The following is a 57671-nucleotide window of genomic DNA, read 5'->3' as shown; positions in this document are numbered from 1 at the left end:
GCAGACCAGCCTTTGCCAGGCGGGTTGAGGGTATGCTGTCGCGCTACCCCAGAGTGTCGAAAGCAACCAGTCAGCACAAGTTTTCGCTGTCCGTCAGCAATACGACCCCGCTGCGAGGCTTCTCCCGCGATTTGATCCGAATCATTGCTCCGTTAGCTGCCCGCCGATGAAACCGGCGTCCACCGCTGCGATCGAACAACGAGGGATGGACCAGCCGGGTGGCAAATTCCGGGGGAACCTGCACGAGTGCCGGCGAGGTGCTGCGGGTCGAAGGCTTAACCGTCCAGTACGGCGCACTGGTTGCGCTGCGCGACGTGAGCTGGTCGGTTCATGCCAACGAGATCCTCATCATGGCCCGAACGGCGCTGCAAGAGCACCTGCTTTGCAGCCGTTGCTAACGCGGTGACTAGAAAACACTCGCAATGCAGGAAGATCCGGCGAAGCCGCGGATGAACGCAGCCATCGTGCTGCCGGATAATGCGTTTTCAGGCGAGCGAGCGCCGGCCTCGTCAGCCCGGGCGCGTCGAACACTCACCGCCCCGCGCCTGAAGGCCCGCAGCCGGCCACCCGCGAAAAAGAGCTCCGCGACCGCATGGGGTCACGGAGCTCGAGTCCAGGGAGGACGCCTTGAGGGCGACGGCGACCTCATCGACCTCCGCTATTCTATAGAAGACCGATCGCGGCTCTGGAGATGGAAACGGCACATTCAAGCCGCTCTATTCGCACGATGAGCTGCGCACGCCGTCAGCGGCTCCGCACCTCACATCTTAAGGGCGAACGGATCCCGCTCCTCGTTGGAAAAATCGATCATCACGTTCTTGGTCTGCAGGAACTCGTCCAGCGCCGCGACGCCGCGCTCCTTCCCGAAGCCGGACTCCTTGAAGCCGCCGAACGGCGCCATTGCGCTGGAGGCGCGATAAGTGTTCACCCAGACCGTTCCGGCGTGGACAGCCCTCGACACGCGCAAGGCGCGCGACAGGTTTGTCGTCCAGATTCCGGACGCTAGGCCATATTTGCTGTCGTTGGCAATACCGATCGCCTCGTCCTCCGTGTCGAAGGGAATGATCGAGAGCACGGGTCCGAACACCTCTTCCTGAGCGATTGCCATCTTGTTCTCGACTCCGGTGAAGATGGTCGGCTCGATGAACAGACCGTTGCCAAGACCATCGCCCGTCGCCGGTTTGCCGCCACACGCGAGAACTGCCCCTTCGTTTTGGGCATCGCCGATGCATTTGAGGATGCGTGCGAATTGCGGCTCGTTCGCCACCGTCCCCATATCCGTCGCCTTGTCCAAGGGGTTACCCAGTCTGATCTGGTGCGCCCGAGCGACGAGACGTTTCACGATGTCATCGTGGACGGATCGCTGCACGACGAGCCGCGAGCCGGCGATGCAGGTCTGCCCGGTCGCGCCGAAAATGCCGGCGAGAGCCCCGACGGTCGCCTTGTCGAGATCGGCGTCCTCGAAGATGATATTGGGAGACTTGCCGCCCAGCTCCAGCGTGACCGGGACAAGGCACCGGCCTGTTTCCGCCGCGATCTGGCGGCCGACGTTCGGGCTCCCCGTAAAACTGACACGGTCAATTCGGCCGCTCGAGAGCAGCGCCTGACCCGTCCTGTAATTGCCGGTGACGACATTGACGACGCCGGCGGGGAAGCCCGCCTCGCGAATCAGCTCGGCGAACTCGAGCGTCGTTACCGACGCATGCTCGGACGGCTTGATGACGACGCAATTGCCCGCGGCCAGCGCTGGCGCGAGCTTGTTGGCAAGCAAGCCCATCGGCGAGTTCCAGGCGGTGATCAGCACCGCGACGCCGATCGGCTCGCGGCGCGTGAAATCGAACACGTCGCGCTGGTCGAGCGGGATGGTGTCGCCGAAGATCTTGTCGGCACAGCCTGCGAAAAACCGGTAGGCGCGCGCGGCAAAGTGCATCTGCCCGTGCGTCTCCCGGATGATCTTGCCGTTGTCGGTGCTCTCCATGATGGCGATCCGCTTGGCCTGCTCATCGAGCAGATCGGCGAGCTTGTTCAGCAAAGTCGCGCGAGCAAGACCCGTGGTCATGCTCCAGATGGAGTCATAGGCGCGTCGCGCTGCGGCAATGGCATCGGCGACCTGCGCGGGGGTCGCCTGCGCGACCTGCGCCCATTCCTCGCGGGTATAAGGGTTTATGGCGGCGAACCATTCCTGGTTCGGAGCACTGACCGTCTCGTTGGCAATGGCAATTCCGTATTTCTTTGGCATGCTCGATTGTCTCCGCAACTGGCGAATTGCCTGTTTCATCCCGGACGGGAGGTCTGGCTTTGGTTGATGGCTAGGCTGGGCCCCCGAGGGGATCGGCGTCCAATCGCGAGATCCCGTTGATCCCTTCGCGGGCAGGAGGAAACAGCGAGAGCACCTGCCGGTCGTGACCGGGAATAATGTGCAACGGGCCATCGGCCAACTTCTCGATCACCGCAAAGCCGTTCAGCATCTGGTTGGTGTCGAACAACACGGGGAACGGCCGGCGCTGCAGGAGGTTGGCGTAATAGTGCGAGGCATCCGAGGCCAGCACCACATAGCCGCGGCGCGTCCTCACCCTCACGACCTGAAGCCCCGCGGTATGGCCGCCGAGCCAGTGCAGGGTTATTCCGTCGTCGAAATGAGAATTGGCATCGTGAAGAGTCACGCGCCCTTCAAAATTCCGCCGGACGATATGGCTGACGTCCTCGGCGTTGTAGGCCTTCTTCTGCTCGGCATCGCACATGCAGCGGCCGGTGCAGAAATGCATCTCGCGCTCCTGAACGTGATAACGCGCCCGCGGAAACAAATCGTGATTGCCGGCATGATCCCAATGCATGTGGGTGAGGATGACGTCCTTGACGCTATCGGAAGTGATGCCGATCTGCTTGAGGCCTTCGGCGACTGGGCGCGTGACTGCATAGTTGCGTGTCTTGCCTGCCCTCTCGTCGAAGCCGGTATCGACGACCACGGTGCGGTCCCGGCCAACCAGCGCCCAGACGAAAAAATCCAGCGGCATCGGAACGTCAGGCACATCGCTGCTGTCGATGAAGTTCTCGGATGCGCGGCGCTCTTCCTTCGCCGCGTATCGGATCGCGTAGATTTCATACTCGGACATGTCCATCTTTCACTGGCGCTCGATGCCAGCTTCCTTCGTTGTCGTGGCCCACAATTCGATGTCGTCCTTGAGATGCCTGGCGAAATCGGACGGGGCCATCCACTGAACCTCGAAGCCGATGTCAGCAAGACGGCTCCGGATCTCGGGCTCCGCCAACACCTCGCGTACACCTTCGGAGAGCTTCGCGACAATCTCGGGCGGCGTGTCCTTGGGAGCAAACAGGCCGGACCATGCGGATATGTTGATGAACGCGACACCGCCCTCCTTCATGGTCGGGATTTGCGGGAACAGCGAGGCGCGGTCCGGATTTGTGGTGGCAAGCGCACGAGCCGAGCCAGCCTCGACCTGGGAGACCGCGGGCGCCATGTCCATGAAGGTCATGGAGACGCGCTGGGCGATAATATCGGTGACGACCTGAGGGCTGTTCCGGTAAGGCACAGCGGCAATGTCGATCCCCGCCCGCCGCTTGAACGCCTCCCCGGACAGTTGACCAAGCGCATTGGCATATCCGAACGTCAACGTGCCGGGCTTGCTTTTCGCGAGCGCAACGAGATCTGCCACGTTTTTGACGGGCAGTGAAGGATCGACAATCAGAAAGTAAGGAAACACGCCGAACTGCGAAATCGGAGCAAAGTCTGCGATGGGATCGTACTGGATCGATTTCAGCAGGCTTGGATTCGCGGCGTGCGTAGACGTTCCGCCAACCAGCAATGTGTAGCCGTCGGGCGCTGATCGCGCGGCAGCCGTCGCTCCCAGCGCACCGTTTGCGCCAACGCGGTTGTCGATAATGATCGTCGTCTTCAGCAGCTCCGACAGCCGCTGAAACACAATGCGCGCCACCCCATCGGTCCCGCTGCCCGGGGCAAACGGCGCGATGACCGTGATCCGTTGAGAGGGATAGGCTTCAGCAGCTACGGCTAAATTCACATGTGACAGCGCGAACGCGATCGACAACAACAACACCCGCACGGAACCCTCCCATCGCTTTTTTTGCTTTTTCGTTTTCACGCGCCGACTACGACTTCTTCGAGCCACGTTCGATGACCTTCACGATGACCGGCCAGTAATTCGCGCCAAACCCGGCCTTGGACGCTTCCGTCAGAAGAGCCGCGCCCAGCGCCGCTTCCCTTGCCTCGATGCCTGCGTCCCTCGCCATGTCGAGCGCGTAGGACACGTCCTTGTGCATGTAGTCGGTCGAGAAGACCCGCTCGGGAAACTCTTGTGTCGCGACGGCCTTGTAGCCGTGGTTGCGCAGCGCAAAGCTGTCGGCAGAGCCTTTGGAGAGGGCATCAAACAAGGTCTGAGTCGACATGCCAGCGGCGTTCGCGATCGCGGACGCCTCGCAAAGGGCCGTCACCGTCCCCACCACGACCATGTTGTTCAGAATTTTGACGATCTGGCCGGTTCCGACGTCGCCGCAATGAGTCACGTCAGAAGCGAAGCAGCGCAGCAGCGGCTCGATCCGCGTAAACACATCCGGCGTAGCGCCGACGGAGATCGCCAGTGTCCCCGCCTCGGCAGCCGCGCGCGTCCGGGCGACCGGTGCATCGGCATAATCGGGTCCCTTCGCGGCAAAGACTCCGGCCAGTTCGCGCGTCAGTTTCAGCGGGCTCGTGGACAGGTCGACGATGGTCTGACCGGCGCGTGCAAATTCAAGCAGCCCGCCCGGCATTTCGCAAATCTTCTTCAAATGCTCGCCGCTCGGCATCGAAATGAAGACGATGTCGGCCTTGGCCACCGCAGCAACCGAGCCGGCATCGACCGCCCCGGCCTGAACCAGTCGCGCCACGGGTTCCGCGTTGAGGTCGTGGATCAGCACCTTTTGCTTTGTCTTCTGCACGAGATGCCGGCACATGGGTTCACCCATGACGCCCAAACCGATGAAGCCGAAGGTCGAAGATCCAGTCATGTCAAAGCTCCGGAATTTCCCGACAGAAAAAACATTCAGATACCGAGATAGGCCCGCCGCACATAGTCGCTGGCCAGCAGTTCCTGGCCCTTCCCGCTCAGCGCGACCGCGCCGGTTTCCAGCACAAAAGCCTCGTGACAGAGGTTGAGGGCAAGCTTTGCATTCTGCTCCACCAGGATGATCGACGTCCCGATATCGCGGTTGATCTCGCCGATGATGCGCGCGATCTCGTCGACGATGATCGGAGCAAGCCCGAGCGATGGTTCGTCGAGGAGCAAAAGTCGTGGCCTCGCCATCAGAGCGCGACCGATGGCAACCATCTGTTGCTCTCCGCCCGACAGCGAACCCGCCATCTGGGTCCGCCGCTCCACCAGGCGGGGGAAGTATCCGTAGATCTGGTCCAGCGTTTTCTTCTGCTGCGCTTTGTCGCGCTGCGAGTAGCCACCCACGAGCAGATTGTCGAGTACACTCATCTGCGGGAAGACGCGCCGTCCTTCGGGCGACAGCGAGATCCCGCGCCCGACACGCCGCGAGGCAGAGACGCCATCGATGCGCTCCCCGTCGAAATAGATCTCACCGCCGCTCAGTGGCCTGAGGCCGATAATGGCCTTCATCGTGGTGGTCTTGCCCGCGCCGTTCGAACCGATGAGCGAGACGATCGCCCCCTCGGCAACGGACAGGCTCAGATTGCGGACCGCCGTGAGGGGACCGTAGGAGACGCTGATCCCGCGCACATCAAGCATGGACCGCCTCCTTGCCGAGATACGCCTCGATCACGACTGGGTTTGATACGACTTCCGCAGGTGTTCCTTGCGCAATCATCGTACCGTGGTCCAGCACCACGACGCGATTGCACAGGCCCATGACCGTGCGCATGTGGTGCTCGACCATCACCATCGTGAGGCCGCGCTCCGCCTTCACCCGGCGCAGAACCGAAGCGAGCTCGGCCGCTTCCTCCGGATTGAGCCCGGCGACGGGTTCGTCCAGCATCAACAGCCGCGGTTCGCTGGCAAGCGCGACCGCGACGCCGAGACGTCGCTGCTCACCATAGGACAGCTCACGGGCCTTCAGGCCCACGCGGCGCGTCAGCCCGAGCAGCTCGAGCACATGGAGCGCTTTATCTTCGGCCTCCGCTCGCCACTTGCCGGAGAAAAACCCTCCCCACAGGCCGGTCGAGTTCGAGCCCAGCGTCCCGCGCGCTGCGTTTTCGATGACCGTCGCTTCGGAATAGATGGTTGCCGCCTGGAAGGTCCGCGAAAGCCCCTGACGAACCGTTTGATTGGCCGGCTGCCCCGAGATGTCGCGGTCCAGAAACCGGACCGTGCCCGCCGAGGGCCTCAACACGCCGGAGATCACGTTGAACAACGTGGTCTTGCCGGCGCCATTCGGGCCGATGAGACCGAGAAAGTCCCCCTCATTGACATCGAAGGAGACGTTTCGGACGGCAACGAGGCCGCCGAAGGACCGCTTCAGACTATCGACTTGTAGCATGCTCATGGCGCTTCCTCCACGAGCGTTGCGTTGGCTGGTGCGACGCGTTGGCGCAAACGCCCGATGTGGACGAGGCTCGCCAGGCCGTTCGGCACGAACATCAGGCAAAGAACCAGTATCGTCCCGTAGATGATGTGCTGCAATCCTTCGGTGGATCGCAGCAACTCCGGCAACGGCGTGAGGACAAGCACGCCGACCACAGGACCCAGCACGCCCTCGCGCCCGCCAACCACCAGCATGGTCAAGTAAGACACCGACTCCCAGAACGTGTACGAATCCGGGGAGATGAAACGGAGATAGTGCGTCGACAACGCGCCAGCGAATCCGGCGATGCCCGATCCGATCGTAAACGCAATCACCTGGACCCGATGGGTATCGATGCCGCTGGACTCGGTGAGGCGCTGGTTCTCGGCGGTGGCCGCCATCATCGTCCCCAGAGGCGACCGATACAGCAGCCAGGTCAGCAGCAGCGTCGCCAGCGCGCAGCCGAGCGCGAAGGGATAGAATTGCGGCTTGGCGCGAAGCACATATCCGAAGATTGAGATTGGAGGGACGCCCACCAGCCCGTTGGCGCCGCCCGTGATCGAGCTCATGTCCAACGCGAGCAACACCGCGATCTGGCTGAAGGCAAAGGCCACCAGCACGAAATAGACGCCGCGCAGACGCAGGATGATCCAGCCAAGAGCGGCAGCGATGACGGCCGCAACCAGAGCCGCGATGAACAGGGTCAGCAGAGGCGGCCACCCTTTCATCGACAACAGCGCCGAGACATAGCCGCCGACCAGTGCAAAGCCGCCATGGCCCATCGACAGCTGCCCGGCCCGGGCAATGATGGCGAGGCCAAGCACCAGCATCAAGTTGATGCAGCCGACTGTCGCCAGGTGAACATAGAACTGGTTCGGCGCGAACCAGGGCAGCAGCACGGCAAGGATGACTGCCACGCCGACGCCGACAAAGTGCACAGGCTTGGTGGTTGGACGATTCACGCCTCACGCTCCTTTCGGCCGAGCAGGCCTTGCGGGCGCAGCAGCACGACGGCGATCACGACTAAGAATTGTAGAATCTCGGCCAACGAGGCGCTGACGAAGGTGCCGGCAAAACTCTCGATCAGGCCGATGAGCAGTCCGCCGACAACCGCGCCTGGGACGCTGCCCAGTCCCCCGATGACGACGATGACGAATGCTTTCAAGGTCGGCGCCAGGCCGATGAAGGGCGACACCGACAGCACCGGCGCCATCAGGACGCCGGCGAATGCCGCCAGGCTGACGCCCAGCACGAACGCGGCGGGAAAGATGACATCGACGCGAATGCCCTGCACCTGGGCAATTTCCGCGTCCTGGGCCACGGCCCGCATGGCGCGGCCGATCCTTGTATGGCCGATCAACAGATTGAGCGACACCACGGCAAGGATCGCACCGATGATGACGACCAGCCGCGACCACGGAAATACGATCCCGTCGATGGACAGAACGCCGGAGACGACGGGCGGCACGGTGCGTGCCGACGATCCCCACATCAGCAGCGCGCTGTTCTGGATGATAAGCGCGACGCCGACCGAGGCGATCATGCCGTTGATGTCGTTGCCGCGAAACCGGCGAAACACGACCCGCTCCATCACCAGCCCGAGCAGGGCCGTTGCGCCCACGGCAAGGAGGACGCTAACGACGAACGGCATGTTGTTGCTGCCATAGAGGATGGCGAACAGGAAGGCGCCGACCATGTAGAACTCGCCATGCGCAAAATTGACGATGCGCATAATACCGAACACCATAGTGAAGCCGATGGCCATCAGCACATAGATCATGCCTACCATGAGGCCGTTGACGACGGTCTGGGCCAGAATGATGTCCATGCTCACGGGACGAGGACTCCAATCGCAGCGGCGAGGCAGATCATGCCTCGCCAGTTTTCAGCGGTCACTTATTTGCACGCATTGACGTCGCAGGTCGCAACCTTCGTGACGACGCCGTCCTTGATCTGCCCGACGTAGAAGGGAAGATCGATCTGGCGCTTGCTTCCGTACTTCTGCTCGCCGGTCCAACCGGCCTTGCCCATCGTGGTCAGGACATCCGACAATCCATCGAGCGTCGTCGCGATCTTGGTCGTATCGTCCACGGTCCCGGCCTTCTTCATGGCCGTGAACAGCATCTGCAGGCCGGCATAGAAGAACGGGCTGAAGCCGTTCATGTTCTGCCCATACTTGGCCTTGAAGCGGGCAACGTAGGCCGCCGTGTCAGGCAGGCCCGTGTCGATGGGCAAGTGAACGTAGGTCCCTTCGGCTGCATCCTTGCCCGCGACCTTCAGCATCTCGGCCGAAACATCGCCGCCCGTGACGAAAACCGGACCACGATAGCCGAGCTCGCGCGCCTGCTTCAGAATGAGGCCGGCGGTGGTCGGAGAATTGCCGCCGAGCTCGAGCCCATCGGCCTTCATCAGGATACGCGTGAGAACGGGCACGAAGTCGACGCGCTCGCGCTCGAAATACTCGACCTGCAGCTTCGTGCCGGCCTTGGCGTACGAGTTGAAGTTCGCAACGCCGATCTGCTGCCCGGTCTCATCGTTGGGAAGCAGCGACACGACCTGCTTGGCCGACGTGCTCTTCATCAGCCACGCCACCTGCGGGTCGGAGAATTCGCCAGTCGTAATCACCGGGCGATAGGAGAACGGCGCATCGGCCCCGAGGGCCCGCGGCGTGAAAGCGAGCGTCATGGTGATGACTTTGCCGGACGTGGTCTGATCCTTGGTCGCCACCGCCGCGGCCGAGCCCATCGGGCCGACCACGAAATGGATTCCGTCCTGGATCATGAGGCGATCCATCGCCGTGACCGCGTCTGCGGCGCGGTAGCGGTCGTCATATTGCTTGATCAGGATCTTGTAGCGCTTGCCGGCGACTTCGAGACCGCCATCCTTGTTGACGTCTTCCGCGGCAAAATCGGTGGCGGCGAGCATGCCTTCCGCGAACGCGGCGCCTGCGCCGGAAAAGCTGGCGTGCACGCCGATCGTGACACTGTCTTCGGCCCAGGCGGCGCCGGAACAGGTGACCATTGCAGCCAGGACGGCAATCAACTCAAAACGCTTCATTCCAATCTCTCCCCAGATGTTGCTCTTGTCTGCCTTGCTCGTTTCTTTCAAGCGCGGCTTTTGTCAGGTGATGCTCGTCATCTACGATGGCGGCCTAACGTCATCGCCCTCGTTCGCGGGACTTAAGGAACCCAGTTGGTCTCCTCCGGCTCATGCATTCCGCGTGGCGCGAAGATGACCTTCTTTGGTGCTGCTCGCGTGCCGCGTCCCTGCAATAGGCGCGAAACCGTCGCGAGGTCCTTCACCTTCTCGATCGTCTCGAGCCGCTCGAAGAGCGGAGCGATATCATCGCGCGGCAGGACGGCGCCGGCGTGCTGATCGAACTGATCCCAGAGATCGGCGGCCGGCGGCGAATGGACCGCAAGGAGATCGAGAGCTTGCGCTCCCGACGGACCGTCGCCTGCGGCGCGCTGATCGCCTTCGGTCATCTGATGGCAAGACGCCTCGTCCATCGCTTCGGCCAGCAACGCGGCAAGCAAAGCATGTCTCAGGCTTTCACCGACCATGAGCGCTTCAGCTCCGCCCTGCCCGGTTGCGGGATTGCCCGCCATGAGCAGCGCGGCCGCAATCTTCGGCCGACTCAGTCCGAGCAATCGGGCCGCGGCCGCGACGCTGCCCAGCACGGCAGCTCCGAGCTGGCCAGCCGGCGGCAGTGAGTGCGAAATCTCGGCGCCTGCCATCAGCGCGACAATGAACTCCTGGCCGGTTTTTCCACGCTCCTCGCACAGGGCGAACAGCGCGACGACAAAGGCTGCATTCGCGGCATTGGGCGCCGCCCTGGATCCAGCGACGGCCGCCGTAGCGTTAATCAACGCGGCATCGACCGCGCTGGTGCGCCGTTCAGTGCCGAACACAACCGACGCGCCGCCGCTCGCCGCGATACCCGATGTCGCAAGCAACGCCTGGGTGATGGCGGCCGGCGCGCCGGACAGCGTCTGTCCGAACGCCGTGATGATGGCGGCCTTGGCTCGTCCAACAGCCTTTGCATCGCGCTGCTCCAGATCGTAGCTATTGATCCGCTCCGCCAGGCTCGACATCTTGGCGCTGACGCTCATTGCGCCGCCACCGCTTTGGCCGCCGCCACGCTCTGCTGGCCAGCTGCGTTTCGGCCTGCGATCCTGCCGAAGGTCGCGCCCGAGACGAGACCGGTGCCTGCGGGATAGTTGTCATAGAAGAGGCCGCCGACCAGTTCACCGCAGCAGTACAGACCCTTGATCGGGCGCCAGTCGGTGCCGATCACCTCGGCGTTCTCGTTGATCTTAAGGCCGCCAAACGTGAAGGTGATGCCGCCCGTCGCGCTGTAGGCATAGTAGGGCGGCTTGTCGAGCCGTAGCGCCCAATTGGTCTTCTCGATATCGAGGCCCTTGGTCGACAGGCCGTCCTTCTTGGTGGGATCGAAGCCTTCGTCCTCCGAGCGGGCATGATCGTTGTAGTTCACGACCGTTTTGATCGCCTGCGCCTTGTCATCGATATCGAGCTGCGTGATCAGCTCCTCGAGTGAATTGGCCTTGATCGGATCGCTGGTCGAATAGCGCGGCTCGAGCAAATGGACCACCTTGCTGTCGAACAGCTGATAGGCCTTGGCGCCGGGCTCGGCCAGGATGGCGCGGCCGAATTTGGCGTAAGTGAAGAGCGCGCCGTCTTCGCCTTCGTCGACGAAGCGCTTGCCCTTGCGGTTGATCATCACGGAATAGACGTAGGACAGGCGATTGCTGCGGTCGGTCATCTCGCGCGGCGCGAAGTCACCCCAGTCGGCGCTGATCGGCGTTGCATGGCAGCCGCTCCACTGCCCCCACGGCATGGCGCCGATGGCGAGTGCCATGCGCAAGCCGTCGCCCTGATTGTGGGGCGTGCCGCGAACCTTCGCGGCGCCGACGAGCGGGCCGATATGCTGCGTGCGCATCTGGACGTTTGCTTCAAAGCCGCCACAGCCGAGCACGATCGCCTTCGCACCGAGCGACTTGACACCTTCGTCATCCTTGGACTTGACACCGACGACGCGACCATTGTCATCGACGAGCAGCTCCGAGACGGCGTTGCCGTAGCGCACCTCGATGCCCATGCGCTCGCAGGTCGAAAACCAGCTGCGGGAAAGACCAACGCCTTCGTGCGCCGCGCGTACAACGAGACCGCGCGCCCAGACCATGACGTTGTCTTTCTTGACGGCGGAAAGGCTGATTGCCGGCTCCATCTTGATGGCGCCGGTATCCTTCATCCAGCGAACGGTCGCTTGCGAGTTCGACACGAGAAGACGAGACAGGATCGGATCCGTGCGCCCGTTCGTGACACGCATGAGATCGCCGTGAAAGTCTTCCTGCGTGTAAGGTGAAATGCCGTCGTAGAAGTTTTCGAATTCGTCTTCGACGCCAGGCAGCAGAGCTCCGATCTCGCGCGGCTCGTCATAGGCGAAACGCAGAACGCCGCCGCTCCAGTGCGTGTTTCCGCCTCGCATGTCACGGGGAGCTTTCTCGAGAACGACGACACGATCCGCGCCGTTTTCTTTCGCCGAGACTGCCGCAGCCAAAGCAGCGTTTCCCGCGCCAACGACGATCACATCGAACTCTTCGTGCATTTCCATTCCTTCCCGCCGAGCCTTGCTCTTCTATCTTCTGTATTCTGACGGATACCAGTGTATACATTGGAATGCAAGACGGGTCGACGAGATTCCGATTCCTACGGAAATTTTAGTGAAAACAGTATCTTATGGCAGGTTCTGTGGGTTGACCGAGGATCGAAGACAGCTGCGCAAACGGCGACGCCGGCGCAGCCCGCCCGTTGATTCAGCTACCGTCCCGTTCGCGACGGTCCTCGAGATCACGCTCTTTTGCCAGGATGGCCCGACGGGTCTCGAGCGCGCTCAGGACATGCGCCCGCGCAAGCCGATCGGCCTTTTCCCCTTCTCTTTGCGAAATAGCCTGCACAATTGCAGCGTGCTCGGCCTGAGCGACGGCGAAGCGGCCCTTCTCGGCCAATGTCGTTGGCCCCAGAAGAGCGATGGCATCTTGCAGAGCCGACAAGCTCTTTTCTAAGTAGCGGTTGTGCGAAGCTACTTGAATGGCGTCGTGCAGCTCCCTGTTGTGCCGATAGAGCTTGAACGGCTCGCGGTCGAGCTTTTCACCTTCGGCGACAAGTCGCGCCAGTGCAGCAAGATCTTTTGGACTTGCATGCTTTGAGGCCATCGCAGCTGCGGTGCCTTCGAGAGCCGCGCGCATCTCGTAGAGTTCTTCGACCGCATCCATGTCGAGAACGGACACGACAAGCCCGGTTCTCGGCCGGAGATCGAGCAGGCCGTCGAGCTCGAGCCGCGTCAGCGCCTGACGGGTCGGAGTTCGGCTGATGCCCAGGTGTTCCGCCAGTTCGATCTCGCGCATGCGCCGACCTGGGGCGAAGCGCCCCTCGATGATCTCACGCCGCAGTGCCGCGTAAGCGTAGTCAGCAGCAGACGCGAACTTCGCGCGGTCCGGCAACACCATCTGGTCGTTCATAAAGTCATCCCGATCTCATTCAGCAGGCGTTGCTCGTACCAGCGTGACGCGCCAAACCGTCCATCAATGATCTGCGTCCGATCCTTCCGCCCGTACAAGGCACGCGAAGGATGCAAGATAATCGGCGTCCGACCACCTGTTTGGAAAGAGGCCAACTGCGCCCATTGATCAGAATTAAGGGTAGCAGCTCGCCTCTGAAATGTATACACTGGTATCCAACGTATACAATGGTATGCAGGGGAGCGATACTGGTGCCGCAGAACAAGCTCAGAGCCACTTTCATGCGCGGCGGCACGTCGAAAGCCGTCGTATTCAACAGACAGGATCTGCCGGCAGATCCTGGCCAATGGGATCCGATCTTCCTGTCCGTCATGGGCTCGCCCGATCCCAACGGCCGCCAACTGGACGGGATGGGCGGCGGGCTGTCGTCTCTGTCGAAGGTTTGCGTCGTCGGCGCGCCGACGCGGCCGGATGCCGACATCGACTATACGTTCGCGCAGATCTCTGTGAAAAGTGCCGCCGTCGACTACAGCGCAAATTGCGGCAACATGTCTTCGGCGATGGGCCCGTTCGCTGTCAGCGAAGGCCTGGTGGTGGCGCCCGCGAACGGCGAAGCCGTCGTGCGCATTCACAACACCAACACCGGCAAGATCATCGTTGCACGTTTCGCCATGGCTGACGGGGACGTCGAGACCGACGGCGACATGACGATCGACGGTGTCGGCGGACAGGGCGCGCCCGTCCGGTGTGAATTCGTCGATCCAGGCGGCACCAGGACCGGACGGCTGCTCCCGACCGGACGCGCATCCGATCATTTCGATATCCTCGGCCTCGGCGCAATCGAGGCGTCGCTCGTCGACGCCGCCAATCCTTGCGTCTTCGTCGACGCCAGTTCGCTTGGCAAGGACGGCAGCGAGATGCCTGAAGCCCTCGAGGCCGATCCGGTCTTTCTCGAACGGATGGAGGCGATCCGCTGCGCGGCCTCCGTGGCGATGGGTCTTGCACCCGACGCCGCGGCAGCTGCCAATATCCCGAGCGTGCCCAAAGTCGCGATGATTGTGTCGCCGCGGCAGATGACGACGCTGTCGGGGCGGAAGCTTGAGCCTTCGGACATGTCGCTGGGCATCCGGATGATCTCCATCGGTCAGCCGCACCGCGCGGTCCCGATCACCGGCGCCGCTTGCTTGGCAATCGCGGTGCGCATCAAGGGCACGCTTGCGAACCGGATGGTCCGTGCCGGCGATGGCCCAATCACCATCGCCCATCCCTCCGGCACGACCGTTGTCGACGCGGCCGTAGAACATGCCGATGATCCCGCGAAGGCCCGCGCCATTCATGGCGCAGTGTATCGCACCGCCAGACGGCTGTTCGACGGCAGCGTGTTCTATCGACCGGCCAAAGCGGCTGCGCAAGCGCGGCGCAGCGCGTAAACGATCCCGGAGTTCCAGACGATGACTTATCTCGTTGCCGCCGATCTTCCCCGAGAATCGGCCGGACGTCGCTTTCGCGACCTATTGAAGCGTCCCGGCATCCTGCCACTACCCGGCGCTCACAACGGCATGGCGGCATTGCAGGCCAAGGCGGCCGGCTTCGACGCGCTTTATCTCTCAGGCGCAGCCATGACGGCGTCGATGGGCCTGCCCGATCTCGGCGTCATCACCGTGGATGAGGTCGCCTTCTTCGTCCGCCAGATCGTCCGCGCGGCTGGGCTGCCCCTCCTCGTCGACGCCGACACCGGCTATGGCGAGGCGCTGAACGTGATGCACGCGACCCGAATCTTCGAGGACTCCGGCGCGGGCGCCCTTCACCTCGAAGATCAGATCCTGCCCAAGAAGTGCGGCCATCTCAACGATAAGAAGATCGCTGATGCGCACGATATGGCGGCCAAGGTTGCGGCCGCAGCGAAAGCGCGGCGCGATCTCGTGATCATCGCCAGGACCGACGCCGCCGCAAGCGAAGGCCTCGACGGCGCGGTCGCCCGCGCTAAGCTCTATATCGAGGCGGGTGCGGATGCGATCTTTCCGGAAGCACTCAACACGGCCGAGATGTTCCGCGCCTTCGCCGAGCGCATGCCTGATGTCCCCCTGCTCGCCAACATGACGGAGTTCGGAAAGACGCCGTTCTTCACGGCCGCTGAATTCGAGGCCATGGGCTACGCGATGGTGATCTGGCCGGTCTCTTCACTCCGCATGGCGAACAAGGCCCAGGCAGAGCTTTATGCGGCGATTTCTCGCGACGGCGGCACACACAAGGTCGTTGAGCGGATGCAGACGCGGGCGGAGCTCTACGCAACGATCGGTCTACACGACTACGAAGCTCTCGACTCGTCGATCGTGCAAACCATCGTTCCGGCCGGGATGCCGCAACGCAACTAAGATTGCGAGTTGGACTTCGCTGAGTCGACGTATGCGGGCATTGATCGTCGATGCCAGCAGCGCTGCGCGCCTCGGTGACTGCTGCTCGCCCTGAAAGGTCAGTGGGGTAGCAGGCCCGCGAGCTCGCCGCGCAAATCGACCGGCCACGCTCCTCATCTAGTCATGCATCGGCGCGTTCTCAGCCCTTCGGCTTGATCTCAACGCCGGAGACTGACGAAATGAAGGCCGTGCTGAGCGACTGAAGAACTCCGTTCACCATACCGCCTACGATCGCACCCCGAATGTTGCCCATTCCACCGATGATCGCAGCCGCAAACCCATTGAGCGTCATGGCAAGGCCGACACCTGCGCGACGCCGAAGAGGTGATTGAGCGCGTCAAGCGCCGGCGCGGGACGATTTATCGCGCGCTGGTGCCGAATGCGCGGGGCGCCGAGCGGGCCGCGAAGGCCAAAGTCGACGAGATGCTTGGACTGATCACGATCAGCCCGACCTATACCCGCAAGAACCAGAATATGTCGATTGACGAGGCGATCGCGCAGAACCTGGACTCCTTTCGGATCGCGGAGACGAACGGGATCGCCTTTGTAATGGCGCTCGGGATGTCGTTCTGGTGCGCCTATGAAGGGCTGATTCCCGAAGACAACGTCATCGCTGTGGTGCGCCGACTCCATGACGGCGGCATCCGCCGCTTCTACCTCGCGGGCTCGCTTGGAATGGAAGACCCTGCTCACGTCAACCGCCTGTTCAGACGGCTAGGTGAGCTGTTTCCGCAAGCGGCCCTTTGGATTCCATGTCCACAATCTCTCGGGTATGGCGACGGCCAACATCCTGGCTGCGCTCGATGCCGGCGTGACGTGGCTGGAAGGCGCGATCTGCGGCATCGGCGGCGGCATCGCTATGCCGACAACGCTCGGATCTGTCGGCAACTTTCCGACCGAGGATCTCGTCAGCATGCTGGCCGAGATGGGTATCAAGACCGGTCTCGACCCGGAATGTACGATCATGCTGTCGCAGGAGATCGCAGCGCTGCTTAACATTGCCCCGCAAAGCCACCGCGGTAGCGGCGCCACCCGCAGGATGATGGCCGTACTCGCCGCCAACAATCCAAATGTGAGATATTCATGACACCTCGTCCGACCTATCGGTCGCTCGCGATGCGATTCATCGCTACTTCGGCCCGAGTCTACGTCACCTTTGAGCACGCCGTCGATGCACGACTGACTACGGAACGCGCCGTGGGTTTCGAACGCCGCCCACATCACATAGGTCATCGATGCGGTCCGCTAACATTTCAGAGCCTCCCTGGCATCGGGCGCTAATCCGCGGTCCATCCACCGTCGACGATGAGTGATGAGCCCGTCATTAGGGCAGACGCATCGGAGGCGAGAAACACGATTGCCCCCATCAAATCCTCGACCGTGCCCACGCGCCCCAGCTTAATCCTGGAAAGGACGTCGGCCTTGAAGTCGGGGTCTGCGAAAAAGGGCCTCGTCATCGGGGTCTCTATGAATGTCGGACAAAGCGTGTTGACACGAACGCCATGGGGGGCGAACTCAACCGCGGCCGACCGCGAGAACCCCTCTATAGCCCATTTGCTTGCGCAGTAGATCGAGCGACGCGCACCTCCGACGTGCCCCATCTGCGAAGACATGTTGATGATCGAGCCGGAGCGGTTTGCCTCCATGAGTCTTTTGGCGACCGTCTGTACGACAAAGAATGCCGCCCGCACGTTGAGACCGATGACGGCGTCAAAATCATCGATCGTCACCGCTACCATGGGCATCGGACGGTTGGTGCCGGCATTGTTGAGTAGAATGTCAAAGGGCTCGCTGGATCTGATCCTCATTGACGCCTGCTCCACGTCCAGGACATCCAGAACCATGGTATCGGCAGACAGGCCTTGCGCGCGCAAGCTTTCACAGAGAAGGTCAAGCTCGGCAGCGGTGCGGGCCGCAAGCGTGACGTGCGCTCCCGCAGTCGCCAAGGCGACGGCGGCCGCCTGGCCGATGCCCCGGCCAGCGCCGGTGACCAGGGCGCGCCTGCCATCGAGCCGGAATGAAGGTGTCTGTGGGAGAGGTTTCATGAGCTTGGTCCTTTCACACTCGCAGGTGAAACCGGAGCGCGCTCGGATGATGTCGAACTGAGTGCTCGTAGCTCCCACTCGAGATCCTCAACCGTGCGCCCCTTTGTTTCCATTCCGAAAACCGCGAATGCCAAGCCCGCCAGCGCGTACCAGCAGGCAAAGTAGATGAACGCCGTGGAAAAAGAGATGCCGGAAGAAGCGGGAACGACATCCGACGACGCGCCGACGATGAACGCTAAGCCCATCGGGCCGATCACCTTCCCCAAGCCACCGAAACCGTACCCCGCACCCATCCCGGTCGCTCTGAGCGCCGTAGGCCAGACTTCGGCCGAATACGGACCAACGACGGCAAAACCCCCTTCCCCGAACAGGAAGGAGAGCGCCAGCATTCCGACGAAAGCGACCAAGACGGAAGCGAGCGCATCGCCGAATAGGGCCGCGGCCAGCAACATCGCCGCGGCGCCGAAGCTGGAGATCAGTCCCGCAGGCCGTCTTCCGGTTTTTTCCGATAGAACCGAGAAGCCGATTCGCCCGAGCAAGGCGGCGCTGGTCACGAAGATCATGTAGAACGCGGCGGAGGTAGGCGGCACGTGCAGGACGTGCACGAGCAGTGTTGGAGCCCACAATGTGAGGCCGTAGTAGCCGGTTTGCATCCCAAGGTTTGACAGGAAGGACAGCGCGACGCTGCGCGGATATCTGAGCAGTTCGCCGAATCCAGGTTTATCCTGGGGCACGCTGTCAATAGCCAAAGGCAACTCGGACGGATCGACCTCGATCGCCCACGCAATCGAGTCCCGGGCTTCTGAAGTTCGACCGTTGCGCAGTAGCCATCGCGGGGACTCTGGTATCCAGACGCGCAACAGAAGCGCCGCCGCACCGAGGCCGACGCAGATGCCCATAAGGCCACGCCAGCCGACCGTAGGAGCAACGAAAGCGACCATCGCGGAGCCAAGCAAGAAGCCGAGCGGAACGGCCGCCGTCACGAGGCCACTCACCTCTCCCCTTCGGGATGCCGGAACGAACTCCTGAATCAAAGGCAGATCGACGCAGTAGAGGCCGCCCGCACCGAATCCGATCACGAAGCGGAAGAGAGTGAGATAGATCCAACCGTATTCGGCGCTATCGGGCGTGAACACCAAAGCGCCGGTACCCAGCGAAAACAGGGCGAGCGTGCTCAGGAAGACGCGTCGGCGGCCGATCCGGTCGGCGAGCCATCCGAAGAACGCAGCTCCCGCAATGGCACCTAGTCCGGACGACAGCAGAATTATGGAGGATGTTCCGAACGTGAGCTTCCATGGCTTAGAAACGAAAGTGAGGACGAAGCCGATTAGGAAATAGTCCAGAAACTCGAGGACCAGTCCGAATGCGCCAGCAAATATCAGCTTCTTCTGATTGAACGTTAGGTCCGAGCGTTCATCAAGAGCAGACAACATAATGCATCCCATCCCGCCCCTCGGGCGAACAAGTCATTCCGCGATTGATTTGAAAGGCTCTTGCCTGACGGCTACTCGGCAGCCTCGCCGTAGGGGACGTTCCGGCCTCCGTAGCGGCGAACACGCACGTTTGCCTGCTCGGCATGCCCAACAAAGCCTTCGAGCATGCACAAGCGCGAGCAATATCCGCCGATCATGGCGGAGGCCGCGTCGGTCGTGACCCGCTGGAACGTCACCGTCTTCATGAACTTGCCGACCCAGAGGCCGCCGGTATAGCGGGCGGCCTTGAGTGTCGGGAGAGTATGATTTGTGCCGATCACCTTGTCCCCGTATGCCACGTTGGTGCGCGGTCCGAGAAAAAGGGCGCCATAGTTGGTCATGCGGTTTAGGAAATAGTCGGGATCTCTCGTCATGACCTGGACGTGCTCCGAGGCGATCCGATCGGCTTCGGCGACCATCTCCTGGTCGCTCTCACACACGATGACTTCGCCGTATTCCTCCCAGGCCTTGGATGCAACATCGGCGGTCGGCAGGATCCGGAGCAACCTGCCTATCTCGCTCATGGTATCCTGCGCGAGCTTATGGGATGTGGTGAGCAGGATGGCTGGAGAATTCGGCCCGTGCTCCGCCTGGCCGAGGAGGTCGGTCGCGCACAACTCACCATCAACAGTGTCGTCCGCAATGACCAAGGTCTCGGTCGGGCCCGCGAAGAGATCGATACCGACCCGGCCGAAGAGTTGCCGCTTCGCTTCGGCGACAAAAGCGTTGCCTGGGCCAACGAGCATATCGACGGGGGCTATGGACGCCGTGCCGATCGCCATCGCACCGACGGCCTGGATGCCGCCGAGACAGTAGATCTCGTCGGCACCGGCAAGGTGCTGAGCCGCTACGATCGCGGGCGCGGGCCCCCCCTTATACGGTGGCGCGCACGTCACGATCCGGCTCACGCCGGCGACCTTGGCGGTGATGACTGACATATGGGCCGAGGCCAATAGAGGATATTTGCCGCCGGGCACGTAGCAGCCGGCCGAGTTGACTGGGAGGTTCTTGTGTCCGAGAACCACGCCGGGAAGAGTTTCGACCTCGACGTCGTGCATCGACTCCCTCTGGTGCCCCGCGAAGTTGTGCACCTGTTCCTGTGCGAACTTGATATCGTCGATGTCGCGCTTGGAAAGCTGACCGAGGCACGACCTGATCTCTTCCTCCGTAAGGCGATAGTCGCCCCGATCCCACCCGTCGAATTTCGTGGAGAGCTCCCTGACTGCAGCGTCGCCGCGTTTCTCGATGTCGGCAAGAATTTCCTCCACCGTCGCGCGGACCCTGGCCGCATCCTCCGCCCGGAGTGCCGCGTCGCGGCCACGCTTAAGATATTCAGCCATGTCGATCTCCCTCGTTACTTGATGGCCTGAGGATTGGTAGGAGAGCCCGCCCCACCAGGGAGGTGCAGCGGCGGCGCGCAAAAGAAGAATTCGTAGACCTTATCCTGCGCGCAATCCTCTGCCAGGTCCTTCACATAGAAGATCTCCCCCATCGAGAGTCCCATCGAGGGAATCACGACCCAGTGCCACGGCTGATTGGCTTCCTTGGTTTCGTTGGGGCGCACCTCGCAGCCCCAAGTGTCCGAGCAGATCGCGGCCACATCCTTCTCACGGAGCCAGAAACAGGTCTCGAATCCGAATCCCGGCGCGTTCCCTCCGGCGTAGCCAGACCAATCCTTCTTGGCGAGGCAGCGCTCCTGGTGGCCGGTGCGGACGATCACGAAGTCACCCTTCTTGACCACCACTTTCTGTGCTTCAGCGCAGCATGTCAGGTCTTCGGACGTGATCGCGTAGCCATCATCCAAATGATCGACGCTCTTGAAACGGGCGACATCCAGAAGAATGCCGCGGCCGACCATCTTGTCGCGGACATGCTCGATGCCGAGCTTTTTCGCCCCTCGCACGTCTACGAGCGAAGCGTCGTACCCGTTATACATTTTATCGTCGAGGAAGACGTGGCAAAGCGCATCCCACTGCGTTGACGCCTGACAAGGCATGTTGATCGCGTCGTCCGCATACCGCAGGTAGGGAAACGGCTCATCCTGATTTCCGAGCTTCGCATCAGTGCCGGTCGCGAGCATCGTGTGGATCGGATTCCATCGGCCCCCGAAGAGACCCGACTGAATTGGTTCCTTCAACGAGAGCCCGAGGGAGAACACCTTGCCCTTACGGATCAGTTGCCCAGCGCCGACAATGTCGGTCGGTGTGACGTTGTTGAGAGTGCCTATCTGGTCGTCCGCTCCCCACCTACCCCAATTTGAAATCTTCTCCGCGGCCTTCAGAATGCCCGCCCTGTCCAGCTTCACGATATCGCTCCCTCAGGCTTCGTTATCGTTTGATAACTCGGCAGCGCTGGCGCACTTTTGCAAGGGCGTTTTCCACCACAAAGCCAAATGCTCCATGTTATCGGTTGATTACTTACCGATAACAGGGTCCGGCGGATTTATTGCGCTGAAGTAACCGCATGGGTATAAAGCAATTCGAAGTTCCGCGCTCCGAACTGGGGCGAAGCTGCAGGCAAGACCATGAAGAAGAGCGACAAGCAGAAGCCGCTTGCCCGAAGTCCAAAAGGAAAAAAGGCGGCGGCGAAGCGGATGCGCTCGACATCCCGCTCGTCGCAAACTACTCGCCTTCCCTTCGAAGAACGCCGTCGATTGATCGTACAGAAGGCGGCCGAGTTCTTCGCCGAGTCAGGCTTCAGCGCCACGACGCGGGAGCTGGCGGAACACTTGGGGACCACGCAGCCTCTCATGTACAAGTACTTTAAGGGAAAGGAGGAATTAATTGACGAAGTCTACCGCAGCGTGTTTCTGGACGTGTGGAGCGACCACTGGGACGAGCTTTTGGTCGACAGGACGCAATCCATCGAAGATCGATTGATTGAGTTCTATATTAGCTACACAGACGTCATCATGAACCGCGGTTGGATGCGGATGTACCTGTTCGCGGGACTTAAGAACGTGGGGATCACGAGTTCGTACATAAAGCTCGTCGAAGAACGTGTCATACGCCGCATCGCAATCGAGGTCTGTTTCGCTCGCGAGGTGGTCTTCGATTCGAGCAGTGAAGCTCGCTATCTGGAGATAGCGTGGGCTCTCCAAGGAAGCATTTTCTATTACGGGGTCAGAAAGCACGCATATGGGCTTGATCCTCACGTCGACAAGAACAGCCTGATCCGCGATACGGTCCACATCTTCCTTGGATCATGGCCATGCGATCGGAAAATGTCATCATCTGCTCTGAAGGGCGTCTCTTAGGTCTGGGAGAGCTATGTCGAAGCCCTCCTTGCACCATCAGCGTCGGCCGGCAAGTACCGCTTGAGAAGGCCCAGTTGGACCTGTCATGCTCGCTGGCCAAATTGCACTCATTCGAGAAGGAGCTTCGTGCGACTTCGTGAGCCGGCGCGCGCGGAAGGCTAAGACGAGGAACTGCCCGTCTTCCATGACCACATTGCAGTTCACGACTTTGACCTGCGCGGGACAGAAATTTAGCGCCTCTTCTTTGCAGGTTGGGCGACAGGTCCGGGGTCTGGCGCTTCGCGAACAGCATGTTCGTCGCAACCACCAGGTTCCGACTGCGGTCTCATAGCTCAGCTCTCGCCGATAGCGGGCCACTGGATCCCGCCCAAATCGAAGACCGGGTAGGTACGCTACCAAGCTGCGAGCAACTTTGCGTCTCATGCAGCGCTTAAGCCCCAGTGAGCTGATCGAAACCGGCCATCAGACTCATTGGGCTTTGTGATTGACCACCGAATTTGGCTGGTCGAAACGGGGCGCCGGTCGGCACGATTAATACATAGATCGCCTGGATCGGTCATCCAGGAAATTCTACCAATATCCGGACGTTCAGCGTACGTGGATATCGAGTCCGGTGCCACCATCCTTCGCGCGGAAACGCCGCGATTGCGACAGCTTGAGATCGGCAATCGCAATACCAACCCGATCGGCTATTGTCACCATCGACTCAGGATCCCAATCGTCCATGGTCAATCCACTACTTAGGGCACCCCAGGTAATTCTGACGAGTGTAGAATGTCAATAGCCAAGCGACAGCGTCGTACACCGGAAGCAGCAAAATTTGCCATTCTCGATGCAGCAGAGCGGCGATTACACGACGACGGTCCTGATGGCGTGCGCATCCAACGCATTGCCGCTGATCTGAACATCACGGACGCGGCCGTCCACTATCATTTCGGCACTCGCGAAGCGTTGATGGACGCCCTCCTGCGGCGCATCGGGCGGCGGCTGGTGGATGACATTGAATCTACCATTCAAAAATGGGCGCCTGACCAGATTGACGTCGCCGCCCTCGGTAGGCTTTTTCAGCGCACCTATGCTGACGAGCGAGCCGCGAAGCTCGCCCTCTGGCTTAGCGTCGCTGGCCACCGGCCAAAAGGATCGGGCATGCTCAAGCCGCTGGTCGAACGAGTTCATAGAGCGCGGCTAGAATCGGCCCGGAAGGCCAAGCGAACTGCGCCGCGGATCTCTAGCACCCAGTTCTCCATAGCACTCTTGAGCGCTGCCCACATGCTTGCGGCGATGTCCGGCGAAGCGTTGATGGCAAGCGTTGCCGAAGATCCGGCTGGCCTCCACCAGCGCGACTTTCTCGACTTTGCAGTCAAGTTGATCGCTCGCCATCTTGCGGAGGGGTGACCAACCGCCAACTTCGAAGAAATTCGGATCCTGGCGCCGGGAATGCCAAAGCCGTACTCTTCTTCCGCCGCGCTTTTCACAGCACCTTGCCGACATTCCTATCAAACCGCCAAAATTGCTGCGATCTCGCAACACGATGCGGCGGCCGGAATCCGCTGAGCCGGGCTGCGCCTGCAGAAGGCTCCGCGAGCGATCCCCCACGCTGTGCACTTTCAACGTTGTAGACGTTCGTGACAGTTCGTGGAGCGTTCACAGCGAAGTGCGTGGACGCGAGCTTCGTGAACCTAGACTGATACAAGCCTGATCAAGGTTCTATCGTCGGGCGCTTCCGGTGACCCGAGGCTGCATGGACCTCGCGCCAGCTTGGCGGCGCCACGCCGTTTGAGAGCGGTGTTGCTTCATAGATGCCCCTCGCGATGGCACGCGCGAGGCACTCGGCGGCCATCATTCCGATTTCGGTGAGGTCAGTGAGGTCGGCCGTACGCGCGGCCCGACCTGTCGTCGCCGCGAATACGATGTCCCCGTCCATCGGCGCGTGAGCCGGCCGCAGCGAAAGCGCAAACCCATCCTGGGCCATGATTGCGACGCGCTTCATCTGCGCCTTAGTCAGGGCCGCGTCGGTCACGACCACGCCGATGGTCGAGTTGGCCGGTGCGTTTCCCTTAATTCTCATTTGCAGATCTTCGCGGGTGGGTTCGCCGCCCTGCCCGAGGCCACCGAACTCCGCCTCGTGCTCGTATGGCGCCGCCCAGAAGTGCGGCCCCTTGCCGCGTGTGGCACGTCCAACCGCGTTTACGCCGACCAGCGCGCCAACTCCGAAGCCGTTGGACGTGACCGCGCTGGCGGATCCAAGTCCACCTTTGAGGTCATAGGTGGTCAGGCCATAGCCGACGCCGGCCGTGCCGAGGGTGAACGTCGCACCCGCAGAGCTCGCCGCCTGGTAGCCGAGATCCCAATAGGGTGGCCGGTGTCCCCAATCCTTGTTCCCGCCATTCGCCAGATCGAACAGAATCGCGCCGGGGACGATCGGCACGCGCGCAGGGCCGACCGCTAACCCTCGCCCGAGTTCAAGCAGGTGTGCCTGGACGCCACCGGGGGCATCCAGACCGAACGCCGAGCCTCCGGACAACACAATCGCGTCGACTGATGAGACTGTCATCTCCGGTTCGAGGAGGGCGCCGTCGCGAAGACCCGGCGCGCCGCCGTGTATTGCAATCGACGCAACAGCCGGTTGCTCGAAGAGAACGACGCTCACTCCTGAAGCAACGCGCTGGTCCTCCGCGTTTCCGACCAGGACACCTTCTACGTCCGTAATTAGGTTCCTCATATCAGCTCCTGGCTTAGCCATCCTGTGCCGTGCAGTGTTCAACGTCTTCGAGCGTCATGCACGGCAGCCGTCCGCCCCAAAAATCCCTCATCGCATTGGCCAGCTCACGCGGATTGTCTTCCTGAACGTTGTGGCCCGCGCCGGGGATGTTGAGCCACCGCCCGTTGGGGAATCGGGCGGTGAAATTGTGTGCAGCGTCTTCAGTGACGATCAGGCTATCGCCGCCTCTGGTCAGCAGAAACGGCGCGGGCATCTCGTGGACCCGCGCCTCGAATCCCGCCAGATGGCGCAGGATCGCGGCAAAGTCCGTTGGACGACGGCGGTCGCTCTTCCAGATCAGGCGCCCGTCGCGGCCACGCTTTAGCAGGACTTGCATTCGATAATGCAGCCGCTGTGGATCACTCTTCGGACTGACGGCAAGCGCCATCTCGACGACTTCGTCAATCGTGGAGGCGCTACGAAAGTCGCTTATGAAGCCGCGCATCCGTGCCGTTGCGGCAAAGATCGGCCGCGAGACCACATCGACCATCGTGAGGCTCGCGGTGCGGTCCGGGTGGCGCAGCGCGAACTCGCAAGCCACGATACCGCCCAACGACATGCCGGCGACGTGCATGCGTTCGATCGCCAGTCCGTCGAGCACGGACGCTACGTCGGTCGCACAGCTTTCCATCGAATAGTCGTTCGCCCAATCGCTGGCGCCGTGGCCGCGCAGGTCGAGCGCCACGATTCGGAAATCGGCCCGAAGCCCAAGGGCGACATAATCCCAGGTGCGGGCCGTGAGGGCGCCGCCATGCAGCAGCACCGCAGACGGCCCCAGACCGCCCCAATCGAGGGCGTGGATGTCGGGTCCGCGTGGCGTGCGGAGGCGCCGCGATCGCGGCGGCGCGAGATCGGTAAAGGAAACGCCGAGCCGGGTGGCGATGGCCGCCAGCGCTTCGGGATACCAATCCTCCATGGACAAATTCCTTACTTCGGCTCTCCTAAGTAACCTCTGCCCAAAAGGGATGTCAATGGCCACGCGACCGCGTCGAACCCGGCAGGTCGCCAAGTTGCGATCCCAGATAGCGCCGAACGGCGACTGCACGACGAGGGCCACAACGCACTGAATTGCGTATCAAGGCTCCAAACCGTCGAAGTTGCGCGCTGACCAACTTCCACGTGATGACACCAATACGTCAGCCGGTCTCAGAGCGTGCTACGAGACTATTGATATAGAGCTCGAGCGTCGTCGTGCCTCGCAATGCCTCAGCAGGCATGTCGAATCCATTGTCGAGGCTCACTTCCGTCATCCGGGTGTAGGATAAAGCGGCCGCCTCTGAAAACCCGAGCCGCAGAAACGCATCATACCACTCCGCCCGCGGCGCCACCTCAACATCTATTGGCCGTCCGAGCGCTTTGGAAAAAGCCCTCGCGACTTCTGCGGATGAATAACGCTTTGGGCCTTCCACATAGCGGACACCCGCATCATCAGTGCCGGACAACAATCTATCCGCGGCAAATCGGCCGAGATCCCGCGGGGCAACCATTGGGACGGGGAGATCAGCGGGAAACATGCTCGGCAGCTTGCCTGTGCTGCGAACGGCGCCGAGCAAGCTGTCCCAGTTGCTCATATAATATGCCCCTCTATTTATCGCAGCTGGGATCGACTGCTGCCTCAGGCCCTCCTCGAGCTGCCACAGAGTGCTCAAATCGCCGATCCTGTCGCCGGATTGCGCGCCGCCAGTTGACACCGCGACGACTTTTTCCAGCCCCGATCCTGCCAGCGCTGCGAGAATGTTGCCTATGGTGGATTTCTCAACAGCGTCGGTGTCTGTACTCGGATCGGCAGGCGGGTTGAGAAGCAAGGCGCGGCGACCGCAGCCAAGTGCTGCATGGAGCGACGAAACGTCGTTGACGTCTGCCTCAACAATCTCGGCTCCCTTCGCACGCCAGCCGCTTGCGCGGCTGGAATATCGGGTGATAATTGTAACCGCCTTCCCCCGATTGAGCAGTATGTCCGCCGTTGCCGAGCCAACGTGTCCGGTGCCCCCCATGATAACATACATCTGCATTCCTCCGTTTCATCCGCTAGGGTAACTCTCACATGCTGGGGCAGTTTCTGGTGGATCCTCCGAGATAGCCCACTTGCGATTTTTGATTGGCAGCGTTCTTAATGGCCGGTACGGACGATGACGAAATCGCCCTTGCGGATGTCGATGCCCTGTTGTGCGGCCGATGGGCGCAGGAGCGATAAACAGCGACTGGAGTCGTCGCAATCAAGCGCTTGATTGGCTCGCGCGAAAGATGCGCATCGCAAACATTTCGATCTTTGTAAGGCTCGTAGACCAGCAAACGGCCGCTATCGTCCTGAGCCCGGTGAACATTGCAGGTGATCGCCCTGGTCAATAGCAAGTCATTTGGAGTAGGTTGCGTTGAACAAGCTCAACCTTCGCCATTGGGGACTGCCGGGCGCTCATCTCGGCGAGTAGCAAGTACATCGCGGCTTCTTCCCGCTCTCGCCAATTTGGCTGATTAATTGACGCCGCCCCGCAACGAAGTATTGTAAAAATGGGGCTTGGTACGTGCCAGCTTCAAATGCCGTACAGGCGACCCCAATTTGAGTTCAGCAAAGGAGTGAATAAAATGTGCCTGATCGTAGAAGCCATGCGAAAGCACTACGTCTAGAATGCGCGCAGACGGGTCCAGCAATAGCTCGCGCATAACATGTTGAACTCGACTTAATTTTCGAAACTCTACAGGTGTCTGGGCCGTCAGCGTTTTAAACCGACGCTCCAATTCTCGTCGCGCCACGCCGCATCGTGACGCAAGTTTATCTATCGAAGCTGCAGCATGATTTTGATAGATCGCCGAGATGGCATTCTCGACAACTTCGTCCGAGCGCCTGTGCTGAAGTTGCTCAAGTAGGAAGCGCTGAATTGATTGCAATGCCGCGTCTCTCGAATGAGCATTGGACACATCGAGCGAGAGCTGACGGCCCCCGCTCTTCCACAGCTCCGCCGCACACAGAGTTCCGTCGATCAGATCCTTGCCGGGCACGTCGAGAAATCTGTGCATTCGACCAGCTCGCAATCGCACGGCGATAAAGCCGACGTCGCTCTGAGGGCGCAAGTAAATAGGCCTTCGTCGCACGCAAATCAGGTGTGCATCGTCGAATGCATGATCCTCGCCATCTCGGCATTGAACAAATGGCGCGCGATAGTGAAAGAATATCTCCGCTCCGGTGCCGGGCAGCAAGGTAGGTAGCTCGACCACCTCTTCGCCGATACTTTCCCATACCCACAAACGTTCGATGTAGGGGCGCAACGGAGCGATCGGGACGATATTGAACTTGTGCATGGCCGTCTCGCTCCTTACCCTCTCAATTCTTCGTCGGCTCCGGATTACCGGCGATCGCCTCTCGACGTAGTCACAATCCAGTCCGTTTCGTGCGAGTTTTGCAGTATAGCGCTATGATCAACTGCAGCAATGTTGTTTGAAAATCGGTCAGGTGAGGTCGCAGATCGGTTGTCGGCATCTTGGCCTGCGACACACCACTCGATGAGATAGTCTTGGGCGAGGCAACTAGCTGAGGCCTCAAGGTCGCTTGTCGCAATTTTACAATACAGAATGGCATCATCCCTGCAAGCTGTGGCGCTAAGTACCGCCATGGTCAGAGGCGCTCAGCGATCTCATCATCAGAAGGCTACAATTCATGATCGCTGTTATTTTCGAGTCTTGGCCGGCTCCTGGAAAGAAGCAGAGCTATCTAGATATGGGTGCTGCCCTCTCCGCTCATTTGGACTCGCTGGATGGATTCATCTCGATCGAGAGGTTCCAGAGCGTCGTAGATCCGGGAAAGCTCCTGGCCCTATCGATCTGGCGGGACGAAGCAGCTGTCGACAATTGGCGGCGCACGCAAGTTCACCGCGCTGTGCAAGCGGGTAGCCGACGCGACGTTTTCAACGACTACCGGCTGCGCGTGGCCACGGTCATACGCGATTACGGAATGCATGATCGCAACCAAGCGCCTATGGACAGTCGTCATGTACACGACTGACACTTCTCACGGAGGAGTGCCTGCGCAGAGCATCAACACGCCAGTTGCCGTGCTCCGCTTTGCCTTTCTCTCCGACATACCGGGCCTCGAGAAACGATCCGGCGCTTAAATAGCTAGCGAATGCTTTTGGGGCCGCGAAAGTTGAGTTGTCATTCTGCGTTTCTAAAAGCTGGTCTTCAGCGAGCAGTCGCGACCGCAATCCTGAGACTAGACGGCTCAATGTCGATGTGAATTGACGGCAGTGCCAGCCGGCGAGCCGAACCCGAAAGCGCGGGCTGGACTATGGCACTTGACAAGAGCTGGAGTCGCGGATCGGGAGACTTGGGGCAAACTGGAGAAGCGAGATGGGTAAGCCGGAATTTGTCTACGTAACCTTCATCGAGACCACACCTGAGAGACTGTGGCAGGCCTTGACGTCGAGCGATCTCTCGAAGCTCTATTGGTTCGGCGCGGAACTACGAAGCGACTGGAGAACTGCTTCGCCCTGGGCTCTCGTCATGGACGGCATTACCACCGAGACTGGAGAGATTCTCGAGGTCGATCGGCCAAGGCGGCTATCCTACACATTCAAGCACGTCACCAATGAGGATTATCGGAACGAGAAGCCGTCCGCAGTGGCGTTCATACTCGAACAGCATGGCAGGCTGGTCAAGCTGACGCTGACCCATGAAGGGTTTGCCGATGGCAGCAAGCTGCTAGACGGCATCTCTAAAGGATGGCCTGCCATCATGTCGAGCCTCAAGACCCTGCTAGAAACTGGCACCGCGCTGGAGATTCCAGTCTCGGCGCTCGGTTGAAGCACCCCGTTGTCGCATGCATGAGACCTGCCAATCGCCCACTCGAACTTCAGCAGCTTGCGCAGCCGGACCCGCGCTTTCGCGCGTCAGGTTTTCGAAGTTGATGGGCCGCAGGCGCAAGCTAGCTCGGCATTCGTGATCTCGCTGGTTATGTTGAATGAACCGGTGCGGATCGATGCCTCACAAGGACGCGGCCGGGTCAAATAATGCCCAATTGTCGGCTACTCGGGTAACGCACACCGGCCGGCAGAGCTAATTCACCTTCAAAGCGGGCGCAAATGCGGTGCGGGTCGTTCTTCAAGCTTTTGTAGATCGTCTCATCGAGAGTCGAAATTCGGAGGACCTGAGAGACGGGATGGCCGACACTGCTGCGGCGCTCGATCTCTGCTGCTTCGCCTATCTTTCTGTTCGAGGCGCTCCGAGCGCCGATGCGATCCTGATTTCGAGCTATCCTTCGACGTGGACTTCACACTATTTGCAAAAGCAATATGAGACGATCGATCCAGTGATCGCTCAAGCGCTCCGTCAGCCAAGTCCATTCAGTTGGGGCTTAGGAGTAGGGCCTACCCCGAACTCAGATATGGAACGTGAGCTATTCGACGAAGCAGCTCGCTTCGGCATTCGTTGCGGATTCACCATTCCGATACACGACAGCAGCGGAGCAATCGCGGCTGTTACGTTTGCTGCCGATGAGCGACGGTCGACGTTCGAGCGCACAATACATAAGCATGCAGACGTTCTACAGCTCATGGCGATCTACTTCCACGCCCACGCGCGCCGTAAGATCGCATCTGCCTGTGCGATTGATGGAATTACCCTTTCGCCACGGGAAGCCCAATGCCTCCAATGGGCGAGTGAAGGGAAATCGGCTTGGGAAACCGGGAAAATTATGGGAATCTCCCATCATACGGTGGCGTTTCATCTCGAAAATGCAAGGGCGAAGCTCGGCGTCCGATCAACGATCCAGGCGGTCGCTCGTCTCACCTCAGCGAAGTCTGGCATTTGAATCACGTAACTGGAAGCTGTCACCCTCCTTAGTTGAGGAGGATGCGCGCTCGTGAGGGTTGTTCTTCAATAGACCATCGTCAGTCTTTGGAGGCACATCATGATGCAGACCATCACGCCCGCATTTTATGGAGTATTTGCCGAAGAACTAGCCGAGATGCATCGGCTTCGGTATCGAGTGTTCAAAGACCGTCTCCAGTGGGACGTCGAAATCAGCGGCGATATGGAGGTAGATGAATTTGATGCGCTGCATCCCATCTACTTGATCCAGCGAGCGCGTGACCACCGCATTCAGGGCTGCGTGCGAATGCTGCCGTCGACGGGACCAACCATGTTGCGCGAGGCTTTTCCAGCCTTGCTGGACGGAAATTCCTTCCAAGGAAGTCCTTCAATTTGGGAAAGCAGCCGTTTCGCGCTCGACGTTGATGATGCCGCGCGTACGACGCTGCATGGCTTGGCCAGCGCAACTTACGAGCTCTTCGCCGGCATGCTCGAGTTTGGTCTTTCGCGACATCTGACTGACATCGTTACCGTTACGGACACGCGCATCGAACGCATCTTGCGTCGTGCCGGATGGGTCCTACGCCGAACCGGCCAACCACGAAGATTCGGCAACACGGAGGCAGTTGCTGGTTACCTCGAGGTGTCGGTGGAATGCCTGAGGCGCGTGCGGCATGCGGGAAAGCTGCAATCGCCGGTGCTTTGGGAACCTGCGGTGAAGGCCGCCTAGGAGGGCAAATCTAAGGACTCAACGATCTAGTCTACAGGGGAGGTTTGAGCATGGCTCATGTTTCGCAATCGGCCCACATTGAGCTGCGTCAATTGCGCTATGCAATCACTGCCGCCGATTGTGGGAGCTTCCGGCAGGCATCAGAACTCCTGGCAGTCCGCCACTCTGTTTTGAGCCGGTCCATCAGCCAGCTTGAGCACCTAATAGGAGCGACATTGTTCGAGCGTTCAAGCGGAGGGGTCGCGCCTACCTTTGCGGGTCGGCGCGTCCTGCGCATATCGCGGATGGTTCTCGAGCAGGTCGGCGGCCTCGCGGCTATCGCGCGATCCAGCGGCCGCGGCGAGGCCGGACGTCTGTCGATAGGCTTTTGCACATCAATTGCCGCGGGTAATCTGAGAGCGACCATAGTCGAATTCAAAAGCAGCGCGCCCGATATCGAAATTGCGACTGTCGAGCGGTCACGCATCCTTCTCATGAACGCGCTGAGGAATGGTACGATCGATATTGCGATCGTTCCCCGACAAAAGCCATTGTCGGATGGCGTGATGCTTCCGGTCTGGAGTGAGCGCGTTCTCGTTCTGCTCCCTCAGGACCATCCTTTGGCCGCGCGTGAGATAATCTACTGGACAGATCTCCGCAACCAAACGGTGCTCCTAAGCGAGCATGATCCGGATGGCGAACTCGAGGATCTTTTGGTCTCCAAGCTCTTGACTGACGAACATCGCCCAAAAGTCGCAAGACACGATGTGAGCCGCGCAGTCATAAAGAGCCTAATCAGTATAGGACTCGGAGTTAGCCTTTCGATTGAGTCCGACGTCGACGCTAGCTTTGCCAGCTTGATCTATCGCGAGATACAGGACGGTGCCGGCTCAAGCCGTATAAGCTTTCATGCTCATTGGCGAGAGGGCAACGTGAATCCCGCGCTTCAGCAATTTCTAGAGCTTCTAAGTGGGCGCTATGCGTCAGCCCCCTTGGGTGAAGGTCGGCGCCCGCGCCTCACCTGAGAGAAGCCTCTGTCCGTGGCCATAAAGCGAGCCAACATCGGCCCAACTAGCTTGGCGGCATCGATCCGCTGCTCAGATTCAAGTGCCACTGCCTCGGCATAAGCAACGAGATCCCGATGCACAGCCGCTGGAAGCTCAACAGTGATTTTGACCGGTTTGTCGTCTGGAAGAGCGCCGATTTTGAGCTTGGGCAAATTGTTACCTTTCGTATGGCGTTAGAATGAGATCGCGATTGACTATGACGCGGACGGGAAAGCCTGGTCGGATCGTTAAGGTCGGTTGAATATTGAGGCTGCGCCGAACCACCTGCTGTCCAGTTTGGTTTAATGAGTCGGAGGCGCCATGCCGCAACGCCTGGATGATGGCGCTGTTGTTGCTATCGGTGTCGGACCCTGCACCTAGTTCTGTCCCGACAGCCAAGAACGTCGACAGCACTGCCGCCTTGAACAGCTCACCCCAATGATTGTCGACCTGGTCTTCGAGCCCTGCGTAGCCTGCGCTGTCAGCACCGGGCTGCCGCTCCAGAACGATCGAGCGGCCGTTCGGCATGATAAGCCGCGTCCAGACCAGCAGCACTCGAGACTGGCCGAACGAAACCTGGCTGTCATAGCTGCCGATCAGCTTCGCTCCCTGGGGCACGAGCAAAAACCGACCGGTCGGAGTGTCGTATAAGTTCTCTGTCACCTGCGCCGTGACTTGGCCGGGAAGGTCTGACCTGATCCCGGTGATCAGTGCTCCCGGAATCACCGTCCCAGCCTGCACGATATACGGTGAAGCAGGCCTAGTGACTCGGTCAGAGCTCACCGTGCGGCGATCCACAGGAGCGTTCACAAAGGCAAGCTTTCGGTCCTGCGCGTTCTGCGCAGATCCATAGTCGCTGGCGCTCATTGCGTTCGGCGGCATGACGCGCTCGCCTCCAGCTGCCGTAGCGGCAGGCGGACGCAATTCTCGGCCGTTGGTCGAAGCGAACAGATGGCTGATACGGGCCGCCTCGCTCTCTTGATCCCGGCGTTGCTGTTCCGGATCTCCGCCGGTCGTCGGCGAGTGGCCTTGAGCGGCCAGGATCGGTCGACCGAGGTCGCCTGGGAGCGGCGGACCAAGCTGCGGCACGGCTTGGCGTGAGACCCCACCGTAATCCTTCGGTAGCGCCTCGATGCTATCGGCGAGATTGTGATGACCGGTGCTATAGAGCTCGTCGGTCGTCTGGTTAGGCCCAGCGAGCGCCGCATACTGACATGCATCACCTCGGCCGATCCGATCCACAGCTTCTGCCGTGGCGCATCAGGGGGGCGAGCACGGAAAGCTGATCTCGACGGACCGGAGCAGGCATTGTGAGAAGCCCCGCCCGGCGGACCGGACGGGGCTTGACGGAGCATCTACTCGCCGCTCTTCCGCGGCCGCGACCAGAGGAGCGTGTAGCCCTCCCCGCCTTCGTCGTCGAACAGGTTGGCGTAGATCGGCGCGTTGAACGAGGGATCGTCGAGCTTGAGCGAGAGGTAATCGCGGCCCTCCTCGGAGCGCTTTGACCAGGCCGCCCCGATCTCCGCGCGGCCCACGTAGATTCGATGGCTGGGAGCGTTGTCGTTGGAGCGGTTGGTCTCGGCGACGATACGGACGCCCTTGGCTTGCAGGCTCAGGGTGACAATCTCGCCCTGGAAATCGTTGCCGACTTTCTTGAAAGAACCGATGTTAGCCATGTCACTTCTCCTGTTGTGTTTCGAGCTCGCGACCACCGCGGCCTCGATGGCGATCTAGAGGCCGAGGACGATTGGCGACGCACCCGCTTGCGGGCCGGAGCGCAGCGGAGGACGCCGTTGTTGCGACTTTCTTGCCTCGCGAGGAATGGGCGTAAGCCCAGGGGAAGAAAGTCGCATCAACGGCGTTGCGGCTCAGACGATCTGGCCTGCCGCGTTCTGCATCGCGTGGCTCTCGTCGAAGACGATCACTCCGTCGAATTCGGAGCCCAACCATTCGACGATCTGCCGAACGCGCGAAAGCTTGTCGCCCCGCTCGTCGGTTCGCAGCGTAGCGTAGGTGGTGAATAGGACGCCTTCCGAAAGCCTGATCGGCGTACCTTGGCGAAAACGTGAGAGCGGCGTGACGAGCAACCGCTCCAGGCCGAGCGCGGCCCAGTCGCGCTGCGCGTCCTCGATCAGCTTGTCGGATTTGCTGATCCAGACCGCGCGGCGGCGGCCCTTGAGCCAGTTGTCGAGCAGGATACCGGCGACTTGGCGTCCCTTGCCCGCGCCGGTGCCGTCACCCAAAAACCAGCCCCGGCGAAAGCGGACGGCATTTTCTGCATCGTCGCGCGCGGCCGCGACAACGTCAAAGGTCGCGTCGACCGTCCAGGAGCCCGCGAGAAATTCGGAATGCGCTTCGCCAGCGTAGATGACACTCTCAAGCTGGGCGTCCGACAAGGTGCCATCAGCCACGAGATTGCCCGGCACGTGTGGCCGATAGGAAGGCCTTGGCGGTGCGACGGATGCCATTGCAGCCGACTGCACGAGCTTTGTCGGATGCGCGTGCGCGCCGGCAATACGGATCGACTGCAAGCCATATTCCTCATAGAGCGCATCGGTGAGCCGGGCGCCCTCCGGCGGCGACCACTCGACCGTCTCGTATGAAAGTTCGACGCCTTCTGGCGCGGCGCCGCTCAAAGTAGAGGTCTGGCATGGTGCAGAGGCGCCACAGGATCGTGACATCGCAGGGCGCCTGGCGACGTCGATCATGACCGGAGCGGCAACAGGCAACCTCGGAGGCACGTGCTGGGTCACCCAGTCGAGCAAGGTAGCGACATCGCCCGCGATGCCGAGCGAGGCCGGCAAAACATTCGGGTCGGCCGCGGGCTGCTTGTCGATCACAATCAGCCTTGTGTCGATCTGAGTCCCGTGCTTCGCGTAGACGGCGCCGTCGATCGCGGCGGAAAACACAACACGCCCGCGCTCCTGAAGGCGAACGAAGGCGTCGGTGCACGCTGGATTGTCCGGCGCAAAACCCGCGCCGGTAATGGCGACCAGACGACCGCCGTCGCATAGACGCGCCAAGGCCGACGCAATGTGCCGAAGCGCCGCGTCCGCCATTCGTCGATCGACGTTCGCCAGCGCCGAGAACGGCGGGTTCATCAAGACGACACTAGGTGCGACACTTGCATCGAGGTGGTCGTTGATCTGCGCGGCGTCGAGCCGCGTGACCCCGGCGTTGACGAACAGTTGGTCGAGCACGGCTGCACGAGCCTCAGCCAACTCGTTCAATACCAGCGCGCCGCCGGCGAGCTCGGCGAAGATGGCGAGCAAGCCAGTCCCTGCGGAAGGCTCCAAAACGCGGTCGGCAGGTGTGATGGCCGCTGCGGTACATGCGGCCAGGCCCAGCGGGATCGGCGTCGAGAATTGTTGAAGCGCCTGGCTGTCCTCGGAACGCCGCGTATGGGTGGGCAGGAGGCTGGCGACTCTCGCGAGCATCGGTAGCATCGCGGCCGTTGAGCCAGCCTTGGTCCGGATGGCCGGACCGAACTTGCGAAGGAATAGAACGGTGGCCGCCTCGCAGGTGTCATAGGCGGTCTTCCAATTCCAGGCACCGGCCGCGTCCGAGGCGCCGAAAGCAGCCTCCATGGCGCCACGGAGGACTGCGGCATCGATGCGCTGGCCGCGTTCGAGATTGGTCAAGAGCTGTCGCGCAACCCTGACCGCAGCGGAGGTGATAGTGGCAGCGGCACGCATCGAGAGCGGCGCAGCGGCAGCGCCGCCGCCGAGAGATTCAGTCATGGGGATTTCTTTCGGAGAGCAGGAACGGGTCGAACCGCCCGGCGCTCTCACGACCACGGCGATTCAAACCCTTCCCGGCCGCACTCTCCCTCTCAACCGTCTCGCAATAAAAATGGGGACCGACGCTGTGCATCGGTCCCCGAGCAAGCGCAGGACAGCCGGAGACAGTCCTTCTGCTGTCACTCAGCCGCGTCGAGCTGTTCCGGATCCTCGTCGCTGCCGTTCTCCGGATCCTCCTCGCCGGCGAGGAATTCCGGCAGTGGGCCTGCGTCACCTCCCGGCTCCGCCGAACACGGGCTGGAATCGACGAGACGCAGCGGCTCCGGCAACCAGCCCAAGCCATCCAGGAGACGCTCGGCTTCCTTGGCCATGTCGGTCTTCTTCAGGTGGTCGATCAGTTGCGCCGACGACTCGCCCTTGGCTTCCCGCACCGCCTCCAGAATGCGAGGCTTAGTGACTCGCCCAAGATAGTTGTCGACGGTCGGTCTCCAGCCAGCCTGCACCATGTCGAGTCCGGCAGCGCGCGCCAGTACGTCGGCCTGGTCGAGTCGAGTTCGGACGCCGTGGGCTGAGACGCGACCCTGATTATAGCGGTTGGCCGGCTCGTAGAGAGCGTTGACGGCAAACGACGCACAATGAGCGAACAGGGACGCCTGCGCCGTGCCGTCGAGGGCTGTGAGCGCATCCCAGACGTCGTTCTCGCTCTGCGGCAACCGTGCCTTCCAGCCCTCATGCCGCGCCTCGACGGCTTTCGCCGAGACGCTTTCCCTTAAGCCAGGAGCCTGAGCGGGAAAGGTTGGCGTCCGCAACCCGATCTCAAGGCAGCTCCCGGACGAAGCAAACCGGTAAAAGGCCGTCAGCACGAAGTTGTGCAGCACCGCCTGGAACGCGATCGCAGGATTTTCGGCCAGCGCATCCCGCAAGGCCAGCGTACGGTACGCCGTCAGTTCGATGATGAGCCGATCCGGCAACGGCCTTGCCGGGTCTTCATCATCCTCCTCGGGTTCGGTCGATACGCCTGCGACCGAGATCGCTGTGCGCGTTGTGGAAGCTCCGGTATCCTGCCCTTCAGCCGACGGCGCATCGGTGCCCCGCTCGATATCGAAATCGGCCGCAGGCGCCTCATCCTCGGGCCGTACATAGCCGCGATCGACGGAAAGCCGTCCTTCGGAATCGATGCTGACAAAGACGCCGGCCCGGGCAATCTCGGCCGGATCGTAAGTCTCAGGCCGGTCTTCGAACGCCAGCAGCGCCGCTTCGATCGCGCCGAGACGCTGATCGATCTCTTCGGGCAGCTCGTCCGCATCCTGATATTCGGTTTCGAGCTTCGCCTGCTCGGCGTTGAGAGCGTCGATGGTGGCCTGTTCCTCGGAAGTGAGATCGACAGGTTGGCCTTCCAGCTCGCGCAGGCCTGTCGTGTGGCCGTAGGGGAAGTCAACGGCGACTGAGATCCATTTCCAACCCTCCGCACCAATTGCTTCCGCCTCGGCTTTGAGCTTCTCCGTGACAAGACGGTCGAGCAGAGCGACGTCTTGAAGCCAACCGCCATCATCGTGCTCGAACAGGTCGCGCAAAACGCTGCCACCTGCCTGCTGGTAAACATCGAGCCCAATGAACTGCACGCGGCGATCTGTGGCGCGCACGGTATTTTCGGTCAGCATCCGCCGGATCTGATAGGGCTCGTCGTAACCGGAGCGGCTGACATTCTCCCAGACCTGTTCCTGCCGCGTCTGATCCGCGGTGACCGAAAAGGCCATGAGCTGTTCGAGTGTCATGCCGTCTTCGGCATAGACTTCATGCAGCTTTGGCGATACGGACGCCAGCCGCAGCCGCTGCTTCACGACGGCCGGTGTCACGAAGTGCCGAGCCGCGATCTCCTCTTCGGACAAGCCGGAGCCACGCAAGGTCTGAAAGGCTCGGAACTGATCGAGCGGATGAAGCCCTACCCGCTCGTCATTCTCAGCAAGCGAGTCGTCTTCAGCGATGCCGCCCTCGCGCACGACGCAAGGAACGGCCTGAGTCTTGGCCATGCGCTTCTGCTTCACGAGAAGTTCCAGCGCACGATAGCGCCGGCCTCCGGCCGGCACCTCGAACATGCCGGTCTCATTGCCTTCCGCGTCCACGACCGCCCGCACGTTGAGACTTTGCAGGAGCGTCCGCTGCGCGATGCTTTCGGCGAGCTGCTCGATCGAAACGCCTGCCTTCACACGCCGGACGTTGGATTGGCTGAGCACCAGCTTGTTGAACGGAATGTCCCGCGAGGGCGACAGCGTGATCTTTTGGACAGCCTTCGTCATGTCTGATCTCCACGACGGGCGGCCGGGAGCCTCTCTCTCGGCCTCCAACCCGTCGCGAAAACCGCATCTCCCCTCTCACTCTCGTTTCCGAAGCGACTGGCGAGACCTTCACGCTGCCTCCTGCTCCGCTCTGTCGGTCGTCAACTCGACAAAGGGTTCGGGCAGAAAGCCAAGCAGATAATCCGCGACCTTGCTGGCTTGTGAGGCAGCTCGCACGATCGCGCGATTGTCCTCGCGCAGTACCTCGAGCCAGGAGCCGATATAGTCGGCGTGCCGCACCGTCGGTACGATACCGAGCGACGCGCAACTGAACGCAGCCGATATTTCCGCGATCAACTCTTCAAAAGCATACTTCTTGGTGCCGTAGCCGCCGGACAAGTCGCGGTTGAGACGTGACTGATGGCCGCTGGCATGCGCCAGCTCATGCAAGGCGGTTCGATGCCAATTGATTGGCTCAAAATAGGTTTGTGGCGGAGGCACCTGTACATAGTCTTCTGCCGGCGCATAAAATGCGCGGTTGCCGCCAATGCGAAAATCGATCCCACTCGCCTTGATGAGCTCTTCGACACGCGGCTCGATCAGGCCTGGCGGCGGAGGCGGCGCCGTCGTCGCGGTCTCCGAAGGCAGGTCGTCGCATTGATCCGTATTAAAGACCGTGAACCGCTTGAGAAACGGGATGGCTTGCGCTTCGTCGCCGGTTTCGCTCGCGCGCCGCTTTTCGTCGATCGGGACAAAGCGATCGGCATAGACCACGGTCGTCCCGCGCTCGCCCTTGCGGACGTGACCACCGAGCGACAGCGCCTGACGGAAGGTGAGCCAGCTCTGACATGTGAATGCGTGTTCGGTGGCGGCGGCCCAAAGTATCAGAATGTTGATGCCGCTATATTGGCGGCCGGTCGCCGCGCTCTTCGGCATGGCCAAAGACGCCTTCGCGGTGGTGCCCCAAGGCTGCACCCATGGCACTCGGCCCGCCTCAAGTTCGCCGATGATCTTGTTGGTGATTTCGTCATAAAGGTTTGCCCGATTCTCACCGGTGCGCGCCCTAGGATAATGTCTGGACATCGCGGGTCTCCGCGACGGGCGGGGCGAGCCTCTCTCGCAGCCTGTGACCCGTCACGGCAAAACCCATTCAGCTCTCGTACTCTCAGCCGCTTGCGCGGAAACGACGACGCATGACGCCCCGCCGCAATCTGCGGATCGACCACCTTGCGTCCCATTTTTTCATGGAATGTGGCCTTGACTGCTTAGGGCCGCAGGCCCTGATCAGGCGTGCGCCAATGGCGCATCGCCCCACTGAAATGGCACCCGGAGAGCGTGAGCATAGCGACCCGAAGGGGCACGCGGGTCCGAGTGCAGCGACGAGACCGGTTAAAAGCGGCACCCGGGAACGGGGCAGTGATAGCGATCGCCGAAGGCGAGCCCCTTTCCCGAGTGCCCCCGGCGAGGAGCTCCGCCGTCTCTGCGCGAGGGATCGAAGCCGGATGGCCGAGACGCAAAGCGGCTCGGTTCACGAGAGCCCGGTGCGGCGAAGCCGCACGCGCCCTAACGGCAGCCAGGAAAGCCACGACGATGGAATCTGCGACCTCCTCTCGTGCTCCGGTCTGCGCGTCAAAGGCTCGGACCTGAATCATAGGGAAGAGATTTGTAGCTCTTCGAATGCCGTGGCTCGGTCGCGCAGTGCACGCCAAACCTTGCCCTCTCGTCATTACGAATCCCAGCCCGTGCTGGCTAGGGAACGAATGACGCACATAGCGATTCGTCGTATCAGGAGCTATTTCAATGCTAATGACGCGTGAACGAAGGCCAGCGATACGGACGCTGCGCGGATGGGCAATCCACGTGCTTCAGGAAGCTGGCGCCATCCGCGAGTGCGAAGAACACGGTTGGATGCAAGATCGCGCCGATCCGCATGCACGGGAGCGGGCCTTTGATATCGCCCGAGGCGACCCGCCAGCAGGCGTCTCCCCCGATGCAGCGGCGGCCGAGGTTCGTGACGTGCTGAACTCGATTGGTGATACCTGCCCGGAATGCCTACCGGACTAGAAGGCCGTGCCGAGCCTCAAGCCAGCCCGGCCTTCCCACTTCAACGGCCCAGCTCCTCGTACTGCACTTCATAGTCCTGCCCGCCGGCCACCCGCGCACGGTCTTGTTTTCGGCCACGCGCCGTCTTCGTCTTCTTCGCTACCGCCATGGGTGCCTCCTGTTATGACATCCAAGCAACGCGAATGGGATTCTGAGGTTCCGGAACGATTCGAACTGTGCCAATTTGAATCGGCTGTAGCGTGGAGTTCTTCAGTGGCGTTTCAGCGTAAAAAGCCCGAGCCGATCGGCCTCAAGGCGCCCCTGCCCGGCTTCGTCGAGCCGGCCTTGGCATCCTCGATCGACAAGGTGCCGTCAGGGGCTCGCTGGATTCACGAAATCAAATTCGACGGCTACCGTGTTCAGGTCCACCTCGCCAACGAGGCGGCGACGATCTTTAGCCGGCGCGGCCACAATTGGACGCATCGCTTCAAGAAGATCGCCCATGACGCCTGGCGGATCAAGGCGAACTCGGCCGTGGTAGACGGCGAGATCGTGGTACCGGCCGCCGACGGCACGACCGACTTCTCGGCCCTGCAGAACGAGCTCAAGGGCAAGTCGACGAGCACCGTGCTGGTGGCGTTCAATCCGCTCTATCTAAACGGCCGCGATCTCTGGAAGCTACCGCTCCTTCAGCGCAAGGCCGAGCTCATGAAGATCCTGAACGGCACTGACATCCAGTTCAGCGAAAGCTTCGAGATAGAAGGCCGCGAGATGTTCGCGCACGCCTGCAAGCTCGGCCTCGAAGGCGTGGTCTCAAAGGTACGGGACAGTGCCTATCCGAAGGGCCGCACGAACGACTGGGTCAAGAAGACCTGCGTGCAGCGGGAGACGTTGACCATTGCCGGCTTCGCTCTCGATTGGCACGAAATGGGATGGCCTCGATGTCGGCCGTCGCAAGGGCGACGATCTCGTCTACGCCGGTAAAGTCGACCACGGCTTTGACAAGATCTCGGCCGCCGAACTGCAGAAGCGGCTTAAACCCCTTGTCCGAAGAACCCAGCCCTATTCCAAGCGCATCGGCCAAAAGGGCATCTGAGTTGAACCTAAGCTTCTGGCCGAGATCGAGTATCGCGCGAAGTCGGCCGAGGGAAAGGTCAGGCACCCGTTCTTCCGGGGTCTGCGTGAGGATTTGTGATGGATGCGTTCGATCGCTTCTGGCCATGGGCCACAAGCCGCCGGAAATTCGCTGACGTTTCCGGCCGAGCTACATCGGGCCGTTTTGGAACTCGCTCCAGAGAAACGACGAGACCGCCCCGCGGTGAACCAACCGCAGCACGTACTAGGCCGTGACCGTGGTCTATCAAGCGGATAGCTCGTCCTAACATCCGCTATCCCAACAGAAGACCAAATTCTCCTCGCAACAACCTGAACCTAAGGGGACCGTTAGTGGACGAAATCGTGCCATTTGTCGCTGTCAGCTAAATGATGCAAATCCGTAATTCCCAGATGGTTGGCTTTCTGAATCGCATCAGAGGCGCCGACTAGAGCGGTTCATCGATTGATTGAATCGGGAGGGATTCCGTCGGGCGGCGGTTTGTGATTCAAGATGCTGGCTGGATCGGAGGCCAGTATCGGATGGTCCGACCTCTTTCGAATGATCTTCGTGAACGAGCCGTGAGGCGGTGGAATCCGGGGAGAGTTGCCATGCTGTGGCGGCCCGGTTCGATGTTGCAGTGTCGTCCGTCGTGAAGTGGCGGCAGCGCTATCGCGCGACGGGTTCGGTTGCGCCGGGCAAGATGGGCGGTCACCGTAAGCCGGTTCTGGAGCCGCATCGTGCGTTCATCGTGGAGCGGATCAGGCAGACGCCACATCTAACGCTGCACGGGCTGAAGGACGAACTTGCCGCGCGAGGCTTGAAAGTCTCGCACCACGCGGTATGGACCTTCCTGCGACGCGAAGGTCTCCGCTTCAAAAAAAACACTGTTCGCCCTTGTGCAGGGCCGCGCCGACGTCGCGCGGCGGCGGCAGCGCTGGCGCAGCTTGCAGGATCGCCTCGATCCAAACCGCCTGGTGTTCATCGACGAGACCTGGATCAAGACCAACATGGCCCCGCTGCGCGGCTGGGGATCCAAGGGTGAGCGGTTGCGCGGCTTTGCGCCGCACGGTCACTGGCGAACCCTGACCTTCCTCGGTGCCCTACGCTCTGACCAGCTCACTGCGCCTTGTGTGTTCGATGGACCGATCAACGGCGAAAGCTTCCGCGCCTATGTCGAACAGCAACTCGTCAAAGTGCTCAAACCGGGCGACATCGTCGTCATGGATAATCTCGGTAGCCACAAGTCGCCGACCGTCCGGCAGATGATCCGGAAGGCCGGCGCAAGGCTGTGGTACCTTCCACCGTACTCACCCGACCTCAACCCGATCGAGCAAGTCTTCGCCAAGATCAAGCACTGGATGCGCATCGCACAGAAACGCACGATGGACGACGCCTGCGACCACATCGGCCACCTCGTCAGAAACGTTCTGCCCGGCGAATGCAGCAACTACTTCGCTAATGCAGGATACGCTTCCATCAAAAAATGAAACGCTCTAGCCGCTGGAAAACTGTATCCAACCAATTTGCTACCTAAATTCCGGCGGTTCGTACTGGCGTCGGTGTGAGAGGGGACACGCTTCCGGCCCATTTGTGCGGATGACAATTCGCGATCATTCTGCTACTTTAAGCTGCACTTCATTGCGATACCACATTGCATGGGCAAAAAAAATGACCGAAGCAGCAGCACCAGCGAAGGGCAGCGATGCGGCGAAAATTAACGCGGAAATTCCCGATAGCGCAGGCCACAAGGGCACTATCACCGTCAATGACAATGCCCCCATAGAAAGCATCATCCTCGCGTACAGGGCTGCGCGCAATCTTGCTCATCACATCGCCAAGCGCGTGGTGAGGATAAACGACATAGCGCCGAAAGAAGCGGTCCTGCTTCACAACGCTGCAGAATTCGCGTCTCTAGGCGAACTTCGCGACTTCCTCGCCATAAGGGACGACTTCAAGGCGTTATTCGACGCGCTCATCGAAGCGGCAAAGCTTCTGCCGCAGGAAGAGGCGCCGGATCAACGAAACCTAATCGAAACTCTCGTGCCGGCCTTCGCGGTCTTTAGCGGTCTGCTGAATACCGGACTGCAGTTATTTTCACTTTTTCGGACGGATCAGGATATCAAGAACTTCAAGATCGAAATTGAGGATCAGGTTTTTGCCGTCACGGTCGCGGGACAACTAAGGCTGCTATCCAAGAGACAATTTAAGGTCTTTCATTCGGCGACCGTACCCAGCTTGGCGAAACAGTCGCAAGTATTAGATAGTCTTCGAGGTCTGGACAAAACGCGAAGAGACGTGGCTGAGGCCCTCGGGAAGCTCAGCAGCAAGAATATTACATCGAAGCCGTCGACAGACCCGAATGACCTAAAAGCCCAACTCGAGACCGCGGCAAGCCTGGAAATTATACTTCGGGCGCAACAGCATTCTCAAAACGACAAGCCCCCTTCGGATGAAGCGGAGCAAGACGGCGCCACTGACGGCGGCAAAATTGATCCGGCCACTGCGCGCACTCAATTGATCGCTCGCATGACGAAGGCTCTGGAAGCATTCGACGCCTTCAAAGAAGGACTAACCAAGGTCGACGACAAGTCGGCAAGCAGCAGGCTATCGCGGATACTTTCCGCGGAGAACTTGAGGGCCTGGCTGGACAGAGGCGCCTACATCCTGTGGGTCAAGCCCGTTGCGGCTGGCGGCATGTCGCACTCCAAGGTCTCGACCGGCAGCAGTGAGCTCTCCTACGGGGGCGGTGTCGTCGTTAGCTACGAAATCTTCAACAGTGAAGGAGAGGTCGTCGAAGCCGATACCATTCCGCTCTACGCTGGGAAAATCAGCGTGTCCGAGCTTCCTTCCGTGACGCTTGGGCTCGGGCCCTATGGTCTCAAGGAGGGCGCGTTCGATACTAAAGGCGAAATACCAGGCGAACTTGACTATACGGTGCCGGAGCCGCCACCAGCACCGCGCAGGGGATTTCTCGGCCTGCCAGTACTATGATTTCGCATTTCCGCGTACCGCCGGGCCATTACGAGGGCATGACTTGGCGGACCGCGCTGGAAATCCTATCACTTCAGCGGAGGATGATCATCCGCCACAAACGGGAATGTGGCGTTGCTGCGCAACCGCCAACGGTACGCGATACTCGACAGGATGGCCGTTCTGCCACACGGTCACCCAGCTCTCTCCGGGAGCCTGCGTATAGCAATAGCCTGCAAGGGTTTTGGCATCGCTAGCCAGGGTCTTTCTGAAGTTCAGCGTAGACGCGCAACGCAACATGATATCGGCGATGTCGTCATCGTGGAGAGCAGCAACGTCCAAGTTCTCAAGCAGTTCCTTGAACTTCTTGGGCTTAAGACGAGTGGGCTTAGATGGAGCTTTCTTTGTTTTTGCCAAGGCTTTCTCCCGTTACTGGCCTATCGGATTACCGCGCAAACCAGCTTTCAGCTGTTCGTTCAGATGAAACTGCTCGGCGAGTGGGTTCAATGACTTGTGGCCGGGTCCTAACGGTCCAAAGGTAATAACGAGCTGATGCGTGCGGTCGCGACCCGCACCGAACAGTTTGCTGGATTGATTGACCGAACCCGTTGTGAATTTCCACGCTGGTGTGATGTCCCCGGCAACGCTCTCCTTGATCGACACGGTCTGCGTGAGAACGTTTTTATCTCCCGCTACGGGAACAGTCCCCGGCGCGTCCGCCAGACGAAGCTGGACGATTTGACTACGCGACCACAGCAATTCCACAACTCGTAGGTCGATATCGACGAGAAGCGAGCCTTCTTTTCCGCCTTCCGGATACCGGCATGGTCGCTCAGTCGAGCCGAGCCTGAAGGCGGCTGGTTTGTACAGATCGGCGACTGTGTAAAAAATGTTGAACTTATTTTCGTTCGTTGCCGTGAAACCGCCTCCGATGCCGCCGCCGAGCGTGAAGATCGCGGATGCCGGAGACACTGGCGCCCAGAGTCCCGATGAGGCTAGAGCCGTCTTTGCGGTAACGGTCAGGTCGGCCGCTACTTCGACGCCCCAACCATACAAAAAGTCGGCGTATTTCCTGCGATTCGGTCGAAGCTTGGACTGCTCCACATCTGTTTCGATCACGGTCGTGACAGCGTAGCTCAGCTCGCAAACGATGCTGCGAACAAGAACCGAATTCATATTGGCGACATCGCCGGTTCCGTCGTTTGGCCAGTCCCGCTGACTGGGAATGTAAGTGCCGCAGCCTGTCACCAGGACGCAGAACGACACGACGAGCAAACGCAATGGCTTCATCGCAAATCTCTGACTGCCAATTGATCGAACAAAGAAGTGGCGCAAACGTACAAACAAAAAATCAACTTACAGATGCGCTTCTAATTTAACTCGACGTTATCGCTGGGCCGGCATCGAGTCTGTAACTAGAGCGCAACACCCACACAATTTGTCGTTGTACCGAAGCCATTACCAACTGGGGCACTCCAGGTGTGGATAGCCGTGTGCCAAACTTGCGGAGAGATCGCGTTAGCCGACATGAAGCCGCATTCCGATCGAGGACCAATACGCTCCTACAAGGGGCTCGGTTAAGTAGCGCTGGCGGCTAAGGGTCCGTCGCTAGGAGTGGTAAGTCCGCCGCGTCAATTATATCTGCCGAAAGCGGAAATAAAGTACAAGCCGCCCGGCCATAAGCTACCGGGAGTTCATGGCTGATGGCTCGTGCCGCCGACCGAAGAACCGCTAACTAGCCCGCGCACGGCGCATCGCAGGCTTCCAATCGCGGTTGGGCGACGCCGTGATCGACGGCGAGCTCGTCGCGATCGGAAAGGACGGCGTCTCGCATTTCCAGCTACTTCAAAGCGCGCTGCGTCACGACGCGAAGCTCCTGTATTGTGCCTTCAATCTCATGTTTCAGAACGCAGTTGACTTGCGCAAACAGCCTCTTCTCGAGCGCAAGAAGCGGCTGAAGGCGATCCTGCCGCGCGACAGGCTGATCGCCTTCAGCCCTCACCGCAAAGCGAACGGCACAAATTCCTGCCAAGTGAAGACGAGGCCGCCACGACCTGGGTCAGGCCCTCATTGGTTGCCGAGCGCAAATTCGCGGAATGGACCAGTAAGGGCGAACTGCGCCAGCCCGTCTACCTCGGGCTCAGATCCGACAAGCGGGCGAAAGACGTCGTGCGTGAGCGAGAACGGCCGCGCTAGTAGCGCTCCCTCAGGGCGTAACTCGGCAAAAGGAATTGATGCAACCGCCTCCCCCCTCCGCGCTGGCACTCAGTCGCCTCCAAGGTCGTGGATCTCCGGTCGCATGCCGTCGGGCGTGACTTCGAGCGTCGCCAGCGTAATCGGTAGCCTGAAGCGCCGCGGTCCCGCGCTCCCGGGATTCAGGTAGAGAACGCCACCGACCGTGTGGATCTTCGGCACGTGGGAATGCCTGCCCGGAGACGATGACATCGATGCCAACGCCGGCATCGGCCTTCAGCGTCTTCAAGTCGTGCAGAATGTAGATCGACTTTCCCGCCAAGCGCACAAGCTTCGTGTCGGGGTAGTCGCGGGTCCACGCGCCATTGTCCACGTTTCCACGAATGGCCGAGACAGGCGCGATCCGGCGAAGCGCGTCTACGATCTCGGGGCGCCCGATGTCGCCGGCGTGGATGATGTGATCGACGCCCGTCAGGCCTCGTTCGGCCTCAGGCCTCAACAGACCGTGCGTGTCCGAAATGATTCCAAACCTGAACTTCATTTCCCGGCGCTCTCAATCGCGATCGCCAAAAGACGATCGAGAAACTCAACCTGAGCGGACAGCATCTTCGTCCGCGCGAGCTCGATATCAAACCATTCCGCGCGGTCGACTTCGGGAAAGCTCTGCCGTTGACCGCTTCGGAGCGGCCATTCGATATCGAAGGTATTGCTGGTCAGCGCCGCCGGGTCAAATTGGCCCTCGCCGGCGAATGCGATGACGCGCTTCCCTCCTCGCTGTCGGACTTCCCCCAGCGCCGGGAGAGGACCGATTGAAGCGCTCGGGCCGAGTTCTTCGGCAAACTCGCGCCGCGCGACCTCGTCCGGCGCATCCGCGGCATCGATTTCGCCCTTGGGAATGGAACACGCGCCATTATCCTTCCTGCGCCAGAACGGACCGCCAGGATGAACGAGCAGAACCTCGAGCCCGCGAGCACCCTTGCGGTAGGCGAGAATGCCCGCGCTCAACATCAATCTCCTGGAAGTCTTTTTCAGCGCAGCCATATCGCTCCCTGCCGCGGGCGACGAAGTAACGGCCGTCTGGCGCCACTGGATGCTTAGCGTCTCGCTATGCCGACTTCCGCTGCGGTTTGGCCGCCGGCTTCTTCGCCGCGGTCTCCTTGGCCGGTTTCTTGCCGGCAATCGGCATCAGCATTTCCTTCTGCCCGGGCGACGCCTTGCGCGCCTTCCTGGCTGGCTTCTTTTGCGACTCTGTCGCTGAATCCGCGTCGGCTCCAATGCTCTTGCGCAGTGCGTCCATCAGGTCGACGACATTCTCACCACGAGGACGCGACTTCGCGGTGATGGGTTTGCCGGCGCGCTTCTGATTGATGAGATCGATGAGGGCGGTTTCGTACTGGTCTTCGAACCTCTCCGGCTCGAAGTGACCCGCCTTCTGATTGACGATGTGTTTGGCGAGATCGAGCATGTCTTTGGTGACTTTGACGTCCTGGATGTCGTCGAAATACTCCTCCGCAGAACGGACTTCGTAGGGATAGCGCAGCAAGGTCCCCATCAGCCCCTTGTCCAGCGGCTCCAGCGCGATGATGTGCTCGCGATTGGTCAGCACCACGCGACCGATCGCGACCTTGTTCATTTCGCGGATGGTTTCGCGGATAACGGCGAAGGCATCGTGCCCGACTTTGCCATCTGGAGTCAGGTAGTAAGGGCGGATCAGGTAGCGTGGATCAATCTCGCTGCGGTCGACGAACTCGTCGATCTCGATCGTTCGCGTCGATTCCAGCGCGACGTTCTCGAGCTCCTCCTTCGTCACCTCGATGAATGTGTCGGTGTCGACCTTGTAGCCCTTGACGATGTCCTCGTTGTCGACCTCCTCGCCGGTATCAGCGTCCACTTTGGCGTATTTGATGCGGTGGCCGGTCTTTCGGTTGAGCTGGTTGAACGAGACATTTTTCGGATTCCGACGTGGCCGGATAGAGCGCTACCGGACAGGTGACGAGGGAAAGACGCAGGAAGCCTTTCCAGTTAGCGCGGGGGGCCATTGCGGGGAACTCCATACTGGTGCCGGATTCAAGACGAACGGCCGGGCTTGGTTCCGACGCCGCGCCCCGTCCAACAGGATGATTTTTTCTCAGCGGCCACTTGAGCGGACTCGACTTTTGTTCACTTTATGTTCTAATTCGGAATGACCGACCGACCCGCGAGCTGGCGCATGCCGACCCCGAAGCAGATGGAAAAACTGGCCGGCGAAGCTGCCCGGAGGCCAACTCCCCCCGCTGCGGCTCCAGATGCACCGCTTCCGGCCGAATACTGGGAATCAGTCCTCAAAGATCCTCGCGCCGGCGCGACCGGGGCCCAGATGCGGCAGCGGCGTCTTTCGGAAATTCAACGCCACGTCCTGCGCATCTCCTGCCGCCGCTGCGAGCGAACCGTGGAAATCCAGACCGCCGATGCAGTCGGATTGTATGGCGGCAACGCGGTCTGGAAGGACGTCGCGCAGCGACTGCTCGACAACACCTGCCAGCAGCGCACCGGCAGGCATGAAGAAGACGGGTGCTGGCCGGCGTTCGAGACGCCGTAGCCCGCTCTGGATTGCCGGTCCGATCTCTTTGCGCCTGGATGTCCGGATGGCCCCGAAGTATCACCCTACGCCGCTGTCGGGCGGCGACCGCAAGGCTCTGGAGAAGGAGCTCGGCAAGGCGCGGGCAATGGCCAACATCCTGGCTACCCAATCGGCGGAGACGCGGGCGAAGGGGGAAGCGCTCATCCAGTGGGCAGACAAGCTGCTATGCGAGAGTTGGAACGAACGCATGTGGTCAGACGGCGAACCGATTGATCCGTCCCCAACGATCGACCAAGCGGTGAATGGCGGCTTCCCCTGCCGGACGAGGCACTCCGGATCGTCGCCCGCGGCGTCAAGGAAGACACGGCCGGGCTAGCGACGTGACCATCGAGGACGATGACGACCAGGCAGCTCCCCCGGGCCGCCAGCGTAAGATCATCCACACGGCGGCTGGGTGGGTCAATGAAGTTCTGTTTGTGCCCATCACAGCGTGCGTTTCGACATTTCGGTTACGGATCTGCCGAATCGAACCCATTTTTCTCGGTGGGAAAGGGTGGCAGATGCGTCTCGATAACGCGGCGAGCCGTGTACATGCCGGCTCTCGACAGAACCCCCTTTTTGACTGATCCTACCGTCAGCGTGCTTCCGGGGTGTTTTCAACCTTTTATTGTGTGTCTGCTTTCAAGCGAAATTCTTAGCTGATGATGGATGGGGCGTTCGATGTTGACGAAGAGGTTGAGTACGCTGCTGCCTAACATTCGGGCAGCGCTGCTGTGGATGGCCGGCGTCGGTGCTGCGTTTGTGTCTAATCTCCTGACCTTGCGAGTGCCGCTGATTGTCGCGTCGGCTGGGTATTTCATGTTCTCGAAGCCTGACCAGATTCAGGAGATCTACTTTATTCTCGCAAGTGACCTGCCGCACAATCTCATCAGGATCGGCGCTTTTGTTGTCACGACAGCCGTGCTCTGTGCCTCGATCAACGAATGCGTGCGGCAACTCTGGGCCAGTCAGACTGGCGCCCGCCTGACATGGCTCCGTGCTGCGATCTCAGCCGGGATTGGGATGGCCCCGCTGGCTGGGATTGCCGTGGGTCTCTATCGAACCACCGGTTACTTTGACCTTCCCGACCTTCAGCAGGTGGTAGCAAAACTCGCCGAAAAGCCGCTCTCTCCCGATGGAAAGACGTACTTTGACAACCTCACGGGTGGGTTTCAGGCTCTGCATCGGGACGCATTGTTTGCCATCTCCCTTCTCCAATGGGCGGCAATTGGGTGCCTGATAATGGCCGTCGCTGTGGTGGTGTTTGAAGCCGTCTGCCGACGAAGACTGAGCAACCCGAGCTGGTTTCGCAGGATCGAGGCGAACATTTTTCTCATCACGACCGTACTTGTTGGCGCCTTTTCCCTGCAAGCCGTTTGGATCGTGAAAAGTGCATCAGCTCTCCTGATCGCCGCAACAGCCCTGATTGGCACATTGACGTGGCTCTCCCTGTTTCTTGTGGTTTTGCTGTTCTTTCTGCTTCGCCTGCAAAATGTTTCGGCCAGGGTTGGTCTCTCGATGGCTGGATGCCTCGTTGCTGTGGCTTTGGTCGCAGATTGGGCGGGGCTCAACGACAATCACACGGTCCGCAGAGTCGAGAACAAGACCGATGCAGAAACCGGCGGACTCATACAGGACGAGTTCTATGCCTGGTGGCACAATCGCCCTGCGGAGCGCGTGAAGGCGTTCAAAGACCAAGGGCGCCCGTTTCCAGTCTATGTCGTGGCCGCAAGAGGTGGTGGCATCTATGCTGCCTATCAAACTGCAATCACCTTGGCGCGGCTGTACGACCGGTGTCCCGCGATCCTCGACCATATCTTTCTCATAAGCAGCGTGTCGGGCGGGAGTGTTGGTGCAGTGGCATTCATGGCGGCCGTCCAATACGAGCCGGCGGCGGACAAGACCAAATGCGCGGAGGATGGCCTCGACGGATCAGGAACGATCGAGAAGTTGGTCGACCAGTTCTTCAGGAACGACTTCTTGTCCCCTCTGGCAGCGTCCGCGCTGTTCCCGGATTTTGCCCAGCGATTCTTGCCCTATCCAATTCCGCTTTTCGATCGGGCGCGGGCGTTCGAGCGGGCGCTGGAAGTGGGGTGGCTTGATACGACCTCGGGCAAGTCAGATGGTCTGAGCCAGGGAATTCTTCAGGGCCGGAAGCTGGGAGACGGCCCGATCATGTTCATGAACGTCACGCAGGCCGAGACCGGTGAACAGCACGTGGTTGCACCGACAAACGATGACATTCAATGGCGCAGGTCGGCCGTCAACTCCGCAAACCTTGCTTCGATGGGACAAGATATTGCGCTAAGTACAGCAGCGACCCTCAGCTCACGATTTCCGTTGATACTTCCCCCAGCCTCGGTTGCCTTGGAAACACGGCATCTCCTGCTGTGGCCTGCAATTGCGACGCGCTACGTTGATGGCGGTTACTTTGAGAATTCCGGTGCTGATACGGCGCTGAACGTCATTCAGTGGATTGAGGGTGAAAATCCGGCAGAGAAGGTGGCCAAGCCTGGCGGCAAAGGCATCAAGGCCAAGAAGTTTCCGGAATACGTTTTCAAGATGATCGTACTTGGTCACAGCGCTTACTATAGCCGTCTCTACGAGGGAGCTCAGATCGAAGCCAATGGCTTCTCCGAACTCCTGACGCCAGTTGATGCCTTCATGCAGACGCGGGAGGTGAGAGGAGATCAAGCTGTAGACCGCGTATCAACGCTGCTTGATCAGCCCCCAAATCTCGGTGAGGAGCGGTGGCGGCTCGCCCAGATAAATCTCAATCATCGCTTCTTCAAATTCCCCCTCGGCTGGCAGCTCTCATCCCTCACAAGACGGCTAGTTGCAGCCAACATAGCGAGCGCGGGTATCTGCAATGCTGCTGGAGAGGGAGCTTTCCGGGATTCGGGACTGATCGAAGGGCCGAACGCAGTCCCGTTTGGAATGACGGGATTCATAGAATCCTTTCAAAAGAACTCGTGTGATCAGTGCAAGATCATCCGTGAGGTCAACTCAGGACTGGGCAAAGTAAAGGCAAAAGCTAAGAACGGGAACACGGTCGATAATTGCGATCTTGCCCGGTAACTGCGTAGGCGCATTGTCGATTTCCCGGGCTCATTTGAGCAAGCGCGCATAGGCCCGAATCAAATCAAAAAGCCGGTGAGCGGTCAGGCTCGCCGGTTTTTGGACAGGCAGAAGACTGCCTTCGATGCTCAGGCGGCTCGCGCGTCTGCTTCGGTAACCGGAAGCCATTGAGGTAATCTGCCGAGCGCTGCGCATGCGATGCGGGGGTGAAAATGGCCCGCTCGTCGTTCTTCAGTGCCTTGAGCCGACTACACGGCGCGCCGTTTTGCGCCCCCACACTTGCGTGGGGGCCTGGCCTTGACGGCCTGGGGGCCGCAGGCCCCGGATTTCTTACTAGCATCCGATGCCACGGATGTCCGGCAGGGCGCGGGCTTTACTTACGAAGCAATCACTACCGAGCCATTCGGCACCGGGATGGCGACCGAACGGGGGAGCAGTTATCCATTCCACAAGAAACAACAGATAGACGACCACCTAAACAGAGCATGGCGACAGTTAGAACGCGAAGGATTTGTGGAAGCTTCGCCGGGCATCAATGGTACCCATGGATGGAAGACCTTTACCGAAGCTGGTCTGGCTATTGTCAATGGACAGGACTGGGAAGCAACGCGAGCGGCGATGCTTTTCCCCAAGGAGCTCCTGCATGTCGCGATACGCGATAAGGTGTGGGCAGCTCTTGCAAGAGGCGAGTTAGACGAGGCTGTCTTCGCCGCTTTTAAGGCTGTCGAAGTTGCCGTACGTCAGGCCGGAGGTTACGAAGCGACCGACCTAGGCGCGGACCTCATGCGCAAGGCATTTGATCCGAGCGACAATCCGAAAGACAATCGCGGAAGGTTAACCAACCTGGCTCACTCGCCCGGAGAGCGTGAAGCTCTTGCACACCTATTTGCTGGCGCGATTGGCTCATACAAAAATCCCCATTCGCATCGCACCGTAAACCTCAGCGATCCGGCTGAAGCACGTGAGCAAGTGATGCTCGCCACCCATTTGCTTCGTATTGTTGATGCCAGGCGGCGGCAGTAGGTCCAGAAGCATTTCGCGAAGTCGGGTGAGAACGCACAACACGCGCATCGACGTAAGCAATAGCGTGACCCAGCCACCCTGACACGGCAAAGCCGTATCAGGGTAGGTCCTCCGACCTCGCGACCCATAGAAATGTTAGTAGTATGGTGGATCGCCTGGGAGTTGCCTCGCAACGGCCCAACCGGCCATCATCATAACGCAAAAAGGGGGGCCAGGAATAGTGACAACGCTTGCCGCTTGGAGTGGAGTCGATCCACGTGGTCCTTCATCACTTTATTTGGTCAGCGACAGCCGGATCAGCTGGGGATCGTATCTCAATCGTTGGGATGCTGGACGAAAACTTTTTGCCTGCAAGAGTACCCCCGACGTTTTTGGATATGTCGGAGATGTTCTTTTTCCTAGCCTCATGCTGGGACAGATCATAGCCGCGGCCGACGATGGGGCGCTTTTTCCTACGGGGGCGAGCGCGGAAGCGAGGCACGCGATCGTTGCTGAGACAGTCAAGGTGTCGCTAGGCAGCCGTTTCAACGCTCCCGATCGCAGCTTTGCGATTCTACACGGAGCGCGAGATGGTAGCGGAATGAATGCACGCTTCCGTCTTTGGACGCTGACCTATGTAGCGTCGACCTGGACCAGAGCTGCGGTTTGGACAGATGAGGAGTTATCTATCGATAAAACACAATCTGCACTTCATACTGCGCTCGGATCTGGTGGGCGCGCAGTCAAGAAGCAGAATGAAGACCTACAATATGATCCTCAAGGGAGAACAAGCAGGGCAATATTCTGGGCCTTTTGTGACGCCCTCAAGAACAAAGCTGACCCTTTGAGTGGAGGTGCGCCGCAGCTAATTGGGCTGTATCGCACCGAGATGGGAAAATCGTATGGGATCACCTACGAGGGACACCGCTACTACCAGGGCCTGCTGGTACCGGACTCAGCTCATCTAAACGGCATCGAGTGGCGCGATGTAAATTTTCAGCGAGTGGACGGCGCGACAATGCAAGTTCTGCATGGCGCCCAACGACATGGGAGACGCTGACGGCCGGCAAATCGTCGCTCAGCAATTGAGAACTCAACAGAGATCTGGTCGCGCCGTCCATGCTGCGTGGAGCCGCCGAGAGCGCTTAGTAGTCCTTGAAATTAAACGGAAAGTTCTGGGAGTTCGCGCGTAGCAAAATCCGCAGGAATTTCTCGTAGAAATTCGCACGAAATCAGATGTTTCGGGATGTTTTGGTGGCTGGCGACGCAGTGCAGTTCGCACCGGTCTCCGTTCTAAATTCCCTGGAAACAGGGAATTTTGCAGGGAAATAACGGCCTTGGGGGTCTGTCTAACGGGCGCGGCTCCGAAAAGGCCGCAAAAATAGCGTATCCACTCCCAATTCCCTAAGCTGATAACAGGGAAAATGTCCAAATGAACAGCGTAAAAAATCGCGTTTACAGCGAACCGCACACGTCAACACCAACGAACAAATCAGCGCGTTACCTGGACCTGGATGTAGCTCTGCGCCAGCTTTTATGGGTAGCTGAATCGCTCAGGTTGCATCTGAGAGCCGCCTTACGGCGTCTTCTTTGCGCGATGCCAAATTGGCACGACCGGATCCAGCCCTTCAGCCAACGCACCTCGTTAAAGTCCGCTTACGGACGGGCGGTAGGAACCCGTAGGTGCCACGTGTAGCGCGAAAGCGTTCCTCGCCGACCTCTCCAGTCGCATTCGCCGGTCGTTTAGTCGAGGGAATCATTTCCCTTCGGCTCCTGCAAGAATTTAGGCAACCGGTCGCGCGGGGCGGGGCGTTCGGATGGGTCACGGCCGAGCTTGGATTGCAGCTCGACGAGGTCGGTGAAAACATCGGCCTGGCGGCGCAGCTCGTCGGCGATCATCGGCGGCTGGCTGGCGATGGTAGAGACCACCGTGACCCGCACACCGCGGCGCTGCACGGCCTCCACCAGGGAGCGGAAGTCTCCGTCACCGGAGAACAGCACCATCTGGTCGATGTGCCCGGCGAGCTCCATGGCGTCCACGGCGAGCTCGATGTCCATGTTGCCCTTGACCTTGCGGCGGCCGGACGCATCGATGAATTCCTTAGTCGCCTTGGTGACGACGGTGTAGCCGTTGTAATCGAGCCAGTCGATCAGCGGCCGGATCGAGGAGTATTCCTGGTCCTCGATGATGGCCGTGTAGTAGAACGCCCGGAGCAGCGTACCGCGGTTCTGAAACTCCTTCAGCAGTCGCTTATAATCGATGTCGAAGCCCAGAGTTTTTGCCGTCGCGTAAAGATTGGCTCCATCGATGAAGAGCGCGATCTTGTCGGTAGGTGAGTGGGACATCTGTCCAGGCTTTCGGTGGAGCAACTCGGGCTTAAAGCATCCCGGAAATTTGCGACGCGTAGGTTTGGTCGCATTCTATATGGAGGGCTACCGGAGATCGTCGAGTAGCCGCAAACATTAAGCTTTCAAATAATATCAGGCCTGTGCGGGCGTGGAACTCTACCATTGCCCGAAAGTTCTCCCTGTCAAAATTGTAATGTATCCTCGATTTCCAAGTGCGTATTGAAGGTTTGCCTGATGAACGCCGGCGATTTTGCTCTCTTTGATCTGTCCATACAGAGACGGGGTCGTGGCTGGCGATGGGTGGTCATTGACCGGTCAGGCAACCCTTTGTTGACTGGGAGCGAGTGCAGCAGGACTGCAGCTCGTTACAAGGCCACCAGGGCAATCTTCCAAATGTTATTGACGGCTCCGTATCGAACTCAAATCTCTCCAGCAGCCTGCTCGCTCGCCTCGAAGATTGAGGCGCCACGCACCTCCCTAGACTCAGGGAGAAGGCGCGGGTTGAGATCGAGGGGCTAAAAGGCGACGCGCCGGTCTAACGAGCTGCGTGCCGGCAGAAGATTGCCTACAAGGTCGAAGTTGATCAGAGGCGCGGTAAGAGCAGCGGAAACGGCGCATCTGATCACTGCATTTTGCGCCCGAGGTCTCTCAGGAGGGAGTGGAGAAAATCACTCGCATGGTCGTACCGCGCGCCGCCGCTCGCGATTTCACGGGCCCGCGGCTCCACTACACTACCGACGGCTTCTGGACCGAGTAGATCAGCTTTCTCAGACCATTGCTGCAGCAGGCGATCGGGAATGTATTCCGCAGATCCGAACAACGTCAAAAGGCATTCCTCGGCTTCGGCTTTGTGATCGTGATGAGCTTTCGCCCAGTAGAAAGCGAATAGTCCACGAAAAGCATCACGGGAAACGGCTGGTTTTGCCATTGCAATGTCCCCGCAGGAATTGAACGCGAAATGAAGAGGCCACCTAAAGGCGGCCTCAAGAGTTTATCAGTCGATCTAAATAACACGTACTAAAACGCCTGCCGCAGCGTTGCCGTTGCTTCAGAACCCGGGTGTAAATAGATGAGAGATGAACGCGCCGGCCCGGTTACAGGAGCATGCCAAGTTGCTTCGCTTCTGCCAACAAGAATCTGACGACTGCCGGGAAATTTTGGCAATCTCAAGCCTATGTTAGCTTAAGTGACGAACGCACCGAGCCGTTTGGCCAGCCAAGTATCATGATGATCTATCAAGTTACGTGCTCGACGAACTCGGCAATGCATTGAGTTTGGACCTGGACAGGCTGCGCGGCCGAGGTCGAAACAAAGGAAACGGGCCGCTGCGATAGTGGACGAACACCCCGTGGAATTATGGTGCGATGGTCGGCGCCTCGCCTGTTTGCAGACGCAGCTGGACTAGTGCTTGTACTCAAAATCCCGATCAGCCCGCAGCACGGAGGCAGAGCCTCGTCGTCCAGTTCGTTTTTGAGACCGGACACGGCCAGAGGAAGATGTCCCTTAAAGCGCCACTAGGTTGGTGGCCCCCCGCGCGGCATCGCCAATTCCGGTTTGTGGCCCATAGCTGACCTGCCGCGAGCAACGGGTCCGGGACCGCTTGTGACCCTCAACGGACGTCGGCCCGGCATCCGCTCGGTTCAGGAAAGGTTTTAGGTTGCTAAATTGTTCTTATCCTCAACCTGGTACTGGCCTGTTTCCATCCGCAGTGGCCTAGTTTGATTTTCGCGGCGGCGTGATCTGC

49 protein-coding genes and 9 pseudogenes are annotated in these 57671 nt (G+C 60.2%); 22 read left to right on the top strand and 36 right to left on the bottom strand.

The window, feature by feature from the left end:
- The first annotated feature begins 257 nt into the window (after positions 1 to 257).
- Complete coding sequence (locus IVB41_RS34865; RefSeq protein ID WP_247439287.1) at positions 258 to 398, top strand: hypothetical protein; 141 nt, start codon at positions 258 to 260, stop codon at positions 396 to 398.
- Positions 399 to 760: 362 nt separating this feature from the next.
- Here the strand turns inward: IVB41_RS34865 and IVB41_RS34860 are convergent, their stop codons facing one another.
- The 12 genes from IVB41_RS34860 to IVB41_RS34805 all read right to left on the bottom strand — a co-directional run bounded on the left by IVB41_RS34860 (position 761) and on the right by IVB41_RS34805 (position 13079).
- Positions 761 to 2239, bottom strand: coding sequence for an aldehyde dehydrogenase (locus tag IVB41_RS34860; protein ID WP_247439276.1), 1479 nt, complete (start codon positions 2237 to 2239; stop codon positions 761 to 763).
- Between the two features lie 70 nt (positions 2240 to 2309).
- On the bottom strand, positions 2310 to 3113 hold the full coding sequence (locus IVB41_RS34855) for an N-acyl homoserine lactonase family protein (RefSeq protein WP_247439274.1): 804 nt from the start codon (positions 3111 to 3113) through the stop codon (positions 2310 to 2312).
- Positions 3114 to 3122: 9 nt separating this feature from the next.
- Positions 3123 to 4082, bottom strand: coding sequence for a tripartite tricarboxylate transporter substrate binding protein (locus IVB41_RS34850; RefSeq protein ID WP_247439272.1), 960 nt, complete (start codon positions 4080 to 4082; stop codon positions 3123 to 3125).
- A gap of 46 nt (positions 4083 to 4128) precedes the next feature.
- Entirely contained in the window at positions 4129 to 5022 is an 894-nt protein-coding gene (locus IVB41_RS34845) for an NAD(P)-dependent oxidoreductase (protein WP_247439270.1), read from the bottom strand.
- Positions 5023 to 5057: 35 nt separating this feature from the next.
- Positions 5058 to 5765 (bottom strand): ABC transporter ATP-binding protein, encoded by a 708-nt coding sequence (locus IVB41_RS34840; RefSeq protein WP_247439268.1) that lies wholly within the window; start codon positions 5763 to 5765, stop codon positions 5058 to 5060.
- Positions 5758 to 6519: an ABC transporter ATP-binding protein gene (locus tag IVB41_RS34835; protein ID WP_247439266.1), complete on the bottom strand. Its 762-nt coding sequence runs from the start codon at positions 6517 to 6519 to the stop codon at positions 5758 to 5760. Before IVB41_RS34835 ends, IVB41_RS34840 begins: the two co-directional genes overlap by 8 nt.
- Positions 6516 to 7499, bottom strand: coding sequence for a branched-chain amino acid ABC transporter permease (locus tag IVB41_RS34830; RefSeq protein WP_247439264.1), 984 nt, complete (start codon positions 7497 to 7499; stop codon positions 6516 to 6518). The genes IVB41_RS34835 and IVB41_RS34830 overlap by 4 nt, the downstream gene beginning before the upstream one ends.
- Positions 7496 to 8365 (bottom strand): branched-chain amino acid ABC transporter permease, encoded by an 870-nt coding sequence (locus IVB41_RS34825; RefSeq protein WP_247439308.1) that lies wholly within the window; start codon positions 8363 to 8365, stop codon positions 7496 to 7498. Before IVB41_RS34825 ends, IVB41_RS34830 begins: the two co-directional genes overlap by 4 nt.
- A 68-nt stretch (positions 8366 to 8433) precedes the next feature.
- Positions 8434 to 9594: an ABC transporter substrate-binding protein gene (locus IVB41_RS34820; protein WP_247439262.1), complete on the bottom strand. Its 1161-nt coding sequence runs from the start codon at positions 9592 to 9594 to the stop codon at positions 8434 to 8436.
- 122 nt (positions 9595 to 9716) lie between these two features.
- On the bottom strand, positions 9717 to 10649 hold the full coding sequence (locus IVB41_RS34815) for an MmgE/PrpD family protein (RefSeq protein WP_247439260.1): 933 nt from the start codon (positions 10647 to 10649) through the stop codon (positions 9717 to 9719).
- Positions 10646 to 12166 (bottom strand): FAD-dependent tricarballylate dehydrogenase TcuA, encoded by a 1521-nt coding sequence (gene tcuA / locus IVB41_RS34810; protein WP_247439259.1) that lies wholly within the window; start codon positions 12164 to 12166, stop codon positions 10646 to 10648. Before tcuA ends, IVB41_RS34815 begins: the two co-directional genes overlap by 4 nt.
- A gap of 208 nt (positions 12167 to 12374) precedes the next feature.
- Positions 12375 to 13079, bottom strand: coding sequence for a GntR family transcriptional regulator (locus tag IVB41_RS34805; RefSeq protein ID WP_247439257.1), 705 nt, complete (start codon positions 13077 to 13079; stop codon positions 12375 to 12377).
- A gap of 251 nt (positions 13080 to 13330) precedes the next feature.
- Between IVB41_RS34805 and IVB41_RS34800 the strand changes: the two genes are divergently transcribed.
- Entirely contained in the window at positions 13331 to 14509 is a 1179-nt protein-coding gene (locus IVB41_RS34800) for a 2-methylaconitate cis-trans isomerase PrpF family protein (protein ID WP_247439255.1), read from the top strand.
- Between the two features lie 21 nt (positions 14510 to 14530).
- Complete coding sequence (gene prpB, locus IVB41_RS34795) at positions 14531 to 15454, top strand: methylisocitrate lyase (RefSeq protein ID WP_247439253.1); 924 nt, start codon at positions 14531 to 14533, stop codon at positions 15452 to 15454.
- Positions 15455 to 15632: 178 nt separating this feature from the next.
- Here prpB and IVB41_RS36005 read toward each other — a convergent pair whose 3' ends face one another.
- Positions 15633 to 15746, bottom strand: coding sequence for a hypothetical protein (locus tag IVB41_RS36005; RefSeq protein WP_407062517.1), 114 nt, complete (start codon positions 15744 to 15746; stop codon positions 15633 to 15635).
- A gap of 71 nt (positions 15747 to 15817) precedes the next feature.
- Between IVB41_RS36005 and IVB41_RS36000 the strand changes: the two are divergent.
- Positions 15818 to 16171 (top strand): annotated as a pseudogene (locus IVB41_RS36000) (hydroxymethylglutaryl-CoA lyase); the annotation flags it as partial.
- 40 nt (positions 16172 to 16211) lie between these two features.
- Entirely contained in the window at positions 16212 to 16580 is a 369-nt protein-coding gene (locus IVB41_RS34785; RefSeq protein ID WP_247439240.1) for a hypothetical protein, read from the top strand.
- Positions 16581 to 16770: 190 nt separating this feature from the next.
- On the opposite strand, the gene IVB41_RS34780 is transcribed toward IVB41_RS34785, so the two are convergent.
- The 4 genes from IVB41_RS34780 to IVB41_RS34765 all read right to left on the bottom strand — a co-directional run bounded on the left by IVB41_RS34780 (position 16771) and on the right by IVB41_RS34765 (position 21315).
- Entirely contained in the window at positions 16771 to 17538 is a 768-nt protein-coding gene (locus tag IVB41_RS34780) for an SDR family NAD(P)-dependent oxidoreductase (protein ID WP_247439238.1), read from the bottom strand.
- Entirely contained in the window at positions 17535 to 18971 is a 1437-nt protein-coding gene (locus tag IVB41_RS34775; RefSeq protein WP_247439236.1) for an MFS transporter, read from the bottom strand. Before IVB41_RS34775 ends, IVB41_RS34780 begins: the two co-directional genes overlap by 4 nt.
- Positions 18972 to 19042: 71 nt before the next feature.
- Positions 19043 to 20350 (bottom strand): histidinol dehydrogenase, encoded by a 1308-nt coding sequence (hisD, locus tag IVB41_RS34770; RefSeq protein ID WP_247439234.1) that lies wholly within the window; start codon positions 20348 to 20350, stop codon positions 19043 to 19045.
- Positions 20351 to 20364: 14 nt separating this feature from the next.
- Positions 20365 to 21315 carry a cyclase family protein gene (locus IVB41_RS34765; RefSeq protein ID WP_247439232.1) on the bottom strand — a complete coding sequence of 317 codons (951 nt, stop codon included), beginning with the start codon at positions 21313 to 21315 and terminating at the stop codon, positions 20365 to 20367.
- A gap of 219 nt (positions 21316 to 21534) precedes the next feature.
- Between IVB41_RS34765 and IVB41_RS34760 the strand changes: the two genes are divergently transcribed.
- Positions 21535 to 22266 carry a TetR/AcrR family transcriptional regulator gene (locus IVB41_RS34760; RefSeq protein WP_247439230.1) on the top strand — a complete coding sequence of 244 codons (732 nt, stop codon included), beginning with the start codon at positions 21535 to 21537 and terminating at the stop codon, positions 22264 to 22266.
- Between the two features lie 588 nt (positions 22267 to 22854).
- Here IVB41_RS34760 and IVB41_RS34755 read toward each other — a convergent pair.
- Positions 22855 to 22992, bottom strand: coding sequence for a hypothetical protein (locus tag IVB41_RS34755; protein WP_247439228.1), 138 nt, complete (start codon positions 22990 to 22992; stop codon positions 22855 to 22857).
- A 48-nt stretch (positions 22993 to 23040) separates the two neighbouring features.
- Here IVB41_RS34755 and IVB41_RS34750 point away from each other — a divergent pair, with 48 nt between their 5' ends.
- Complete coding sequence (locus IVB41_RS34750; RefSeq protein WP_247439226.1) at positions 23041 to 23661, top strand: TetR/AcrR family transcriptional regulator; 621 nt, start codon at positions 23041 to 23043, stop codon at positions 23659 to 23661.
- Between the two features lie 304 nt (positions 23662 to 23965).
- On the opposite strand, the gene IVB41_RS34745 is transcribed toward IVB41_RS34750, so the two are convergent.
- The 4 genes from IVB41_RS34745 to IVB41_RS34730 form a co-directional block, all read right to left on the bottom strand.
- Positions 23966 to 24988, bottom strand: a complete 1023-nt coding sequence (locus IVB41_RS34745; RefSeq protein ID WP_247439224.1) for a P1 family peptidase — start codon at positions 24986 to 24988, stop codon at positions 23966 to 23968.
- 13 nt (positions 24989 to 25001) lie between these two features.
- Positions 25002 to 26006, bottom strand: coding sequence for an alpha/beta fold hydrolase (locus IVB41_RS34740; protein ID WP_247439221.1), 1005 nt, complete (start codon positions 26004 to 26006; stop codon positions 25002 to 25004).
- A 157-nt stretch (positions 26007 to 26163) separates the two neighbouring features.
- Positions 26164 to 27039: an NmrA family NAD(P)-binding protein gene (locus tag IVB41_RS34735; RefSeq protein ID WP_247439219.1), complete on the bottom strand. Its 876-nt coding sequence runs from the start codon at positions 27037 to 27039 to the stop codon at positions 26164 to 26166.
- A 460-nt stretch (positions 27040 to 27499) separates the two neighbouring features.
- Positions 27500 to 28324 carry an AraC family transcriptional regulator gene (locus tag IVB41_RS34730; protein WP_247439217.1) on the bottom strand — a complete coding sequence of 275 codons (825 nt, stop codon included), beginning with the start codon at positions 28322 to 28324 and terminating at the stop codon, positions 27500 to 27502.
- 355 nt (positions 28325 to 28679) lie between these two features.
- Here IVB41_RS34730 and IVB41_RS34725 point away from each other — a divergent pair, with 355 nt between their 5' ends.
- The 5 genes from IVB41_RS34725 to IVB41_RS34705 all read left to right on the top strand — a co-directional run bounded on the left by IVB41_RS34725 (position 28680) and on the right by IVB41_RS34705 (position 32560).
- Complete coding sequence (locus tag IVB41_RS34725) at positions 28680 to 29024, top strand: antibiotic biosynthesis monooxygenase (RefSeq protein WP_247439215.1); 345 nt, start codon at positions 28680 to 28682, stop codon at positions 29022 to 29024.
- A gap of 344 nt (positions 29025 to 29368) precedes the next feature.
- The gene (locus IVB41_RS34720) at positions 29369 to 29821 is read left to right on the top strand and encodes an SRPBCC family protein (RefSeq protein ID WP_247439213.1); all 453 of its coding nucleotides are present in this window, start codon (positions 29369 to 29371) and stop codon (positions 29819 to 29821) included.
- Positions 29822 to 30104: 283 nt separating this feature from the next.
- A complete protein-coding gene (locus IVB41_RS34715) occupies positions 30105 to 30827 on the top strand; it encodes a LuxR family transcriptional regulator (RefSeq protein WP_256468209.1) in 723 nt (240 codons plus the stop codon).
- Between the two features lie 99 nt (positions 30828 to 30926).
- A complete protein-coding gene (locus tag IVB41_RS34710) occupies positions 30927 to 31556 on the top strand; it encodes an acyl-homoserine-lactone synthase (protein WP_247439209.1) in 630 nt (209 codons plus the stop codon).
- Positions 31557 to 31606: 50 nt separating this feature from the next.
- Positions 31607 to 32560: a LysR family transcriptional regulator gene (locus tag IVB41_RS34705; protein WP_247439207.1), complete on the top strand. Its 954-nt coding sequence runs from the start codon at positions 31607 to 31609 to the stop codon at positions 32558 to 32560.
- On the opposite strand, the gene IVB41_RS34700 is transcribed toward IVB41_RS34705, so the two are convergent.
- From IVB41_RS34700 to IVB41_RS34675, 6 genes and pseudogenes are all read right to left on the bottom strand, one after another.
- A complete protein-coding gene (locus tag IVB41_RS34700; RefSeq protein WP_247439205.1) occupies positions 32512 to 32754 on the bottom strand; it encodes a DUF2274 domain-containing protein in 243 nt (80 codons plus the stop codon). The genes IVB41_RS34705 and IVB41_RS34700 overlap by 49 nt on opposite strands.
- A 4-nt stretch (positions 32755 to 32758) precedes the next feature.
- Entirely contained in the window at positions 32759 to 33814 is a 1056-nt protein-coding gene (locus tag IVB41_RS34695; RefSeq protein ID WP_247439305.1) for a TrbI/VirB10 family protein, read from the bottom strand.
- Positions 33815 to 33936: 122 nt separating this feature from the next.
- Positions 33937 to 34257, bottom strand: a complete 321-nt coding sequence (locus IVB41_RS34690) for a DUF736 domain-containing protein (RefSeq protein WP_027562526.1) — start codon at positions 34255 to 34257, stop codon at positions 33937 to 33939.
- 204 nt (positions 34258 to 34461) lie between these two features.
- A pseudogene (locus IVB41_RS34685) lies at positions 34462 to 36321 on the bottom strand (strawberry notch-like NTP hydrolase domain-containing protein); the annotation flags it as partial.
- A gap of 179 nt (positions 36322 to 36500) precedes the next feature.
- Positions 36501 to 38618 carry a ParB/RepB/Spo0J family partition protein gene (locus IVB41_RS34680; protein WP_247439203.1) on the bottom strand — a complete coding sequence of 706 codons (2118 nt, stop codon included), beginning with the start codon at positions 38616 to 38618 and terminating at the stop codon, positions 36501 to 36503.
- A 108-nt stretch (positions 38619 to 38726) separates the two neighbouring features.
- A complete protein-coding gene (locus IVB41_RS34675) occupies positions 38727 to 39680 on the bottom strand; it encodes an ArdC family protein (protein ID WP_247439201.1) in 954 nt (317 codons plus the stop codon).
- Between the two features lie 717 nt (positions 39681 to 40397).
- Between IVB41_RS34675 and IVB41_RS34670 the strand changes: the two genes are divergently transcribed.
- Complete coding sequence (locus IVB41_RS34670; protein ID WP_247439199.1) at positions 40398 to 40661, top strand: hypothetical protein; 264 nt, start codon at positions 40398 to 40400, stop codon at positions 40659 to 40661.
- Between the two features lie 55 nt (positions 40662 to 40716).
- On the opposite strand, the pseudogene IVB41_RS35995 reads toward IVB41_RS34670, so the two are convergent.
- A pseudogene (locus tag IVB41_RS35995) lies at positions 40717 to 40809 on the bottom strand (DUF3606 domain-containing protein); the annotation flags it as partial.
- Positions 40810 to 40913: 104 nt separating this feature from the next.
- Between IVB41_RS35995 and ligD the strand changes: the two are divergent.
- The 3 genes and pseudogenes from ligD (at position 40914) to IVB41_RS34655 (ending at position 44727) form a co-directional block, all read left to right on the top strand.
- Positions 40914 to 41835: pseudogene (gene ligD, locus IVB41_RS34665) on the top strand (non-homologous end-joining DNA ligase).
- Between the two features lie 440 nt (positions 41836 to 42275).
- A pseudogene (locus IVB41_RS34660) lies at positions 42276 to 43223 on the top strand (IS630 family transposase).
- A 181-nt stretch (positions 43224 to 43404) separates the two neighbouring features.
- Positions 43405 to 44727: a hypothetical protein gene (locus tag IVB41_RS34655; protein WP_247439197.1), complete on the top strand. Its 1323-nt coding sequence runs from the start codon at positions 43405 to 43407 to the stop codon at positions 44725 to 44727.
- Positions 44728 to 44814: 87 nt separating this feature from the next.
- On the opposite strand, the gene IVB41_RS34650 is transcribed toward IVB41_RS34655, so the two are convergent.
- Together IVB41_RS34650 and IVB41_RS34645 are read right to left on the bottom strand one after the other, a co-directional pair.
- Entirely contained in the window at positions 44815 to 45123 is a 309-nt protein-coding gene (locus tag IVB41_RS34650; protein WP_247439194.1) for a hypothetical protein, read from the bottom strand.
- 12 nt (positions 45124 to 45135) lie between these two features.
- Positions 45136 to 45996, bottom strand: a complete 861-nt coding sequence (locus tag IVB41_RS34645; RefSeq protein WP_247439193.1) for a hypothetical protein — start codon at positions 45994 to 45996, stop codon at positions 45136 to 45138.
- 487 nt (positions 45997 to 46483) lie between these two features.
- Between IVB41_RS34645 and IVB41_RS34640 the strand changes: the two are divergent.
- A pseudogene (locus IVB41_RS34640) lies at positions 46484 to 46902 on the top strand (DNA ligase); the annotation flags it as partial.
- A gap of 69 nt (positions 46903 to 46971) precedes the next feature.
- On the opposite strand, the pseudogene IVB41_RS34635 reads toward IVB41_RS34640, so the two are convergent.
- The 3 genes and pseudogenes from IVB41_RS34635 to IVB41_RS34625 form a co-directional block, all read right to left on the bottom strand.
- Positions 46972 to 47440: pseudogene (locus IVB41_RS34635) on the bottom strand (metallophosphoesterase family protein).
- Positions 47437 to 47940 (bottom strand): NUDIX domain-containing protein, encoded by a 504-nt coding sequence (locus IVB41_RS34630; RefSeq protein WP_247439191.1) that lies wholly within the window; start codon positions 47938 to 47940, stop codon positions 47437 to 47439. Before IVB41_RS34630 ends, IVB41_RS34635 begins: the two are co-directional and overlap by 4 nt.
- 64 nt (positions 47941 to 48004) lie before the next feature.
- A pseudogene (locus IVB41_RS34625) lies at positions 48005 to 48938 on the bottom strand (Ku protein).
- A 143-nt stretch (positions 48939 to 49081) separates the two neighbouring features.
- Between IVB41_RS34625 and IVB41_RS34620 the strand changes: the two are divergent.
- From IVB41_RS34620 to IVB41_RS34595, 5 genes and pseudogenes are all read left to right on the top strand, one after another.
- The gene (locus IVB41_RS34620) at positions 49082 to 49477 is read left to right on the top strand and encodes a hypothetical protein (RefSeq protein ID WP_247439189.1); all 396 of its coding nucleotides are present in this window, start codon (positions 49082 to 49084) and stop codon (positions 49475 to 49477) included.
- Positions 49478 to 49523: 46 nt separating this feature from the next.
- Positions 49524 to 49775, top strand: a pseudogene (locus IVB41_RS34615) (hypothetical protein); the annotation flags it as partial.
- Between the two features lie 404 nt (positions 49776 to 50179).
- Positions 50180 to 52576, top strand: coding sequence for a patatin-like phospholipase family protein (locus tag IVB41_RS34610; protein ID WP_247439187.1), 2397 nt, complete (start codon positions 50180 to 50182; stop codon positions 52574 to 52576).
- A 297-nt stretch (positions 52577 to 52873) separates the two neighbouring features.
- Positions 52874 to 53599 (top strand): TIGR02391 family protein, encoded by a 726-nt coding sequence (locus IVB41_RS34600; protein ID WP_247439185.1) that lies wholly within the window; start codon positions 52874 to 52876, stop codon positions 53597 to 53599.
- 220 nt (positions 53600 to 53819) lie between these two features.
- Positions 53820 to 54638, top strand: a complete 819-nt coding sequence (locus tag IVB41_RS34595; protein WP_247439183.1) for a hypothetical protein — start codon at positions 53820 to 53822, stop codon at positions 54636 to 54638.
- A gap of 683 nt (positions 54639 to 55321) precedes the next feature.
- Here the strand turns inward: IVB41_RS34595 and IVB41_RS34590 are convergent.
- Both IVB41_RS34590 and IVB41_RS34585 read right to left on the bottom strand, forming a co-directional pair.
- Positions 55322 to 55924, bottom strand: coding sequence for an NYN domain-containing protein (locus IVB41_RS34590; RefSeq protein WP_247439180.1), 603 nt, complete (start codon positions 55922 to 55924; stop codon positions 55322 to 55324).
- A gap of 625 nt (positions 55925 to 56549) precedes the next feature.
- Entirely contained in the window at positions 56550 to 56855 is a 306-nt protein-coding gene (locus tag IVB41_RS34585) for a hypothetical protein (protein ID WP_247439178.1), read from the bottom strand.
- Positions 56856 to 57671 lie beyond the last annotated feature (816 nt).

The organism is Bradyrhizobium sp. 44 (assembly GCF_023073095.1).
Lineage (GTDB): Bacteria > Pseudomonadota > Alphaproteobacteria > Rhizobiales > Xanthobacteraceae > Bradyrhizobium.
Note: the sequence above shows the minus strand (reverse complement) of the source record. Positions and strands in the feature narration are given on the sequence as shown.

Coding starts and splice junctions, on each gene's coding strand:
- IVB41_RS34860 (WP_247439276.1), bottom strand. CDS start 2,239: ATGCCAAAGAAATACGGAATTGCCATTGCCAACGAGACGGTCAGTGCT.
- IVB41_RS34855 (WP_247439274.1), bottom strand. CDS start 3,113: ATGTCCGAGTATGAAATCTACGCGATCCGATACGCGGCGAAGGAAGAG.
- IVB41_RS34845 (WP_247439270.1), bottom strand. CDS start 5,022: ATGACTGGATCTTCGACCTTCGGCTTCATCGGTTTGGGCGTCATGGGT.
- IVB41_RS34840 (WP_247439268.1), bottom strand. CDS start 5,765: ATGCTTGATGTGCGCGGGATCAGCGTCTCCTACGGTCCCCTCACGGCG.
- IVB41_RS34835 (WP_247439266.1), bottom strand. CDS start 6,519: ATGAGCATGCTACAAGTCGATAGTCTGAAGCGGTCCTTCGGCGGCCTC.
- IVB41_RS34825 (WP_247439308.1), bottom strand. CDS start 8,365: ATGGACATCATTCTGGCCCAGACCGTCGTCAACGGCCTCATGGTAGGC.
- IVB41_RS34820 (WP_247439262.1), bottom strand. CDS start 9,594: ATGAAGCGTTTTGAGTTGATTGCCGTCCTGGCTGCAATGGTCACCTGT.
- IVB41_RS34815 (WP_247439260.1), bottom strand. CDS start 10,649: ATGAGCGTCAGCGCCAAGATGTCGAGCCTGGCGGAGCGGATCAATAGC.
- tcuA (WP_247439259.1), bottom strand. CDS start 12,166: ATGCACGAAGAGTTCGATGTGATCGTCGTTGGCGCGGGAAACGCTGCT.
- IVB41_RS34805 (WP_247439257.1), bottom strand. CDS start 13,079: ATGAACGACCAGATGGTGTTGCCGGACCGCGCGAAGTTCGCGTCTGCT.
- prpB (WP_247439253.1), top strand. CDS start 14,531: ATGACTTATCTCGTTGCCGCCGATCTTCCCCGAGAATCGGCCGGACGT.
- IVB41_RS36005 (WP_407062517.1), bottom strand. CDS start 15,746: ATGGGCAACATTCGGGGTGCGATCGTAGGCGGTATGGTGAACGGAGTT.
- IVB41_RS34780 (WP_247439238.1), bottom strand. CDS start 17,538: ATGAAACCTCTCCCACAGACACCTTCATTCCGGCTCGATGGCAGGCGC.
- IVB41_RS34775 (WP_247439236.1), bottom strand. CDS start 18,971: ATGTTGTCTGCTCTTGATGAACGCTCGGACCTAACGTTCAATCAGAAG.
- hisD (WP_247439234.1), bottom strand. CDS start 20,350: ATGGCTGAATATCTTAAGCGTGGCCGCGACGCGGCACTCCGGGCGGAG.
- IVB41_RS34760 (WP_247439230.1), top strand. CDS start 21,535: ATGAAGAAGAGCGACAAGCAGAAGCCGCTTGCCCGAAGTCCAAAAGGA.
- IVB41_RS34755 (WP_247439228.1), bottom strand. CDS start 22,992: ATGGACGATTGGGATCCTGAGTCGATGGTGACAATAGCCGATCGGGTT.
- IVB41_RS34750 (WP_247439226.1), top strand. CDS start 23,041: ATGTCAATAGCCAAGCGACAGCGTCGTACACCGGAAGCAGCAAAATTT.
- IVB41_RS34745 (WP_247439224.1), bottom strand. CDS start 24,988: ATGAGGAACCTAATTACGGACGTAGAAGGTGTCCTGGTCGGAAACGCG.
- IVB41_RS34735 (WP_247439219.1), bottom strand. CDS start 27,039: ATGCAGATGTATGTTATCATGGGGGGCACCGGACACGTTGGCTCGGCA.
- IVB41_RS34730 (WP_247439217.1), bottom strand. CDS start 28,324: ATGCACAAGTTCAATATCGTCCCGATCGCTCCGTTGCGCCCCTACATC.
- IVB41_RS34725 (WP_247439215.1), top strand. CDS start 28,680: ATGATCGCTGTTATTTTCGAGTCTTGGCCGGCTCCTGGAAAGAAGCAG.
- IVB41_RS34720 (WP_247439213.1), top strand. CDS start 29,369: ATGGGTAAGCCGGAATTTGTCTACGTAACCTTCATCGAGACCACACCT.
- IVB41_RS34710 (WP_247439209.1), top strand. CDS start 30,927: ATGATGCAGACCATCACGCCCGCATTTTATGGAGTATTTGCCGAAGAA.
- IVB41_RS34705 (WP_247439207.1), top strand. CDS start 31,607: ATGGCTCATGTTTCGCAATCGGCCCACATTGAGCTGCGTCAATTGCGC.
- IVB41_RS34690 (WP_027562526.1), bottom strand. CDS start 34,257: ATGGCTAACATCGGTTCTTTCAAGAAAGTCGGCAACGATTTCCAGGGC.
- IVB41_RS34680 (WP_247439203.1), bottom strand. CDS start 38,618: ATGACGAAGGCTGTCCAAAAGATCACGCTGTCGCCCTCGCGGGACATT.
- IVB41_RS34675 (WP_247439201.1), bottom strand. CDS start 39,680: ATGTCCAGACATTATCCTAGGGCGCGCACCGGTGAGAATCGGGCAAAC.
- IVB41_RS34670 (WP_247439199.1), top strand. CDS start 40,398: ATGCTAATGACGCGTGAACGAAGGCCAGCGATACGGACGCTGCGCGGA.
- IVB41_RS34655 (WP_247439197.1), top strand. CDS start 43,405: ATGACCGAAGCAGCAGCACCAGCGAAGGGCAGCGATGCGGCGAAAATT.
- IVB41_RS34645 (WP_247439193.1), bottom strand. CDS start 45,996: ATGAAGCCATTGCGTTTGCTCGTCGTGTCGTTCTGCGTCCTGGTGACA.
- IVB41_RS34630 (WP_247439191.1), bottom strand. CDS start 47,940: ATGGCTGCGCTGAAAAAGACTTCCAGGAGATTGATGTTGAGCGCGGGC.
- IVB41_RS34620 (WP_247439189.1), top strand. CDS start 49,082: ATGACCGACCGACCCGCGAGCTGGCGCATGCCGACCCCGAAGCAGATG.
- IVB41_RS34610 (WP_247439187.1), top strand. CDS start 50,180: ATGTTGACGAAGAGGTTGAGTACGCTGCTGCCTAACATTCGGGCAGCG.
- IVB41_RS34590 (WP_247439180.1), bottom strand. CDS start 55,924: ATGTCCCACTCACCTACCGACAAGATCGCGCTCTTCATCGATGGAGCC.
- IVB41_RS34585 (WP_247439178.1), bottom strand. CDS start 56,855: ATGGCAAAACCAGCCGTTTCCCGTGATGCTTTTCGTGGACTATTCGCT.